The organism is Maribacter taeanensis, assembly GCF_047345145.1.
Classification (GTDB): Bacteria; Bacteroidota; Bacteroidia; order Flavobacteriales; family Flavobacteriaceae; genus Maribacter_C.
Window position 1 is genome coordinate 749,728 of record NZ_JBLFER010000001.1, and the last position, 47,620, is coordinate 797,347.

Here is a 47,620-nt window from a genome sequence, read left to right on the forward strand (position 1 = left end):
CAAAAAAGATTTTAAATCAGACCTGGTGATTTGGTCCGGTAATTTTGAAATAAAGGGATTTACCCTTGAACAGGCTTCATTATTGCTCAATACTGAGAAAGGAATCGTTAGGAAATATCTTTTAGCAAAAGGAGTCAAAAATGAACAGATTGTTTTTACTGCTGTTGATATTCGAAAAGATTTCAACAAAACATATTTTGAAAACGGAAATCTCAAAGACGAGGTCTTTAGAGGCTATATTTTAAATCAAACCGTGAAAATAGAATCTAACGAAGTAGATAGAATTGAAGAAATATCAAGATCGATCACCGAACTAGCCAAAGATGGTATTAGTTTCTATTCTTATTCTCCCCAGTATTATTATACCAAACTTTCAGAGCTAAAAATAGAAATGGTAGCCGCAGCTACCGAAGACGCACGTATTCGAGCCGAGCAAATCGCAGTGAACGCCAATAGCGAAATTGGAGATTTACGCTACGCCAAAATGGGAATCTTTCAGATTATCGCACAAAACTCAAATGAAGATCTTTCGTGGGGTGGAACTTTCAATACCTCTTCAAAAATGAAGACCGCCACGATTACTATGAAATTACAATTCGGATTATAAAAACTATCTAAATAGCATTGCATTTTTAAAGTAACCTGAACCATTATCTAGGTCAATTAAAAAACCATTAATTACAGCATACTTCATAACTCCATCCTTTTCTAACAGAAAGGTGGGGTTTATGCCTACCTCTAAATTAAACTCTGGTGTTTCAAAAGTTTTGGAAATCAAATGTATAGGCATTTTAAAATCCAGCCATTCTATGGGTACATTATTCACTCGGACATAGGTGAAGCCAGATCGTAGGTCTTCCATAATTTGCTTTTCAGTCAATTCATGGGGTGTTGCTAAGGTTCTGGGAGAGACTTTCCCTGCTTTTATCGTATAACCAGTAGCATCGAAAGTTTCGTAGCCATAATACGTAGATAAATCCCCTTGATCGATTACGCGACTACTATACCAAAAATCTGTACTCTCTTCAATAGGAACTTCCAAGCGATTCATCCCAACATCAAGTATATAAGGCTTTCCATTAATCTCGTATGTCGCATTCGTTATTTTTAAATCGAATAGTTTGCGATCATTCTCTGGAATCTTCTCATAATCCTCTAAAGGAGTATCTACATAGTTTCCTTTAGCAATTGTATAAATTGCAGAAAGAATGGAAACATAATTTAATTTTCGGATTTCCTGTTTTTCCACATCATTTGAATATCCTCCAGATTCAATTAAAATGGTACTTGTTCCCCATTTTTGAATGTTATCACCAAACGCACGTGGCTCAAAATCATCGTTATAGCGACCTACTTGTCCGGGAGCATATTTTTGAATGATATTATTCATAAAAACAATCACTTTCATGGCATTACCGCGTTTCTCATTGATGTCCTTTTCGTAATTATAGGCAGGTGCTAAATAGGAAATCGTAGCTGGTTTTTCCGTTCTCTCTGCATTGTAATAGGTGCTTTGGTCATGAAGATTGAATCCAAAATCAGCATTCAAACTATCGCGGACACGTTTTAAAGTTTGACTTTCTGGGGATTGCAAACGCAAGGCATCCCTATTGATATCTACTCCGAGAACATTTCTTCTTTGAAAGCGTTCCGCACCATCGGGATTCAACATCGGTAGAAAATGCAAAGTGAGATTACTCAGTATTTCCTGTTTTTCCTCCTTGAAATCAGCACTTGAAAAAAAATTAAAAATATCAAAAATAGCTTGTGTCGCCGTAGGTTCATTACCGTGCATTTGAGACCATAAATAGACATTGGTCTTCCCCTGCCCTATACTTACCAGCGATAGATCACGACCTTCAATGGATTTCCCAACAACTTTTACCGTGAACAACGGATTCTCTCCGAGCTTGGCCAATAAGGGTTGCAGTTGATGATGTTTTATTCTGCGCTTGTCTAGACTAGATTCTTTGTAATTACTATAAGTCTCAAAAAGTTGCGAAGTGATATCCGCTTCTTGGGAAAAAGAGATTGAGGCTGCTAGGAGCATGAGGGTGAAAAATTTGATCTTCATAGTTTTTGTAACTGTTATTGTGTTTTAAGAAAAGAGAACATAGAGAAAAGAATAAAGAACTTCATTGTCCAATCTTTAGTCTATTTTCTCTATTCTATTTTCTCTGTTCTATTTCTGGTAAAGATTTAAAATCGTGCTCTTTTGTGGCTTCTCGGACTTTCTCCATAAAATCCACTCCTGGATCAGTCTTTTCAGTTCGATACCCATCATCTTTTTCCAACCAAAGTTCATGACCCTCGAAAAGTGTGTACTCGTAATGTCCGATGAGATAATCAATGTCATATTTGTCTGATAGATAATTCACCAACCAAATATTAGATTCCACCTGTTCTGCCGTTAGTGGCAAGTCTTCTGTACCACCTACATTTTCAACACCTATGGCGCAATGGTTTAAACCAATCACATGTCTTGCCATCGTAGTTTCCGTTAGCAAACGATAAATCGTTCCATCGCGATCAACCATAAATTGAGAACTGACATTCAAAGCGCTTGCAGCCTTAATATCTGGTCGACTTGGTAATTTAGAGGGATAAAAAGTTTCAAAAGATGCTTCAAAGGTGGGAATGACCGTCCAATGCAGCACAATCATCTTGGGAGTAATTGTCGGTTCCTCTTGTTGTAATCCGTATCTACTGGACAGATAATCTAGGGTCAGCGCTTTGCGTTCATCATCAAATAGAATAGGCTTATCTACTATTCCTTTTTTAGGGGCGCAAGCGGCCAAAACAACAATACCAAAAATTAAAATTAAATGTCTCATTGAAGAAATAGATTTCCTTGTGAAAATTACGAAATCATTTGGCTTTCTATTCAAGTTGAATACTATCTTTTGGCACTCCGTAAAGAATTGTCAACTTCTTTCTTCCCCAAGCCTTCGCCTTTTTTACGTCTTTACCCATATAAATATCAATTCTATTTCGCCAACGTCGGTGCATTTTATCTTTTACTAGAAAAATACTGTCAAAACCTTCTATTTTTACCGGTGTATTATGTTTGAGTCCTAAAGCAATTAGATTCCTTGATACGGCAATTGAAGGTATATCTGATTTTAAGGAATCGCCCCAAGCTGCAATTATAGGATTCCCCTGGGTTTGCCAAGTCACCGAATTATAAGCAGTAGCTGTTACTTCAACACTTTTCCAAACATATTTGTCCTCAATAGGAGTTTGACAAGAAGACCATAATAGGATGTAAAAACAACATCCTATAATGGTTAAACTGCGATATATGTTGTTCCATTTATCCATGGTGTCAGAAATTCGCTATTATTCTCTCAAGGCAGTGGAACATAGGTTTGATCATTTTCCATCATAGGAAATGTTTTAGCTTTCCACGCCTCTTTTGCCCTTTCTATTTTGTCTTTATCCGCAGAAACAAAATTCCAATGAATATAGCGTTCTTCTGCAAAGGGCTCTCCTCCAAAAAGTAAAATATGCGAGTTCGGTTTGAGAATGGTCTGGCAAGTATCTTCTACTTTCGAGACTAAGATATTTCCTTTTTCTACTACCTCACCACAAGCTTCGATAGCACCTTCAACAATGCAAATTCCGATTTCGCCTTTTAAATGATCTTTAGTGTTTAAATGATATTCAGCTGTGTTTTTAACCTCTATCATAAAAAGTGGGGAATGTACAGGAACTGAAGACTTTCGCCCATAGCCTTCGCCGGCAACCAGAGTGAATTCTGCCGTGCCATCCGTCCATTTGGGAAGTTCATCTGCGGCTATATGATGGAACTCTGGGTCAATTTCTTCTAATTCCTTCGGGAGGGCCACCCATATTTGATATCCATGAGCAACAAACTGTTTTCCATTTCTAAGGTCTTGAGGCGTTCTTTCGGAATGAGAAACCCCTTTTCCAGCTACCATCCAGTTAACCGAACCTGGTTGAATGCGTTGCTTTGTACCGATGCTATCCTCATGCATTATCTCACCGTCAAGCAGGTATGTCAATGTAGAGAGACCGATATGCGGGTGTTGGTCAACCTCCATATAATTAGTAGGCCCTAGGGTAGTTGGTCCCATATGATCAATAAAGATAAAAGGACCTATCATGCGTTTTTTCCGAAAAGGAATCAACCTTCCTACTAGAAAATCACCAATATCTCTACTTCGCTCTTCAATGATTAATCCAATGTTAGACATAAATCAATTAGTTATATTCGTTCTTAAATGTACTTTAATTTAAATAAAATTCCATCTTGAAAATCCTTAAACGCATACTTCTCGCCCTTCTTTTGATCATTACAATTCTCGTTGTTTATAATTATCCCAAGCTCAATATTGTCTCTGGCTATGCCTCTAAAAATCTAGCGTCCACCAATTTCATTGCAAACCGCTTGTACTCCGATATTGTTGAAAGTGATAATGCTATGGACTTGATAGAGCTGGCGGAGATGGAAAGTGCAGATGAAAAGAGTGTTATTACTTCAGTCTTCGGATTGATGGACCGAGAGACCGTTTGCCGTGAGGGCTTGGGCTGTGTATTGATCAATGATGAGTACGATAAAACTCAAAAATTACTAAAACCGAATCGCAGCCGATTGGAGAATGAGTTGCCCTTCCCCTATGGGAATAACGGAAAACTAGATACCGTTTTTGCCAACATTGATTACGAGAAATTAAATGCAGCAGTCAGCGGGGCTTTCCAGAATTATGAAGTGCAGAAAACAAGAACGGTTTTGGTAACCTATAAAGGTCATATTATTGCTGAGGACTATATAGAAGGCTTTTCAAAGGAAACTCCTATTCTTGGATGGTCGATGACTAAAAGTGTTTTGGCAACGTTATACGGAATTCTGGAATATCAAAACAAGATTAACGTCCATGAATACAAGCCTTTCAAAGAGCTTGATTTAACAGGACTTACAGGAAAAGACCCTCGTGATTTTATTCCTTTAGATTCTTTTCTTCGGATGTCTAGCGGATTGGCCTGGGATGAAGACTACGCCTCCATCTCAGATGTCACCAAAATGCTTTTCCTTGAGGAAGATATGACCAAATCGCAGGTGCAAACGGATTACAATTCAAAAGAACCGAATTTATGGAATTATTCCTCTGGAACGTCCAATCTACTATCTGGTATACTTCGGAAGCAATTCAAGACCCATCAAGAATACTTAGATTTTCCCTATACTGCTTTAATTGATAAAATCGGAATGCATTCTATGCTCATTGAAACCGATATGAGTGGTAATTACGTAGGTTCTTCCTACGGATGGGCAAATACGCGGGATTGGGCAAAATTCGGAATCCTGCACCTTAATAAAGGGAATTGGAACGGAGAACAGCTCTTTAGTCCCGAATGGATTGCTTATATCACCAAAGTAACCCCAAACTCCGAAGGAACCTATGGAGCGCACTGGTGGTTGAATGCGGAAGGTAAATATCCTGATGTGCCAAGAGATTTGTATTCTGCAAATGGTTTTCAAGGGCAGCGGGTTTTTATAATTCCCTCAAAAGACTTGGTCATTGTTAGAACCGGACTAGCCGGCGGAGATGCCTTTGACGCCAATACTTTTTTGAAAGGTGTTGTGGAGGCTATTGAATAAGAGCTTTGCTGTTTGCTTCTCGGTGCTCAATATCGAAATGAAAATTCATACGATCTGTAAAATGCTCATTTTTAGGATGTAATGCCCGCAAAGAACATCTTGAAAAACCACCTCATATCAAAAATTGGGCTTTTCACCACAAAAACACCCTCACTCACAACAATAATTTAGAAAAACACTAGAAGGACACTAAGTTTGAAGTGTAATTAAAGAGTAAAATTTTTTCATTTTCATATAGTGTTCTCGTAAAAGAGCTTAGTCCAAAAGACTAAGCTCTTTTTAGTTTACATAGGTTTTATCGTCATTCCCGCAGGCGGGAATCTGTTGGATACTTTCTTTAACTTCCTACTTCATCCAACCGCTTTAAGAAAACTCTTAGCTACCCTCCTTTTTCAAGAAGGAGAATGAATTCCATTTATGGAAGAAAGGGGTGGTAAAACCCAAGCCCTAGAATCTATCTCAGACTTGATCTTAAGATGTCAAGACATTGGTCGGCATATTTTAACATCGGGATTGTGGCTTGCCTAAAGATTTGCGCTTTACCACGCCGCCAGCCATCGGACACCCCTCCTTGAAAAAGGAGGGGAATCCCCATGTTTTTTTTAAAAATCCAGCAATCCGAAATTCTAATAATCCAAGAATCAGACAATCGTAAGAACTAACGACTATCAACTAAGCCCTAACTACTTCTCTAAGGTATCCACTTATCCTTACCAAAATCAGGCTTCCGTTTTTCTAAAAAGGCATTCCGCCCTTCTTTAGCCTCATCCGTACCATACGCCAAGCGCGTAGCTTCACCGGCAAATACTTGCTGCCCCACCATACCGTCATCGGTAAGGTTCATAGCAAATTTTAGCATTTTTATGGATGTCGGAGACTTCTCCAATACTTCTTGCGCCCATTGGTATGCTGTAGCTTCCAGCTCATCATGGGGAACAACTGCATTCACCATTCCCATTTCATAAGCTTCTTGCGCCGAATAGTTTCTACCTAAGAAAAAGATTTCGCGAGCTTTCTTTTGTCCCACCATTTTGGCTAGATAGGCTGAACCATAGCCTCCGTCAAAACTGGTAACATCAGCATCGGTTTGTTTGAAAATGGCATGTTCTTTACTTGCTAAGGTCATATCGCAGACCACATGTAAGCTATGACCACCACCAACTGCCCAACCAGGTACTACTGCGATGACCACTTTGGGCATAAAGCGTATCAGTCGCTGGACTTCTAAAATATTCAAGCGATGGTAGCCATCTTCCCCAACATAGCCTTGGTCTCCCCTAGCCTTTTGGTCGCCACCACTACAGAAAGAATAGACGCCATCTTTCGTTGATGGTCCTTCAGCAGAGAGTAGAATCACACCTATAGAAGTGTCTTCTTGTGCATCATAAAAAGCATCATACAATTCGCTTGTCGTCTTTGGCCTAAAAGCATTACGAATATTTGGGCGATTAAAAGCAATACGGGCAACCCCGTCGCTTTTGGAATAGGTGATATCTGTGTATTCTTTGGCTGTTTTCCAGTTGGATGATTTCATTTTATATGATTTTAAAGCTATAAAGATAGGGTTCTTCTTAAAGTCAAAACATATTGTTAATGAATTATGGATAAGAACTACTTGCCAGCACTTGAAATCGTAAGAATTTTCAGCTAACTTCGTTATCAACCGCTAAAGGAAATTAAAACTTCCCGTAGCTTATTGTTGTACGCAAGCTGAAAAACAGAATGGTAAAAAAAAATATTGACCAATTAATTCAAGTAATTTCATCAAAAGGGGAAATTTCTACAATTGAAATCAACTTAATTCAATCTTACTTTAAACAAGTTTCTGTTTTAAAGAATACTATATTAGAAGAGCAAGAGAAAATTCCAAAACATTTATATTTTGTTGCTTCCGGATTTATGCGACTTTTTTATTTTGACAATCAAGGAGAAGAACACACAACTTATTTAGCTACTTCAAATGGATTTATTGCATCTTTTTCATCTCTAATAAACCAAACAAAAGCTACCGAAAATGTAGAATGCGTTACGGATTGTAAATTATTTAAAATCTCGTTTAGCGATACAAAAAAGTTTATTGACAAGAGCGAAATTTTCAAACAATTTTGCTTGGTAATGTTCGAGAAGGCTATTTCATCATCGACCATTCGTGCAAATGATTTAGCTATATTAACAGCAGAACAGCGCTATCAAAAAATGATGGAGCAACAACCATACTTTATTCAAAACGTTCCCCTTCAATATATAGCATCTTTTTTAGGTATAAAGCCACAAAGCTTGAGCAGAATTCGGAAACAAGGAATTAAGTAACAATTGTTAAGTAGTATTTCTTTAATAAAAATGACCTTTGCCAATCATTTAATTAAAAGAAATGGAAGCAGTTAAAGAAACTTTAAGCCTACTGCCTCAAGTATTTGGGCAATCATTAATGAACTATGTTATAATTATTGTAGTCTATTTAGTCATTTGGAAACTATTTAAAAAACGTTTTAAAAATTGGCGAATTCAGATTAAAGAACGAGTCAATGGTAAACAGATAAAATCCGAGATAATAAATAGTCTCTTTGTTCTCTCAGTAAGCACAGTATTTGTCCTCATTATTTATTTTCTCAAATCAAAAGGTTATACAAAGATTTATACAGATATTAAGGAGTATCCAAGATTTTTTGCATACTTCGGATTTTTAGTTTTTTTATTAATAGATGATACTTGGTTTTATTGGATTCACCGTATGTTGCACCACCCAAAAATTTACAAATATGTACATAGGGTTCATCATAAAAGTATAGATGTTAATCCTTTCACTTCTTTATCCTTTCATTGGGCAGAAGCCTTTATACTTACGTTTTGGGTAATTCCAATTAGCTTGCTTTTCCCTATTTATCTGCCTGCATTAATTGCACTACAGCTTTATGGATTTTTAGACAATATAAAATCTCATCTTGGTTATGAATTTTTTCCTAGTTGGTGGAACAAAAGTTTTGGTAAAATTATGACCTCTAGTACTCATCACAATATGCACCATAGTAAGTTTAACGGAAATTATGGTGTTCATTTCCGTATTTGGGATAAACTTTTGGGAACCGAATTTAAGGACTACGAACAAGAATTTGACAAAATACAGTCAAGAAAAAAAAGCTAAAATAATTATAATTTTGCGATTTGGAATGTCTAGAAGCCGGCGTACAACAACGTATAAAATTAATTGCTAGTGCAAGCCTACTTACGAAAATCCTCGCGGATTTTCTATTCGGTTTGTATTTGCTAAATTAGTAGTTTAATATACGCAACTAATCTTATACAAACAAGATAACGAAACAATCAAAAATCGATTATTTATTTCGTTCGTATTGATAAATTCAATCCCTTATCTCAATCGCATCGCAAGTCCCAACAAAAGGCACACCTGTCTGTCCATACGCATAGGTAATCAAGCCAACATAAACTTCTTCGCCATATGCAGGAGTTGCCCCAGGTAAATCCCCGGTATCTCTGTAAAGGTTCCAAGTATCTTCTACAGTTTCATAGTCCAGATTTGGGGTTTGCCAGTATATGATTAATTCTCGTTCTTCAGTACCGACAATTCTGATATCTGCTCTTCCGGCGGGAGCCGTATTGGCTCCGATATCATTGACACTAGAAGAACCATCAACTGTGTTTTTCCCTTCAATGGTAAATTCGGCGCCTCCCCTATGCCCTACTACGACATGGGTTGAATTGATCGAATTAAAATCTTTATGATGCACCTGAACTCCCGAGAACAAATACGGGTTTCCGTTTGGTGATGGAGCTGTTTGTGAATCGGCTAGGGTTCCTATTCCGATATTACGAGCAATAAATTCAAAAGGGAAGGTGACCAGTTTCGCGTCGATTCGACCTTGGTCCTCATGAAAATGGAGGGTGATATTATTGGTATTGTCATCCAAAACCGCTTTATATCTCCCATCAACACTCGAAACATTGGGTAAGGCAGCCGCATTGTTGGTGACATAATCAATCAAATCACCCTCTGTATCGAAACTATCTGTAAAATACCCTGCTTCAGTATCGTCAACAGGGTTTTCATCTGGAGCCTTTTCCTCGTCTGGAAGTTCAATAGTGTTATCAATGGCCTCCTCGAGGGCATCAATTTTATCCGTAGAACAAGAAAACAGCATAAAAGTGCTTATACCAATAGATAGTAGCTTTTTCATATCGAAACGTTTGGATGATTAAAACGTTATATGAACCCTAGTATTGCGCTAAAGCAATTCTGTACAAGTAGTTGTACCTAATTATTAGGGTATAAAGTGGTAGTATTAACTCTGAATAGCATCGTAATCTAGTAAGCGTTCCGATAATTCAGTTGCTTTCTTCAGGAGTACAAAATCAGCATCAGCATCAGACCAATACTTCATTACGATGTCTAGATACTCTCTAGCCTTTTGCTTATTTTCTTTTTCTAAAATTATAGCCATCTTGTAATAGTAAAAAGGCTCATCTGTTTTTTGTTCTATGGCTTTTTCCAATATGTCCTTGGCCGATTGCACATCACCATTCTTGTAGTAGATATCCGCTAAGAAGTATCCAGCGGTCTCTAACAGCTTTTTAATCCTTCCGGTAGAATCATTCTCTAAAATAGAAAGACATTCCTCATACTTACCAACACGGTAAGAATTGACCAGATTATAATACTCCTCAAATCCGCCACCATAGCTTTTATAGAGATCCCCACAAGGGAGAAATTCATCATCAGGTATTTCCAATGGATATTCCCGGAATATAGCACTGGCTTGAACATTGCAACCATAAGCCAATGCAGATCCTGGCGAATACTCATTCATCTTTTCTAGCAATTTATCAACTTCTGCTACCTTACCCACAGAATTGTACAAATCGGATTTTATCATTACCGTTACTCCCAGAACTCTATTTAGAGGCATTATTTTAACACCATATTTTTCATAATCTTCGAGTACTTCAATTGATTTTGTGATTTGACCCTGCATTCGTAAGAAATAGCCTTTAATCCATAGATAATTTAAGCTATCTGTGAGCGACGAAGATTGCGCCATGGCTTTTCTTAGCCTATCGTTTGCACCAATTATATTTTGATTTTTAAAATCTAGATACGCTAATCTCGACTGTACCGTGGTATTTAGGGGGTCTATGGTCTCTTCTTCAAGCAATATTTCTTTAGCCTTATTAATTTTCCCCTGTTTTTCATAGATATCGGCGTATTTCAAACGGTCTTGTTCCCGATCAGGAAATTCCTGACTGTATCTATCCAAGGTTTTTTCTGCTTCAAGATATTCCTCATTTTCTACCTGTAAATCATACAATTCTAATAAGCCTTTTTCAATGTTGCCGTTATCTATGGCTTCTCTAATTAAGACTTTCGCACTGTCAATACCATAATTAGTTTTGTACAATACCAGAAGCTGCTGATACGGACTAAAATCGTATGGAAACATTTTACGTCGCATTTCCAAAAGTTTGATGTAGGATTCCATTTCATCGCTAATACCGTAGAGCATTCCTTTCATTCCGAATTGCATTCTATTCGGAAGTGACGCACCATATTGGATTGCTTTTTTTGCTGAAGCTATGGCCTCTTCCCGTTTTCCTTGCCCATATAAAGGGTCTGCTACATAGAAGTGACAAAGTGCACATGTATTGTCGTTTTCTACCGCTTTTTTTGCCAACTGCACAACTTCCTCTAATTCGGAAGGATTCTTACCGAATGTTATTCGCGATTTGGTATAATACTCTAAAGCCTTAACATTACCCGAAATCAATGAAGAACTGGGTAAGTTAATTTGAGAATCATCTGTAGTGTATGGGTCCGGAATTTGTTCAAAAATCTGTTTTTGGATGGCATCAATAGCGGTATACGGGTTTTTATCTTTAGCCTCAAGAGAGATGATGCTTTTACCATTTTTTGAACTGTATAAATTGCCTTTAAAGCTATATTGATCATCTACAATACTGTAGGATAATCGCGTAAAAAAATCGTTTCTAGTTTTTTGAGCAATCTTACGTTGAATGGCAACATTCGGCAATGAAAAGGCGGTAAGCCCTAATTCATCATAGTTCCTATGCAATCCGAATTGTGAATACACATAAAACTCAGGGCGTTGCTCGAGACTATGGGCCAATAATTCAGAGAAGGCTGATCCCCACCAATCGAGATCTATATCATCAGTAAGGTTCTCGAATCTGAAACTGGCTACTGTTTTTACCTTTTTCAAGTCAGGCACTGCAACTTTAACTTCTTTTCCTTCTTTGTCTACTATGCTAACTATTTCAGAATTAGAACGGTTATCATTAAAAAGAAGTCCTCCTAAGACAAAGGCCACGACTATATTACCAAGAATTAGAAATTTAGGCCATTTAACTACCCCCGATTTGGTTTTCGGATTTAGTTGATCACTAAAATAAGCTATAGTAATAACTGCGGGTATCAGCGCAAACCAAACCAATAAATACTTATCAACTAAGTTGGAACTTAAATCATACCGCTTGCTAATAAGTTCTAAAAACTGGAATAAACCAAAACCAATAGCAAAATAAGTTCCTAAATATTGTGGGACTTTTCGATCCCATAAATCTTGATACCAAGTTTTATCGCTCATATGTTTTGGTCAGTGATTAGTTTTAAGTATTTGGTTAAATAGCATTTGGTTAAAGATAATTATTTATGGTTATTCTTTACTTCAATCCATTTAGAAAGGTATTTCGAACTATTCAGGGTTTGGTGTTGCAGCATTGATCCGATAAAGTTTTGTGTGCGATGAACTGCCAAATTATTCTGTATCTCAGAGATTTTTGTTTCTAACTTCTTAATCCAAAACGTTTTATCGTAAAGGGAATTAATAATTTCAAGTCCATGGTTTCTTGATTGCTCCCAAGCTTCTTGGTTGGTGTATAAATCAATAGCAGCTTTAGCTATGCCCTCGTTGGTTTCAGCAATTTGACCGTTGAATGCCAAATCACCATGCATGCCCTCTGCTCCTATTGGCGTGGTAACGCTGGGCAATCCGTTTTGCATGGCAGAAATAAGTTTTCCTTTGAGTCCCGCACCAAATCGCAAAGGGGCTAAATTCACCTTTGTTTGTTGCATCACTTCGTTGACGTCTTTTGCCCAACCTTCAATTAAAAAGCCTTCTTTTTCATTGTGCATTTGTTGAATACGTTTTGGTAAATAAGCGCCGTAGATCTTTAAATTTGCTTGTGGTAATTGCTTACGGATCAAAGGCCAGATTTCGGTCTTTAGCCAAACGATGGCATCCACATTGGGGCCATGTTTCCCATTGCCTATGCAGATAAAATCTGTTCGGTTTTCGAAGCTATTCCAGGTTTTGATTTCTTCCTGAGAAATAGGGTCCAAAAGAAAAGGTAAATACATTAAAATAGCATTTTTTATCAGTAATATACCTTTCAATAAATACATTTCATAAGAAGATATAATCATCGAAATATCAGAACGATAGATACTAGCTACTTCTCGTTTAGTGATATCTTCTTTTAACCAAGCATCCGTAGAAAAAGGGGTCCCCTTTTTAAAGCATTTTTCACGCGTATAGCGCAAAGAATGGAGATCTTCGGTGTCTAGAATTCGTAGCGCATTGGGAGCGAATTCTGCCACGCGCCAACCGAATTGTTCTTCCGTAAGAAAACGATCAAACAAAACAATTTCAGGGTCTAGTTTCCCTATGAATTCATCAAAACTGGAATGGTTTAATTGTATGGCTACTTTTTGAATTCCTAAAGCCTTCAAATCCATTGAAAGTTCAGATTCTGCCGCTGTACTTGCTATGGTGATTTGATAATCCCTCTCTAGAAAGTAGTGAATAAGTTGTAGCATTCGGTTTCCAGCAGCTGTGGATGCTGGTTCGGGCCATACGAAGGCTATGATTAGGAGGTGGTTTTTAGTCATTTCTGTTAGATGAACCTTAAAATCTAATGTTCCTAGGATCTCGACTCCGATCGATATGACAGTTCAGTTACTTTCAAATTACTGCTTACTGCCACTGCTAACTAAATACTACATTCTAGCTGCAAACTTCTTGGAGATATTCGAACGCAATTTACGCTCGTAATCCTCTTCAAGCCATTCTTTGTAATTCTTTGTATTGTTCATGATGCAGTATGAATACTGACGCACACGGTATTGAATTTCTTCTTGGAGTTGTTTGGCTAAAATACGTGCATCAAAAACATCTTCGGCATTTTCAACACAAATCTGTGCATGTTGCTCAATGCTGTTTTCTAGTACCGTTTTGGACCTTTGACCTAAAGCAAATATGCGTTTATATTCCGCTTTAACATCGAATTCAATATTCTTTGACTTCTTAAATTTCTCTTTTAAAGAAGCTGGCATCTCATAAACAAATTCCCGTTCAATATCTTCATCATTCTTGATATTCTCCAAAAAGAAATCCGGAAAATGAAAAATCTCTTGCCAGTCGATAGGAGCTTCCCACATGCCGAAACGGGCAACATTATTTCCCATATCAACTACGGTGAACTCCTTCTTATTGGGGAGCACACGCGATCCGCGCCCAATCATTTGAAAATATAAGGTAAGCGATCGCGTAGCACGATTTAAGATAATGGTTTCTACGGTGGGTTCATCGAATCCGGTTGTTAAGATACTTACCGAAGTTAAAATCGCATCGGGAGTAGTCGAAAACCAATCCAGTATCTCTCTTCGCTCCGATGCATTGTTTTTATTATCTAAATGACGAATATTGTAACCATTCTTTTTGAAGGTTTCGTAGACATAACGTGAAGTATTGATTCCGTTATTAAAAATCAAAGTTTTGGTTCCCTTAGCAATTTCATTGTAAGCAGTCAACAGCTTACTGAGCATGTTCTGATTACCGTAGAGCTCGTCAGAAGACTTTACGGTATAATCTCCGTTAATACCTAGTTTTAGGTTCTGAAGACTTACATCATAATTGAAAACATTAGCTTTTGATAGAAAATTCTTTTTAATCAAGGCCGCAATAGATTCCCCAACAATCAACTTCTGATAGTTGTCCTTCATCGGTAACTTGATATTCGAACTCAATGGTGTCGCCGTTACTCCTAGAATAAATGAGTTTTCAAAGTATTTAAAAAGCTTACGGAAAGAATTGTAGTGCGCTTCATCAATTATTACCAGGCCGATATTATTGATCTCGACTTTTTCTTCTTGCAGACGATTATTAAGTGTTTCCACCATGGCAACAAAACAGGTGAATTCATCTTGATCTTGCAGTTCTTTGACCTCGCTATTGATAATTTTATTATTCACCCCAAAACCACTTAACATGTTTGAGGTTTGCAGACTAAGCTCAATACGGTGTGTAAGCACAACTACCTTTTTGCCTGTTTGTTCGATATATCTGCGCGCGATTTCCGAAAAAACAACCGTTTTTCCTCCTCCGGTGGGTAATTGATATAATATGTTGGAACCCGCTTCGGCTTCATCAAGTGCATTGAAAATTTTGTTTAAATCTTCAATCTGATAGTCGTATAAGGTTTTTTCTTTTGTTTCCTTTTGTACTTCCAAGTAGTTCTCTTTTCTTTTGAATTCTCGTTAAAAGTTTGATGTGGGGGGAATTTTGCAAAACTAACAGATTTTTACACTTGCACGAAATTTTGAGTTAGGAAATGTAAAATTTGGCTATTGGTTATTGGAACTTTACAATCTAAAAAAAGTGACTTTATTTTCAACCAAATAGCTAAAGGCTAAAAGCAAACAGCTATTCTTAATAGCCCTTATCTATGGAAACCAAATTCAATAAGGATTGCCCTTTCTGCATTCTACTATAGTTTTCAATAATCTGTGGAACTACGGAAGCTGTATCAGATACACTGGCATAATGTGGTGTAATATGCACTTTTTCATGTTTCCAAAAGGGATGATCTTTGGACAAAGGCTCTTGATGAAAGACATCAAGGGTGGCTCCTGACAGGTGTCCGTTATCAAGCATTTCGATTAGGTCTTCGTCTACCAGATGTCCTCCTCTGGCAGCATTTATTACAAATGCGCCTTTGGGTAATTTAGTAAAGAGTTCTTTATTTAAAATACCCGAAGTTTCATCTGTTAAGGGCAGTAAACAAACCAATATTTCTGAAGTCGCCAAGAAGTCTGGTAATTCATCAGAACCTGCAAATGCCTTTACTTTTTGAATTTTTTTACGGGAATTAGACCAACCTTGTGTTTTGAATCCGAAACGGACTAAGTCTTTTGCCAGAACTGCTCCCAGAGCACCTAAGCCTAAAATACCAACTTTAAAATCTATTATACGATTGTATTTTTTAGGTTTCCAGAGGGATTTTGTTTGGTTGATTTTATACGTATAAAAGTTTTTCAGGTGACTAAAGATGGCAGCAATAACATATTCAGACATATCGCTGGCTAACATGGTATCTACCACTCTAGTTATAGGAAGATCCTTAGGCGCGGTCTCGTCTTCAAAAATAAAGTCCACTCCGGCCCCACTAGACGCGATGTACTTGAGATTTGGGTATTGAGTCAAAGCACCTTTCGGATGCTTCCAAACCAATGCAACTTCAATTTCATTTGCAGGATGCTCTTCTAAAAAACTATATATTTTGATATCTGGAGCAGCTTCCTGCAGCGCCTTTTTCCAAAGTTCGATTTTATCATCTTGTCTTATAATAACTAGGCTCATACTAATCTATAATATCTAATGCTCTTGAAAACTCATCCTCAAAGAGCCACTCTTGCTCTTGAGTAATCGTGTATATTTTTACTATTCTTTCTTTAAAATCAGGCAGTAATCCGTTTACGGAAATGAACTGGACAGCTTCTTTGAAACTATTGGCCATACTCTTATAAAAGGCATCGGGGACATTTCGATTTATAGAAAAAGACTGCGCCACTTCTATATTATAAAGCATTACATCGGCTACCAAATGTGACTCAACACCTAGTTTATTAAAATGTTTGATGAATTTCTGCGCTACAGAACGTCGTGCTTTTGGTCGTTTTCTTTTTAAGGGAAAATACTCGTTAGAAATTCTTGTTTTTGCATCTTGAATGAGCTTGTCTTCTTTGGGATTGAATACAAAATCATAATATTCTTTCACCAACGGAAAGCGCAGATATAAATCAAGTATTTGCTCTTCAAGTTCTTTCTTTTTTAAGTCCCCCAAATATTTCTGAAGCGCTCTCTTACTCATAGGTATAGATTAGTCTTTCAAAAATAGGATTTGCTTTTGGAATAACAATTAATTGCTAAAGGCTTTGCCTTGTCCGTATTAAATACAACAAGTACAAACAGCCACTAAACCATACTGCACGGGGGCTTATAATAAATTATGTATAAGATTATCTGAATCTCTTTGGAAAAGAGGGGATAAAAATGTATTATGATGTCTTGTAGAACACCGAAACACCAAAAACATATATGAGGCAACTAAAGATTATCAAGCAGGTAACTAATAGAGAATCCAAATCATTAGACAAGTACTTGCAAGATATCAGTAAAATCGATTTAATTACAGCAAGTGAAGAAGTTGAGTTGGCGCAAAGGATAAGAGAAGGAGATCAATGGGCACTTGAAAAACTAACCACAGCAAATCTACGTTTCGTAGTATCTGTTGCAAAACAATATCAAAATCAGGGATTAAAACTTCCCGACTTAATCAATGAAGGCAATTTAGGTTTGGTAAAAGCTGCCAAACGTTTTGATGAAACGAGAGGTTTCAAATTTATTTCTTATGCAGTTTGGTGGATTCGTCAATCCATCCTTCAGGCATTAGCAGAGCAATCACGTGTTGTTCGTTTACCTTTAAATAAGATTGGTTCAATTAATAAGATTAAAAAGACCTTTTCTTATTTGGAACAAGCGAATGAACGTCCTCCTTCTGCTGAAGAAATTGCAAAAGAATTAGAAATGACTGTAAGTGAGGTAAAGCAGTCCATGAAAAATTCTGGAAGACATGTATCTATGGATGCGCCACTTCGTGAAGGAGAAGATTCCAATTTGTATGATGTTCTTCGTTCAGGAGAATCTCCTAGACCTGATAAGGATTTAATGCAACAGTCTTTGAATACAGAGATTGTTAGAGCCTTAGAGACTTTGTCACCTAGAGAGGCGGATGTTGTGAAATTATACTACGGTATCGGAGATCAACAGTCTATGACCCTAGCTGAGATCGGACAGACCTTTGACTTGACACGTGAGCGCGTGCGTCAAATTCGTGAAAAAGCAATTCGTAAGCTACGTCACAATTCTCGTAGTAAATTATTGAAGACCTATTTAGGATAATCTTCAAACTGACCATAAAAAAAAGCGCCTTAACAATTTTGTTAAGGCGCTTTTCTATAAAGGGAACTATGGTTTAAGAATAGTTCAATTTATTGATTTCGTAATCGGTTAAGATTTCATTTAAACTTTCAATGAAGTTTAAATACGCTGCGTTTTCTGAGTTTTGTGCCATGATTTGGGGTTTTTAATTTTGTGAAACAAACTACATATAGTCTAACTCCACTAATTCGTTTACGCTTAAAATTTCATTTAATTCTTGAAGGAATGTTAGGTACTCCTCACCGTAGGTATCGTAAAGCATAGTAGTTTAGTTTTTGGTTAAGTTTATTGCGTTTGGGTTTTCAATATTACTTTCTAAATATCTTTATAACGTTCTGGTAAAACAATTAATTGTGGTGAACGCATTAATTTTTGTTGCGAAACCTGTGAATTAAATAGGCAAGATTTTAAAACTCGAAAATATGAAATGTAGTTCATCGGTATTTTTGACATTTATATTTTTGACTTGGCTATTCTTTACCAAATCCCTGTGTCCTATTTTCATTTACCCAAACCCTAAAGGGATTGAAAATTGACTGTAGTTTAAAAAATCCTCCCTTTAGGGTTGGGTTAAAGATTTTTTGACAATCAATCTTTTACGATTTATAAAGTGAACAATCATTTTCTCATTATGTTTTTGACCGTTTAATTCCTGGTATTTTTTAGCAATAAGAAGCCCTTAAATACGTTGTTTACTTAATGAAGTCCTGAGAAAATTGAAACTATTTTTTCTCCCAAATTGAATTCCCCAATGAAAATAATCAAGCGCACTACGATTCAAATAATTACCAGAAGTTTTTTGTACGTTGTACTAAGTTTCGGCTTTATACAAACAACAATTGCTTATACCCCAATTGACGTACCTACCGCTATTCATTTAGAATCTCCCATTGTTGAATTGAATAGCAATAGCTTTAATGCGAAGAAGCGAAGTGGATTTACCATTGCCGGCCAAACGGAAGATGCTGGACGCGGATTGACCATCATCCATTTTAATACTTCTAAAAAGTTTGAACATAGAACTTTTGATACACACTCTAGTGAGGAGGCAGCGGAAAAACTGGTTGCCGTTCTTGTGAAAATGTTAAGTACGAATTCCAAGTTTGCCATTTTGGCTCATGATTCTGCTGCAAAGAGCTTGATACCGCAATCCGGGAAATTAGCCGAATTAGGGTTTTTAAAATTGAGTACCTTAAAAAGCAGACAGGCGTATATCATGCACAATTTCAAAAGTCAAATCTTTGAGAGTGTAGATGATATCACTGCAACCGCCAAACTGAACATTCCTGAAAATATATCAGACACTGAAATTTACTTTCCAAGAATACGCTACGAATTCGAGCCGAACAACAATCGTTATATCGCACATGCCGGTGGAGAGGTAAACGGAATCAAGTCCACCAACACCAAAGATGCTTTGGACCAGAACTACAAAAAGGGCTTTCGTCTTTTTGAATTGGATATCATAGAAACTTCGGATGGAAAATTAGTTGCTGCACACGATTGGAAAATGTGGGCCCGATTTACAGATTACTCCGGAGCACTTCCACCTAGTCATGCTGAGTTCATGAAACATAAAATTTATGGAGATTACACCACGCTTGATTTAAAAGGAATCAATGCTTGGTTTGCAGCGCACCCTGATGCTACACTTGTTACCGATAAGGTAAACGACCCGGTAGCTTTCGCCAATCAGTTTGTAGACAAGGATAGACTGGTGATGGAACTCTTTAGTCAAATGGCCATTGAAGAAGCTTCTAGAAATGGTATACAGCCTATGATTTCACAAACTCCCTTGATGAAGCTAAAAGGAGATAAAATCAATTACCTTGAAGTCAATAATGTAAAGTATGTTGCCTTATCAAGGCGAATTATTGCTAACGAAACAAAATTAATGTTGAAGCTTAAAGAAGCTGGCATTAAAGTGTATGTCTACAATGTCAATTTTGACCCTGGCAAAGATGAAATGTACGTTCAAGAAAATGAAATCGGATTGGTGTATGGAATGTATGCCGATAAGTGGGTTTTTGATGTCGTAGAGAAGACTTTGTCAAAATAGATATATTTAATTCTGACAAACAATTTGGAAATATAGTGGCGAAAAAAAAATCCAAGAAAAAGAAAAAGAAAAAGAAAAAGAAGAAATCATTTGGCTACAAATCATTTGTTGTGGTTGGAGCCTCATTTCATTTTATCACTGACCTATTTTATAATAGAACCTTATACAGCAATACGGTATTTTGGGTCAGCGCTTTCATTTCAGGCATTGTTTTCGGAATATATTTCATTCAGAAAATGAAATTGTTAAACACTCAAAACTATAAAAAGCTAGGAGGGTTCAAACTTAAAGCATATATGTATTCCATATGTCTGATTATGGTACTTGGTGGCACAATAATATTCGGAAATGTTCTTAATGGAACAATACTCGGCTTAAATTTTGTAGGAGGAAGTAAAACTGTGAGTTCGGAAGAATATGCTATAGAGAAAATTGTAGAAGATTGGAGCCTAAGCTTAGGAAGATCATCCAGAGCCCTTAGAAGTTCCTATCCAAGGGTTTATTTTAGAAAGAATGGAGAAATGTGGTCTTTTAGATTAAAGGAACGATACGATGATCAAAAAAACTATTCTTCATATCAAAAAATTAACCTCATGCTAAATAAAGGAACACTTGGTTACGACATAATACTTGATTATAAGGTCATTATCAAAGAATAAAAATACGCCAGCAACCTGATTGGCTTGAATTAAAACTTCACCTGATACGTCAATCCCGCAGAAACCCCCCAGAAATAAGTACCCGCTGCAAATGCAAATTCTTGACGCGTTACGCCCATGTTAGCACGATACGAATTGGTAGTGCTCTTGCCTGTAAATTGATATTCAAAGCTAAGGCGCTGAGATTCAACGTACAACAGTGTTTCTGCCAAAAGTTCATCACCAGAAATTAGCTGACGTAGTTCTGGAGAATAGCCCATGCCGACGTTAATTCCAAAGAAATTTTCAGCGTCTTTAAGGTATTTACGAACGAGTAGATTACCAGATACTCCGATTAAATCGTTTTCTTTTGGACGGATATAAGAACGCAGAGAGAAATAATAATTTCCTCTATAATGCCCTATGGAATTGGTGAAAACTGTTACGTTTCTAGTCGCAAAACTAATATAGCGTCCACCTGCTGAAAACTCCATAGCTCCTGGTAGGTTGACATATAGGTCCCCTCCCATTTTATGATTTGGATAAATTGAAGCATTGGAATATCCGTAGTTTAAATAGGCATAAAAACGTTTGGAAAATTTAGGATAGAAATCCAAATCGTATTGAACACCATGCTGACCATTGCGGTTGCTATAATTAATTCTAGGAATCAAGCTTCCTGCCTGAGTTTGCCGCCTTAGCGACACACTTGAATAAATCGCAGGGTCGTAGCGCTGGTCAAATACCGTAAACGCGTTTCGAATGGCAATTCGGTTGTTTAATACTTCTTTTGCTACCGGCGTTTTATCCTCATTCGCATTTTCAGGTTTTGTTTCTTTTGTTTCCGGTTTTACTTCTTTCTCCTTTGACGTATCTTTTTTCTTTGCCTTCTTTTTAGACGCTTTTGTTTTAAGAGGTGATTTTGTGTTGTGCCATCCCAATTCAGTGTATTTCTTGTTCTGAATTCGCTCTATGGCAATTTTAAGTAACCTTTCGACTTCAGTATTCTTTTTTACATAAAACAAAGCTTTGTTCGCTAATCCTAGGGCTGTGGCATTTTGGTTCGCATATAATTCATTCTTTATGGCTGAAATCCAAACGGCGCTATTTGTTCTTTCTACGGATGTTATTTTATTGAATTCATCTCTTGCTTTAGCATATTGGCCATTCCAGCTATAAGTGCTAGCTAATAGTGCACGTGCTTCTAAATCTTTTGGGTTTTTAGCAACGACCTGAAGAAGTATATCTTTTGCGTTTGTATGCTTGCCTTCATAGGCGAGATTATGAGCCTTGGCATACGGAGTATCATTCACATCGTTATAGGCGATATCTTGACCTCTACCAATAAAGCAAAGCAATCCGAAGAACAAAACGCTATGTAATTTTTTTAGGTACATTATTCTTCAAATACTAATGCTGCGGTTTCTTTTGTTTGCTCTTTCGGCGCTTTTTGAGCCAATCTTACTCCATGCTTTCTAGCTTGTTTTTTTGCTCTTGCAATTTTATCGGCAATTTCATTCACGCTTGAACTGTTTTGCTGCGCAAGTTCTACTAGCTCTAGAGCTTCAAGATGTCTATCAGACCAAAAGTATACGTCAAACAGTGCCGAATATGAATCGATGTAATTGGGATTCATTCGAATACATTCCTGTAAAATTTCTATGGAGGACTTATAATTTCCCCGCCATACATTTACTCTTCCTGTGAGTATTTTGGTGTCAATATGACTTGGTGCCATCGATAAGATATATCTGCATAACAATAGTGATTTATCAAATTCTTTATCAAAAGCAAAGTCTCTAGCAATGAAATAACCTCGGTCTGAATCTTGTCCGTCATAAACACTATTCAGCCAAATGATTTCGCTATCTGTGAATTTCTCCTCTTTTACTGCAAAAACCGCCATATCTTTTGGTATAATCTTATCATTTGCAGTTACATAGGCGTTCATCGCTTTGAAGTTCTTTAACTTCGATTCTCCTTTTGAGCCACCGAAAGAAGTACCTAAGTCCATGTTCTCATCGATGTCATAAACAGAACCATCTGAAAAGAGTTTTTCGCCATCAACGAATTCCTTCAATTCATTTTTATTCCGCATTAAGGGAATGTCTTTGATAGATCGATATCCTTCGTTCATATCAAGCGCACTTCCCATCCAAGCTACTTTTTTAGGAGTTTTGAGTTCGTACTTTGCTTCTAGTAAAGCCAATAAGGTTGGTGTCACGTCGAAATGCGAATTCAATGCACTCATCTTTCTGGTTTTCTTTAACATCGGACTGTAAATCATCAAAGGCACATGAAAACGACTCAGATTGTTTCGCTGCGGAATGGGAATCAATCTATGATCACCGGTAACAACGAAAATGGTATTATCATAGTTCGGTTGTTTCTTATACTCTTCGAAAAGATATTTTAAGGCATCATCTGTATAGAGTAAGGTTGCAAAAACATTATCGTTTTTCTCGATTACCTTTTTAATTTTCCCTTGATAGTTTCCCTTATCTACTATCTTTTCAACTTCGCTCTCGTAATAGTCTTGGTTAGGCGGCAAGAAAGGTTCATGAGTACTAATGGTCATATATACCTCCATTCTGGGCTGCGCTGCATCCCTAGGAATACTCATACTTTTCTTAAATAGTTCTTTATCAGGATATCCCCATGTAGAACCTGCTGCATCTTCTTCTTGTAAGGTGTATTGGTTTCCGAATCCGGATTTATCCAATACGTAATCCACATTCTCGCTAAGAAGGAATCTATCTACATTATCAAAGGAACTGTTGGTTCCTTGCAGAAAGGAGGTATGATATCCATTATTCTTTAAAATACTGTACAAAGTCAATTTGTTCGGATACTTTTCCAACTCCATGAATCCGCTTTTCCCGAAAGGAAGTGAGCCCATCAGGGATGGTAATACACCAAAAGTTCTTCCCGTGTTGCTCAAACAGTTTTCCCAGTACAATGATTTTGTACTTAGGTCGTCTAAAAAGGGTGTGAATCCACCATATTCTGCTCCTTCTCCAACAAAATCTCTTCCTAGGCCTTCTACCATAACGAATACGATATTGGGCTTTTCTTCTTTGAGTTCAAAATATTCCCCCAATACATTTTCAATTTGCTGGGATTTTATCAGAGGATATTCCACATCGGCTTTATACGAAGTATCCTCCGTAGACGTATCATAAAGATTCAAAGCCAAGTACTGCGTTTTGTTCTGGTTAATCGGCTTTCCTTCCATGAAAAGAGTCATTATGAACAAGCTGAATAGAATAATAGTAAACGGGTACATCTTACTGATAAAGTGATAGTATTTTGAGGTCACTTTGTACAATCCGAAGAACATACCTACGATAACCACAACTCCCACTACCAATGAAATGGACATACCACCAGAATTAGCAATTGTCATTTTGATATCTGAAAAACTGTAGCCCAATAAATCGGAACCCAACGGAACCAATGCCGTACAGTAATAACTAATCAGCATCGCCTCAATTATAAGCAGAAGAATGAGAACTACGAAAACAAGATTAAAGCCGTATCTGGGTCTTAAGTTTTCCCAAAAATTAAACGGAAATGCCAGTATAACGCCAATCAAAGAAGCATAACCAATTTGGTGCACAGCTGCATTAAAAAAGCTGGAACCAAATATAATATCTACAACTCCCTTAAAGTAAAGCGTCGTGTATTGATAGGTAGTAAGCACCAACAAAACCACAAAGAATGAGATTATCAATCTTGTGTATTGTTTTAAGGTATATCTATCTATTTTACTCGTATTCATTTTTCTACTTTAGGTTGCTTTTGCAAAGCCTTTACGTACTTGCGAACCCCAACCGGATTTCACTCGGAACAATTTTTTATAATTACCACGTACCGCTGCCCATACAACCACCGGGTGGAAAACTATGGGTTCGATAATCGCGCAAAACATGAGTGTTAGTATGTCTTTGGTTTTCTTGTATTCGTTATAAGAATAGGTATCCCAGAGAATGGCGTAGAATGAGAACATGATGGAATACAGGTAAACTGTAGCTGTAATAGCTATAAAGAAATCCCAATTCAAAATTCCCAAATACCAGAATAAAACGATGGTAATCAATCCGAAAAACTCCAATAAGGGAGCTAACCATTCATAGAAAAACCAATAGGGATAGCTCAATAAACCTAGTCTCCCATACTTAGAATTGAAGAACATGTCTTTGTGCTTGAATAACGTTTCTAGGTTACCCCGCGCCCATCGGTCTCTTTGGTTGACTAATATTTTAAGGTCTTCAGGTACTTCCGTCCAACATAATGGATCTGGAATGTATTCTATGGTATATGGAATTTTTTGGTCATGCATATGGCGTCGCATCTTGAAGATAATTTCCATATCCTCTCCTACTGTAGCCGTATCATAGCCTCCCACTTCAAGGGCGATTTCGCGGTCAAAGAATCCGAAAGCACCAGAAATAATTAATAAGCTATCAATTCTCCCCCATGCCATTCTTCCAAGAATGAATGAGCGTGTATATTCTAAGAGTTGAAATTTGGCTAACCAATTTTTTGGCAAGCGAATTTCTTCAAGCCGACCACCATCTATAACGCAAGAGTTTGCTACACGAATTACTCCTCCAACGGCAATTACTTTTTTCTCAGAACGACGGTAAAATGATTTGACGACATGCAATAAGGCATCTGGAAGCAACAAGCAATCCACATCAATACAACCGACGTATTTGCTTGACGAAAGCGCCATTCCCGTATTTAAGGCATCCGACTTCCCTCCATTTTCCTTATCAATTACTGTAAGTTTTGAAAATGCTTTATGTGGAGATTTATAGATTCCCCGTATGGGCTTGCTCTTCCAATTTGGGTCGATTTCTTGCTCCACTTTGACTAAATCATAGGCATCAATCATCTTCTGTAAAGTGTCATCTTTACTCCCATCATTTACCACCATGACCTCGTAGTTCACATATTTCAAAGACATCAAAGACCGAATGTTCTCAACAATGGTTAGTCCCTCGTTATAGGCTGGAGCAATAATCGTTATACTAGGTGCCAAGGGCGAAGCCATAACCTTTGAAAGGTCATTAAAGCTGTTCTTGTTTTTATAATGAATGGAATTTCTCGTTGAAAAATAGGCCATTGCCGTAAACATGGTAAACAGCACCAGAGTAAACAAAAAGAAGACAATGTTTATATAATCTAGAACGATATTTGAAATACCACTATCCATTCAACTTATCAATGATTTTATTGGAGAAGGCGCATATTTGGCCTAGAAATGATTCGGAGTTTCCGCTCTTTTCTTTTGAATTACTTTCCTTAGCTTTCTTCAAAGGTTCCGTAAGCTCGAAAGTCAACTCAAAAATTTCTGGGGTTTGAGGCGGTTGAATTTGTAACTCTTCCATAAGGGAATCGTATTCGGCTAGAGTTTCCTCCTCTTTTAGGGTTTCCGTTTTGGAAGTAGCCGTTTGTTCAAAACCAATTGAGGACGCTTCAGTTATGGACTTCTCAGGGGCAATAGAAAGCACAATCCTTAGTTCTTCCAGGACTTGCGCAGCTTTGTTGCTGATTTGCTTTTCTTCATGTTCTAAAAGGCCTTCTAAGAAATCTATATCAGATTCATCACCTACAGCTACTATTTCATCCATAAGTATGAGTTTGGCTTCTGTATCACATGTTCGAAATAAATCTTCGAAAACATTAAAAGGCTTCAGTAAAGTATCTGGTTCTGGCTTTTCTTCTTGCTCAGAAAATCTTTTAATCAGAATTTTTACACGATCTTTTACGGTTGTATACTTCTCATTTACTAGCAACTCATTTAAAAGTGGTAACTCGCGCTCATCACCCATTTCCGCCAAATCATCAAGCAGCTGCATACGTGATTCCTCGGTATCCTCTTTATATTCGATGATTTCATCAAAAATCTCATCACTTAGAATAGCCTTTGGAATGGTCAGCTCTACTTTAGCTGGTACTTCCATAACTTCATCTTCCGTATCTGCTTCCTGTTTTTCCGTGGTCTCTTCAGAATCGACTTCAGCAGTATTACTGGTATCCACAAATTCATCCCCAAATTCTAGTAAAGGCCAATTGTTAGCCTCTTCATCTGTTTTATTTGATGGTTCGTTAGCGTTAAAGCCGATCAGGTCCTTAATGATTTTTTTAAAATTTTGCTCCTCTTGAGATTCCATCTTGTCATAGGATTGTAATGGTTCATGATCTACATTGGATTTTGAATCCATAGTATCTTCTTGGGGACTATCAGGTGAAACTGATAGAAAATACGGGTCGATTTGGTACTCGTTCTCACTTTCTAGAATTTCTTCAAAAACAACTGTAGTGTCTAAAATTTTAGCAGTACTGTATTCTGAATAGTCCAATTGCGGACTTACGGTCAAATCTTTCTGAGTACTTGATACTTCTTCGAATGTGATTTCAATTTGGCTCACAAGGGCTATATGTTCGGATTGATCTTTAATAGCCTCAACTACATATGATTCTTCAATCATTTCAGTAACAATGGGAAGAAAAGCAATTTCTTCTGCTGTGATTTCCAAAGAAGGCTTGCCTTTTTGAATAATGACCTCCTCAAAATGTACAACCATATCATTTAAATCCGTCTTAGCGTCTTCTTCAGTGCTAATTATTTCGGTTTCTAAAACTTCTTCTACAACAAATGGTAAAAAGTCAAAAGACAGTGTTTCATTCTCTTTTGGTAAGGATTCTTCAGAAATTGGTTCGATATTTTCTTGGTTTAAAGATTCTTGATTTTCCTTCATGACATCGGTCTTAACTTCATTATCAATTATATCTTCTTTTGGGTCTGTGGTTTCATTCGGAAGGTTCAATTCTGTATTCGTAACTTCCTCTGCTTCCTCTTCTTGAGGAGCACATATCTCTTGAATTTGCTCAATGCTATGAGTTGAAAGTTCAATTTCTGCAATTGGCTCTATATTAAATTCATCGAATTCCTCCTCCTCTTCCACTTCTATTTTGATATCCTCTGGAATAGTATACTTTGCAGAGTTTACTACACCTTTCGAAGGCATGATACTACCAGGCGCTATCGCATTGATACTGCTATGTGCTTTGCTTCTAACGGAGAAATTGGCTTCCTTTTTTTCAATGAGTTGTAGAAACTCAATATCTGAATCATTACCTAATGTACCTATTGCACCTAGAATGGAAATTTTTACATCTATTGAACTTTTCCAAAAAACTAGCTTTAAAGTCGGAAGTGCTTCTTCAATTCGAAACTCCTTTATGCATGCAATGGCTTCCTCTTTAATTTGGCTATTCTTATGCTTAACTAGCTCAATTAGAGCAGAATCAGCATCATTCTGATTATAGAATTTTATTAAACGTAAGGCAAAAAGTACCACATGACGGTTGGTTGAAGTCAACCATGCTTTAAATTGCGGTGGTTGATAATCCTCCACATTCCGTAATACATCCATCAACTTTAATTGTTGCCATTCAGAAATTTTATACTTCGTCGTATCTAGAAAATAATTGATCCCCTCTGGTTTCAAAGTAACTATTGCTATTTCAGCCTGTTTACGAATGGTTACTCTTTTATCATTAATGAATTTGGTAACAAAACTATAAGCCTCAGCAACCTGCATTTGAGTAAGGTTAAGAATTGCTTTGGAAACAACTTCCCAACGCCAGCTCTTTAATTTTTTAAAATTGTCATTATGTAAGCCAAGGTCTTGATATAACTTGAAAAGTCGTTTTTGAGTTTCACCAGAAACATCTTTTCTTAAGTCATGTAATACTTCCGAAAGTACCTTACGATTAAAATCATCTTTTAGTAATTGACGTATTTCAATTTTAAGGTTTACATAATTGCTTTTCTCATCTTTAGAGGCGTCCTCTTCATAAAAGAGAAACTCGCTAATCATAGGCGAAAGCTCTCTTTTTCGTTCTTTTACTTGCCACGAACGTTTGGAAAGAAGATTGCGGTAGAAGAAAACAAAAATAAAGTATACTATAGCCAACCCAATAAACAGGAATGACAGGTCCCACAATAAATCCGTATGGATTTTTGGGGCCGTTATCATAGGAAATTGGTTATATTTTTGGCTGTATAAACTCAAATTATACTTTTTGTAACTCTCTTTCTATTCTGACTATCAGTTCCGAGGGACTAATCGGTTTTGATATAAAATCGTTTGCGCCTAATTCAAAGGCCGTTAATACATTTTCTTCATTACCTGCCGACGATATGATAATTATCGGCGTGCTGAGATTCAATTCTTTACGCACATAATCAATAAGCTCCATTCCCGAGAAATAGGGCATCATAATGTCACTAATAATCAGATCAGGCGAATACTCAGCAAGATGTTCTTTTACTTCTCTGCCGTCACAGCTTAACTTAACTTCGTATCCACCTTTTTCAAGACGGAAGTTTAGTAGCTCGGCCAGCAATTCATCATCCTCAGCAAGTAAAAGCCTCTTTTTATTCATAATACTAGTTGTTCTTCAGTGCTTTGATTTGTTCATCGATAGCTTTCTCAACCAACGGATACTCTTCAACAAAACAATTATGTAAAAAATTCAAATGTTTACGGTCACCATTGGTTTTGCATATTTTCTGAATTTGTTCCACAATAGTGTATAAGCTTTTGGACTGCATCATGGCAAGTCCTGATTTAATTTTATGCGCTGCAAAAGCTACCTCTTCTAAATCTTCATTCTCAAGATTCAGTTTTACAATACCGATAAACTCTAATGCATTTTGCTTGTATAGTATTACTAGCTCTTCTAATAGATCCATTTGCCCCAAACAATCTTCTAGGATTATAGAAAGATTGATTTTCGTAGCATCTGAATACAATTCCATTTCCGGATTAATAGTTTTCGATTCGAATGTGAGTGTTGTTTTCATACGATTTTTGTGTTTTACCAACTTGGTTAACAATTCATCGGGACTAAAAGGTTTTAGAATAAAGTCATTGATTTCATACTCCTTGCACTTTGTATGGTCTTGAGCTGTAAAGTCAGCCGAAACAGCGATTACGGGTATTTGTTTAACAGATTCAATTTTACTTTTACGAATCAGCTGGGTTACTTCAAAACCACTCATTTCAGGCATTTTTAAATCCATAAGAACCATGTCAATCTTATTGGTTTCAAGAAGATTCAAACCGTATAATGCATTATCGGTCACATAGGTTTTGCATTGCCATGACTTAAGACGCTGGGCAATCAACTTCTGATTAATTACATTATCCTCAAAAACAAGAATATGTAAGCCCTTGACAGCTTCGAACTCATTACTATTGATCCTTTTAGACGAATCTCTAGTCATGATATTTTCGATGCTTCCCTTTGTATAGGGAAGCATGAAACGAAATATCGTTCCTTCTCCAAGCCTGCTATCTACTGATATATCCCCCCCGAGATTATCAATAATTTGCTTGACTATGCTAAGGCCAAGTCCGGAACCCCCGTACTTTACCTGTGTATCATATTCAGCCTGCTTGTAAGAATCGAAAATATGTTCTAGATTATTTTTTGAAATTCCAATACCGGTATCAGCAATGGAAAACGCTAAGAATAGATGGTTTCCGCGTTGTTTTTTTAATTCAATAGTTAAGTGAATACTACCCTCTTCAACAAACTTTACGGCATTACCGACCAAGTTTAGGAGTATTTGTGATAGTTTAGATGGGTCACCGATTAATCCCTCTGGGATTTCATCATCGATAGTGGCTAGTAGTTCAATATTTTTATCGGTGATAAGTGTATCACATAAATACATAACATTGTCGACAACACTATTCAGGTTAAAATCAACCGATTCAAATTGCTCCAATCCAGCAGAAAGCTTAGAATATTCAAGTAGCTCATTGATGATTTCCATTAATGAGTAAGATGCAGTTTGAATCGCATTAACCCGTTCTAACTGAATTTTTGATAATTTATCTTCCTTTAAGAGATCGGCAAATCCTATAATTCCATTAAGAGGTGTTCTAATTTCGTGGCTAACCTTTGCTACAAGCATGTCAGCATTTGGAGATTGAATATCTTTTTTCTTTACTTCTTTGGATGATGAATCTTCCTGAATATGAATATTGGCAGTACTACCGTAGGAACTGGAGGGTGTGAATATTTTGCTTTCTAAGCTGACCCTAAAGGATTGAAAAGATTTTTTGAGACGAGATGCCTCCGCAGCTGTTAATTCTTCAAATGAAAAATCATTCAGCGTATGCTCTAAACGAGTTAGTTGGGAAAGTAGGTCTTTTGGGTTCAATTTATCTGGGGGGACGATTGGTTAAAAAATAGTTCAATACTTTTCTTACATTAATATGGCGTGTTTGTTTATAAAATTATGTTAACGGTTCTGGGTAAAAGTCTTGAAATAAAGCAGTTCGTACAATTAAATGTTACCTAGGTTTCCATTATTGTTGTCAAATGGCTTTATTTGTATGTATAAACTCTTACAAAATGAAAAATTACTTGCTAGTATTAACTTTTTTAGTAGCCTATTCGTGCGGTGAATCTCAACAAAAAACAGAGATGAGCTTAGAAGACCGTGCTAAAATGATTCACGAAAAAGTGATCACAATTGACACACATGATGATATCAATGTGAAGAATTTTACGGATAGTATTAACTATACCCAAAGATTGGATACACAAGTAAATCTTCCTAAGATGGAAGAAGGAGGTTTAGATGTCGCTTGGTTAATCGTTTACACGGGTCAAGATTCTTTGACTGACGCTGGGTATGCGAAAGCAAAGGATAATGCCATTTCGAAATTTGATGCGATTCATAAGCTCTGTGAGGACATAGCCCCTGAGAAAATAGAGATAGCACTGACCTCTGCAGATGTTAAGCGTATCGATGCTGCCGGCAAAAAAGTTGCTATGATTGGTGTTGAAAATGCCTATCCCATCGGAACCGATATGTCAAACTTTCAAAAGTACCATGAATTGGGGGCTAGATACATCTCATTAGCACATAACGGACATAGCCAATTTTCAGATTCCAATACAGGAGAAGCAGATAGTTTATGGTTACATAATGGTTTAAGTGATTTAGGCAAAGACGCTGTAAAAGAGATGAATAGACTTGGGATAATGATTGATGTGTCACACCCTTCCAAAGAAGCTTTTAATCAAATGATTGCACTTTCAAAAGCACCTCTTATTGCCTCTCATTCATCTGCCAGAGCACTTTGCAACCATAGTAGAAATTTAGATGATGACCAGTTACAAATGCTGAAAAAGAATGGTGGCGTAGTGCAAACAGTTGCTTTCAGTTCGTATTTAAATACGGAAAAGCATGAGGCACGTGCGGAGAAAATTAAAGAGATTGAAAAAGTAGTTATGGATTCAATGGGGATGGAATCAATATCTCGCAAGGAAGTTATGGCCTTGCCTACAGACAAACGCGATGCCTTTATTACAAAATATATGCAGGTAAGAGGAATTGTAGATGCAAAGACCAAAACCATGACCGGTTTGCCTCCAGCAGTTGATGTTGGTGATTTTGTAAACCACATCGATTATATGGTGAAACTTATCGGAATTGACCACGTAGGTATCAGTTCTGACTTTGATGGCGGTGGCGGAATTGAAGGTTGGTCCGATGCTTCGGAAACTTTCAATGTAACCTTAGAACTCGTAAAACGTGGGTACACTGAAGATGAAATTGCACAGCTTTGGGGAGGCAACCTGATGCGCGTTTTAGATGAAGTTCAAGCGGTTGCTGCGGAGATGCAAAAGGGTTAAAACAAAGTAGGACCTGAATCGTGAAGCGTTTTAGGTACTTTAAGTTTGCATCCTAGTTTTTTGTTTAAGTTTTCTATAAAACGAACAGATAATAAGGGAGATTCCAATTCCATATTTTGGTGAACAAAAAAATGGATGTTTTTCAATCCCTTGCTTGTCCAATCTGCTAGTTTCTCCACCCAATCATCCAATCTGGTATAGTCCGTAGGGTGATTTGCGCCTACATAGCGAATAAAAGCTTCATTGTTAGTCAAGCGCATGTGCATGATGTCGCGCCTTCCTGCAGTATCGACCAAAGTGTTTGAAATATTGTTTTCCTCCAATAGATGATATAGTTCTTGTGCTACTTTTTCGTCGTTAAACCAGTCAGTGTGACGAAATTCCATTGATAGTTGAAATTCCTTAGGCCAATATTCTACAAAGCGCACTACTCTATCCCAATTTTTAGGTCCGAAGTTTCCATGCATTTGTAGAAATATGGTTCCTAACTTATCCTTTAAGTTTGAAGTAACGTTAAGGTACTCATCCAGAACCGGATAGGCTTGGTCATTTAAACGTCTCAAATGACTCACGTTTTGAACTATTTTAGGGAAGAATTTAAAATCCTCCGGAGTTTTATCATACCACTTTTGATAGGTTTCCGCTGGGAATATCCTATAAAAAGTAGCATTCAACTCAATACAGTTAAACTGAGTGGAATAGTAAGCCAATTCGTCTTTTGTGCCTCGTGGGTAGAATTGCTTTAAATCTTGCCGATTCCATTTAGCGCATCCTACAAAAATATTAGGTGCTGCCTCACTTTTTGTACGAGCCAAAACCACCTCAGTATCCGGATGGTCTTTTGGCATTGTAAAATCAATACCCTCAGGTTGCTCTACTTTTCCGAATTTCATAATACACTAATGGAGTTAAATTTAAAAATACAGTTTAACACCTAAATAGGATGCATACTAGATGAAGAATTTAAAAAAAATAAGAATTAATGTAACAATCGCTCTATATTTGATACTAAAGAATAGAACACTTTAAAATACAAAAAATGAAAACACTAAAACTTGGAATTGTATTATTCATCATGGCCTTTGCATTGCCTACTCAAGCGCAAACTGTTGATGAAATTTTAACCACTTATTTTGAGAACGTTGGCGGTCTTGAAAACTTAAAAGCTATAAAAGGCATTAAAATGAATATAAAGATGAATCAACAGGGGATGGAATTCCCTGTAGAGGTTATTCAATTAAGTGACGGACGTCAAATGACATCAATAAGTATTCAAGGGAATGAAATGAAACAAAATGTATTTGATGGTGAAACGCTTTGGAGTACAAATTTTATGACCATGAAGGCAGAAAAAAGTGATCCAGAGGCCACGGCTAATTTTAAGTTAAATACAAATGATTTTCCTGATGCCTTTATTGACTATAAAGAAAAAGGCTATGTTGTTGAATTATTAGGCAAGGAAACCATAGATGGTGCTGAAACCTTTAAAATAAAATTGGTTAAAGAACCAATAAAGGTTGATGGAAAAGAAGAAGAAGACGTTTCTTTCTACTATTTTGATGCCGAAAACTTTGTTCCGATTGCAGTTGAATCGGAAGTAAAATCTGGACCGGGAAAAGGAATGGTTTCTTTTGTTACCATGAGTGACTATCAAGAGGTTGATGGTATGTATTTCCCATTTTCTATGAGTCAAGGCGTGAAAGGCCAACCTGGTGCACCTATGAATATTGAAAGTATTCAGTTGAATCCTGAAGTTGTTGAAGGTTCATTCGCTTTCCCCGACGTATTAGTAGAAGAAAAAAAATAATACAACTTAAATTCAAGGCCCTTTTTAAGGGCCTTTTTTTGTTTAATCCCAACCCTAACATATTATGAAAAACATTCTTAGCTTTTTGCTCATTTGTGGATTGCTTCATTTTACCACAAGTTTTGCTCAAAATAAACCGAATAGCGGTAAAGCATTATTCGGAGATATGACTGCCAGACATATAGGCCCAGCAGGTATGAGTGGCCGTATAAATGATTTAGAAATACACCCAACTAATGGTCGAATAATTTATACAGGTACGGCTGGTGGCGGAGTCTGGAGATCTAAAGACGGTGGTGCTACTTTTAGACCCATTTTCGATGAATATTGCCAATCTATAGGTGCAGTTACTTTAGACCCAAATAATCCGGACAATGTTATTTATGTGGGTACAGGTGAAACTTGGACTAGAAATAGTGTTTCTATAGGTGACGGACTATACAAATCTGTCGATAGTGGTGCGAATTGGAAAAAAATTGGATTAGAAAAATCAGAACGTATCGCCAATATTATTGTGAACCCTGAAAATTCAAATGAGATTTATGTTGCTGCTTTAGGAGCACTTTGGAGTGATAATGAAGAACGAGGTGTTTATAAATCAAATGATGCAGGTGAAACTTGGAATAAAATACTTTATGTAAACGAAAAGACGGGTGCTGCTGATTTAGCAATGGATCCTAAAAATCCTAATGTTTTATATGCTTCTATGTGGGAATTTCGTCGTACCGCATGGAGTTTTGATTCTGGTGGAAATAATAGTGCACTTTATAAATCTGTGGACGCTGGCGCAACTTGGAACAAAATTCATGATGGTTTTCCCGCTGGGAAACTGGGGCGTCTGGCAATAGCTGTTGCACCAAGTAACACCAATGTCTTATATACAGTAATTGAAGCAGAAGAAGAAAAGAAAAAAGGATTATATCGAAGTGATAATGCCGGTGATAGCTGGGAACAATTAAATAACGATTTCGAAATTACGGTTAGACCTTTCTATTTTTCTCGAATTGTTGTTGATCCACGAGATGAAAATGTTGTAGTTAAAGGTGGCTTAAGTGGTTCGATATCTAGAGATGGTGGTAAAACCTTTAAGAATCTAGGTTTTATGCATAGTGATATTCACGATGTAGCTTTCAGTATCAAAGATTCAGATATCATGTATTGTGGTACCGACGGGGGAATTTATCGTTCATGGGACGGTGGTACGACCATGGAAATAGTAGAAAACCTTCCCCTATCACAGTTTTATCATGTTAGCGTAGATGATGAAACTCCCTATAATGTTTATGGTGGATTACAAGATAACGGCTCTTGGTACGGCCCATCCTCCTCTCCTGGTGGCGTGAATGCAGGAGATTGGAACTCCGTTGGCGGTGGTGATGGTTTTAGAGTATTAAAACATCCCACAAAAAACATAATTTATTCAGAAGTTTATAATGCTGAAATTATTTGGCGTTATGATGTTGATAGACAACTAGTAAAAACTGTACAACCCTTGCAGACAAAAAATATTGACAAGCTTCGCTTTAATTGGAATCCGCCAATAGCCACAAGTCAAAACCAACCTGATCGATTTTATACAGGAAGTCAATATCTACATAAGTCCGAAGATATGGGCGATACTTGGGAAATTATCTCGCCCGATTTAACGACGAATGATCCAACAAAACAAGATCAAAAAGATTCAGGAGGCCTAAGCACTGATAATTCAGGAGCAGAGAACCATACGACTATTTTTACAATCGCAGAATCTACTTTAGATGAGAACGTAATTTGGGTAGGAACGGATGATGGAAATGTACAAGTGACTCAAGATGGCGGCAAAACATGGAACAATACCATTGCAAATGTTCCTGGTTTACCAAAAAACACATGGTGTTATCACATTGAAGCAAGCACATTCGATAAAGGTACTGCCTATGCTGTGTTCGAAGGCCATAATACTGGTGATATGAAACCTTATACCTATAAGACGACCGATTTCGGAAAAACCTGGAAAAGTATAATTACTGATGAAGTAGTCGGTTTTGTTCGGAATATTCAAGAAGATTATGTGAATCCGGACTTACTATTTTTAGGAACAGAGTTCGGATTATATATAACCACAGATGGTGGCCAAAGTTGGAAAAAGTTTACAAATAATATGCCTGCAGTTGCTGTGCACTTTATTGATTTACAAAAAGCTACCAATGATTTGGTTATGGGTACTCATGGTAGAGGAGTTATTATCATAGATGACATATCTCCCCTACGAGAAATAAACTCAGCTGTTTTAGAGGAAGATTTGCATTTCTTTGCCAATGCACCAACAGTTATCAATGAAAAAAGCGACTTCTCTGGTAATTTTGGTTCAGAAACTCAATTTGTAGGAGCTAGTAAGACTAAAGATATTGAATTCAAATACCATCTAAAAAAGCGACATACTTTTGGAAAAATGACGATGGAAGTACAAGATATGAATGGAAATATGGTAGCCGAATTAGGCCCAGGAAAGTCAAAAGGCATCAATATTGTAAGTTGGAACTTTTCTAAAAAGGTCCCCAAAATAGCCAAAGGAATTACGTTCACCCGCAGTGGGTTTGCTTCACATACTGTACCTGCGGGTAAGTATCAAGTAGTTATTACCAAAGGAAAGAATACCTATACACACCCATTTGAGTTGGTATATGATCAGAATTCGACCTTGACTGAAGCGGATAGAAAACTTAAAAATGAGACCGCCCAAAAACTATATGATATGACTCAGCAATTGGCTTATTTGGTTTATGAAGTAGATACCTATATTGCTGAAGCGGAGGCAGTAAAAAACAAGAAGCTTGCGGCTAAGCTGAACACCCTTAAGAAAACCTTAGTAGTTACTACCGGTGATGGTTATACCGCAGCTGCGCCACCTGAATTAAGAGGTAAAATGGCCGCTTTGTATAGTAAGGTAGCGGACACCTACGATAAACCATCGGCATCAGATTTGGAGAATTTGACAATTATTTCAGAAAAATTCTCAGGGGCAAAGTCCGATTTTGAGAAACTCAGAAAAAAAATGAAAAATAAAGAGGGGCTCAAAATAAAAACTTTTGAAGCTTTTTTAGGAAGCTAATAGTTAAAATTTGGAACTTTAAAGAAAGCCACTCTTCCGAGTGGCTTTCTTGTTCATAACCCGTTAAGAACTAAAAAAATGAGTTCCGATAGGGTTTGACTTTATACCTATCTTTATGTAAAACCTGACATGATGAATGAAAGATCCCATAGTCTTAAGAAGATCCGCCCCCAAATTTCATCCGCCAAGATTACTGATAATATGAGTGATGAAGAGCGTTTTCAGAACGAAACCCTGCGTCCGATTATCAAGTTGCAGAATGATTTGTTCCTATTTGCTTTTCAAAACTACATAGGCAAACGCAAAAATGCTTTCTACGAACTAACCGTTCAAAAACGGCTTGATTATATTGCCCACGCCATTCAAAAAGACCTTAAATTTCGTAACTCTTTAAAAGGAATGGTTATGGGGCAATTTACCATAGAGGAATACGAAATATATACGCATAACTCATCTGCATTGAATAAGCGTATGATGAATATGGTCATTAAAAGAATTCAAGACCAAATTCAATTTTTTGAAAAGATAGTCCTAGTCTAAAAGGGATTCCCCATTCAAATTTGTGGTCAAAACATCGCTCATTAAATCAAAATAAGGTCTAATTGCCTTAAACGAGTTACTCACTTCTTTAAGGAAATCAGGGTCCAAGACTTCTTTGTCTGTAAAGTTTCGTGTGAAAATAAACTGCTTCTTTTTAATCAAGTCAATATTTTCGTGGGACTTATCGAACCCTTTTGGCGAAGTTTTCACCTCGTCACCAACTAAATCTCCCCAAATACTTTTGAATTTTTTATTTCCAATAACTTCTCGAAACTCAGAAGCATCTAGTTCCAGTTCTTTACGAATACGGAACAAATCTTCTTTGTTGGGTTGCCAAAAGCCGGCAGCTATAAAGCTAGCATTATTGGGTTGTACATGCGTATAATATCCACCTCTAAGCTTTGCCCCTGCCCTTGACAAAGAACTTGAAAAGTTGATTTTATAGGGAGTCTTGTTTTTCGAAAAGCGGACGTCCCTATAAATTCTGAAAACCTTCACCCGCTCGATTTCATCGTGTGTTTTAACTCCCTCGCCTAAAGCATTAAAAAAGGATTTCATTTCTGCTTCTAAAGATTTGAATTTTTTTTTGTTCTCTGTAAACCAGTCTCGATTATTGTTCTTTTCCAACTTTTTTAAAAAAGAGAAAACTGCGGGCGTAATTACATTGTTCTGCATGCGACTTAATTGATATAAATTTGAGTTAAAGTTAACCATTAAAAAAAATCAATCTTGTAATATTGGTGATTATTAGAACTAACCTAGTAAGTCTATGGATAAAAAGTCAATAATTGAAAAGATAAAAGAGCACAAAAAGCAGCCAAACCTGAGATATGAGCTGAAAGAGCGCACAGAAGTATTTACAAATCTTTTATTCTATACTTTATTTGACATTGAAACTCCTGTAGCCACTAACTTAGACAAACTTGAAGCTGAATTTGATGTTTTGGTAAATCTTGCTTGTTGGGATACCGAGAAACCCTGTAAAAAAGTATGGGAAAACTATGTGGCAAAGCTACCGACCATTTTAGAACGTTTGAATTTAGATGCAGAAGCGACCGTAAACTGTGATCCTGCTTCATTGTCTATCGAAGAAGTCTATATGGCCTACCCTGGATTTTATGCTATTGCCATCTATCGTTTGGCCCACGAGCTTTATGAAGTAGGGTTTCCATTGGTTCCAAGGTTAATGACCGAATATGCGCACCGGCAAACTGGAGTGGATATTAACCCAGGTGCAGCAATTGGAAATTCGTTCCATATTGATCATGGTACTGGGGTTGTTATTGGTGAGACGGCAATTATCAAAGACCATGTAAAAATCTATCAGGGAGTTACTTTAGGAGGACTCTTCGTTGCGAAGAACCTTCAAAAAACAAAGCGCCATCCTACGATTGAAAATAATGTTACCATTTATGCAAACGCCACCATTCTAGGAGGCGAAACGGTTATTGGTGAAAATTCAGTGATTGGCGGAAATGCCTGGTTAACGGAGTCTGTTCCTGCGAATTCTACAGTTTTTCATACCCCTGAAATCAAAATCAAAACCCAAGTCAATGCCTCATAGTTTATTAGATTTAATAGGAAATACGCCTTTGGTGGAATCAAAGGTCTTGAATACCAATCCGAATGTAAGATTGCTCTTTAAGTTAGAGGGACATAATCCAGGTGGGAGCGTTAAAGATCGTGCGGCTTACAATATGATTAAAAGCGGGCTCGAACGCGGAGATATTGATAAAAGCTCGAAACTGATTGAAGCGACCAGTGGTAATACAGGTATTGCTCTTGCTATGATTGCGGGTATATACGGATTGAACATAGAACTTGTCATGCCCGAAAAGGCGACTAAGGAGCGGGTTCAAACCATGCGCGCTTACGGAGCTAAAGTCACTTTAATTCCCGATGGAATAGAAGGTGCACGCGATTATGCGGAAAGTAAGGTGAAAAATGAAGGACGTATAATGATGAACCAATTTGCCAACAATGACAACTGGAAAGCACATTATAAATCCACTGGGCCTGAAATTTGGAAGGACACTAAAGGTGAAATCACACATTTTGTTTCTTCCATGGGCACAACAGGAACTATAATGGGTACTTCAACCTATTTGAAAGAACAGTCCTCAAATGTTCAAATAATTGGGGTACAACCCACAGATGGTTCTCGGATTCCGGGAATTCGTAAATGGCCACAGGAATATTTGCCTAAAATTTTTGATGCGAACAAAGTAGATCAAGTACAAGAGGTGAGTGAAACAGAAGCTCGTGCTATGGCGCGAAGATTGGCTAAAGAGGAAGGCATTTTCTCAGGAATGAGCAGTGGCGGTGCTGCTACTGTGGCACTTCGACTTGCGGAAACCTTAGATAGTGGTACTATTGTATCAATTGTCTGCGACCGCGGAGATCGTTATTTATCCTCTGGCTTGTTTGATTAGGTTTTAGTTCAAAGCTTCATTCATCCCGTTTTTAAAGGCGTCATAATCTTGCAGATAATTATGTCCTCCTCCTTCAATGGTATAGAATTTTTTACCATCACCGGGAATGGATTCGTATAATTTTTGAGCGAACTTATAGGGAATTACTCTGTCCTCGGTTCCATGGAAAATATAAATAGGACATTTTACCTCCTTCATATATTCCGTTGACGGAAACCGGAACTGAGACAACCATGATACCGGTAAAATAGGAAAACGATGCTTTCCTAAATCTACAGCACTAGAAAAAGGGGATTCCAATATCAAACGACAAGGATTATTTTTTGCTGCCAATCGGGAAGCGATTCCCGTTCCAAAAGAACGTCCGTACAATACTATTTTGTTTTCATCGTATTGCTCCATTGCATAGTCATAAAACAATTGTGCATCCGCGTTCAAGGCTTCTTCGCTTAATTCTCCAGTGCTTTTGCCATAGGTCCGATAATCCACTAAGATGGCATCATATCCCTTTCTGGTCACTAGATTTGCTACGTGACCGAGATGTGATACATTTCCTGAGTTTCCGTGAAAATACAGCGCTACACCTTTGGAAGAATTATTTTGAATATGTACCGCATTGAGTTTTGCGCCATCATTTGTTTCGATAAAAAACTCTTCAAAGGGCTGGCAGAAATCATATTTATGCTGCATGGGCATTTTAGAGGGGAAAAATATGAGTCTTTCTTGAAAAAAGTAAGTTGAGACGACCAGTAACAAGTAAAGTACACCAAGTACAATACCAATTTTTTTTAATCTACGCATTAGCTGTTTTCGAAGAATGTTTTACATGAATACTTGAGCCTTCTAAGTTAACCTTTTTTGGTTTTGAGGTGATAATTTCATCGAGAACTTTATGATAGTATTCGAATGTGTTTAAGTTCTTATGGCCACCACCTATAATAGAATGTAGCGTAGTTAACTTGGGTTTAATTTTTGATAGTTTTACACTTGTTTTATAGGGAATTAACTTGTCATCCGTCCCATGAATGATATGAATCGGACATTGCACATACTTCAACCATTTATAGGTTGGCATCGGAAATTTGATGAGAATCGAAAGTGGCATAAATGGCACGTATCGCTTAGCCACTTTACTCAAACTATAGTATGGAGCATCTAGAATCAGCATTCTTGGGTTGTTCATTGAAGCTAATTTCGTTGCAAAACCAGAACCTAAAGATCTACCATAAAGAATCACATACTTTTCATCAACATTCTCCTTAATTTTATTATAGACAACCTGAAGGTCACGCTTTACAGCCTTTTGAGTACGACGCCCTGTACTCTTACCGAAACCTCTATAATCTACCATAATGACATCAAAGCCGTGTCTGGTGAAATCCACGGCGAATTTACCCCAGCCTTTCATGCTTTTAGAATTTCCTTTCAAATAAAACACAACACCTTTTGGTTCTTTTGATTTGAAATGCAGTCCATTAATAGTAGCTCCATCGCGGGTTTCTACATTGTACTCATCTACTTCTTGATTTTCATAATGAAACTGGAAATCTTTGTCTAGTTTTTCAGGTTTGAACATCAGATAATCCTGCAAGAAATACAGCAAAACACTTATGCCCACATAAATGCCAATAACAAGTAATACGATATAGAGCCAATAGGACATTGTAGCTGGTTTAACAACAATGTACAAAAATTACCAATGCCATGTAAAGCTATTGTTCAAAATGAAGTTCATTTAATAATAGTCCTGAACCTGGCGCTACAAAGCTTAGTTGCATCTTATTTCCACTTTTCAAGGACTCTTCGATATCAGAAAAACTAAGCTCTCCCCTACCTAGTTGTATTAAAGCCCCCATCATCATACGAATCTGATAGCGCATAAATCCTTTTCCTTTTACATGCAAGGCATAAGAGGTCTTAGGAAAGAAATTCGCCTCAAGTATTTCATTTCTACGGATTTCACAGCGTTCTACTCTTCGAATGGATTGCGTATTCTCTTGAATGCGAGCGGTGTAGCATGAAAAATCATGTTCCCCTTCATATAATTTAGCCGCTTGCTTCATTAAGTTAATATCAAGCTCATCAATGAGATTTGCAATAAAAGGAGCCGCAAAAGGATGATTCTTCTCTCCAAAAGAGAACAAATACACATACTCCTTTTCTTTGCTATTCTGAATGACATTAAATGTTTCATCAGTTTTTGAAATACCAATAACACGTATATCTGGTGGAAGGTTTTTATTGAAAATCGCCAGAAACAAATCAAAGTCTGAAATGGGTTCGTCAACAAAAAGCTCAAATGCCGCATCTAATGCAGATACCTTGGCATCGGTTCGTCCGGCACCAAGAATTTTATAGTTCATTTCTGGCATTATGAACTTTAAAGTTTTATGAAGCATTTGCTCTATAGTTTTCTGATTTGGCTGCTTTTGCCAACCACTATAACGAAAACCTAAGTACTGCAACTTTACCAAATAAAAAAAACGTCTTCTTTTCATTCTTAGTCCATATGTTTTGGATCTTTATCAAAACTAGATATTAAATTGGTTCAGCAGCAAAAGAAATTTTTGTAATTTAAAAAACGAATCAACTAAACCAATTTAATATGTCAACGAATATAAAAACAAAACCACCAGTTTGGTTTTGGGTTGCAAGTGTTTTGGCGCTTCTATGGAATTTAATGGGTGTAATAGCCTATCTCATGGACGCTTATATGAAAGACGAGATAATGGCCTCGTATTCAGAAGCTCAAAAAGCCATTTTTGAAAATCAACCAGCCTGGGTGACCGGCGTTTATGCAATCGCAGTATTTGCAGGGACTTTAGGATGTATTGCTCTTTTATTAAGAAAGAAATGGGCCATGCCCATATTTTGGTTGTCAATCATTGCTGTTGTATCTAGAACGATTTATTATTTCTTTATAACCAATGCCACGGAGGTCTTTGATATTATACAGGGTACAATTATGCCAATTCTTATAATTATTATTGCTGGTATTTTAGTAATATTAACTAAAATTGCCACGCAGCGTAATTGGATTTCTTAGGGTAAAGATTGTGGAATCTTAACACGCAAGAATCGTTTCACAACGTATTTTGGCCAATACCCAACATTCATTGCGCTTCATCGAATTTTTTAAATAAAACATAGTCGAGTTCCGTTCTTTACCACCGAATAGGCATAACAAGCCTTAACCCCCGAGTAATGAAAACTATTTTAAAGATATTCTCCTTAAAAAGCACCTTGATAACATCTGCTGTTGTCTTATTTCTACTTATTATCTTTAATTTTTATGGACCCTACACCAACAAATTTTATTTTTTTAAGCCGGTAAATTATATTTTCCCAATACTAAGCGTAGGCCACCTTATCTATCTTTATGTACTATGGTTTAAAGTGAAGGAGGACGAGATGACTGATCCTCAAATGCGAAATTTGGAATATGTACTTTATGTAATTTTCTTAGTTTATGTGTATAAAGCTTTTGAAAGCATGTATATATTTTCCACATATTGGGATTATGAATTTCATGTTTTACCTGGCGCATTTTTACCTCTAGGAATACTTATAATAGCTTTGTTTTTAGTTCTTATAGGTACTACCCTATTACTCTTTAAATATAGAAAAGATCGCATAGGCGATTATAAATTTGATGATATCAATCATATCGATTCTTGGGAATAATTTTTTTAGTTGCAGTCAAAATAAAATGCCCGTTGAAGAAATTCAATGGGCATTTTTAATTTGAGCAAAACAACTAATAAACTAAAACTTTAATTTGGTGTAATTGTAACCTTGATTAAATTATAACCTCCTCTTGGATCCGCATAACCTACTACACCAGCCGCAGAACTAATTAGACCTTTTCCGAATTGAACATCATCAATTTCGGAAACTCTCCGAATTGAAGTGTTCTCATCAGCCGCTCCTGAATTAGGACCTGCCTGGCGCATAGGTTGATCTGCTCCGAATCCTACAACTTGATCAACTTCGGTTCCAGCATCATATAGATAAGATTTTTCGGTGGCGCCGGTTCCACTTTGTGGAGACTCATTTTCATCAAACAAAGGGTATCCCGTATTGTTGTAAGCTAAGAACCAATCATTTGTATTTACAAGCATTGTATTAAATCCAAACTTATAACCGACTGGGACATCTTCCAAAGTAAACGTAAAACTCTGTCCGGGTGCAATTGGCATTGCCTCATTACTTTTGGCAACTGGAATCCCTAAAGTAGTATTGATATAATCAAAAATGATTTGATTATTACCATCTTCAGCACTTTCCTCAATACCACTTCCCGCAACTGCTGCTTCGCCTTGAGTAAATACAGGGTCATTTTCTGAATCAAAAGCATAAACCACAGCTGGAGCAAATACACTATACGAAGAAGATAATCGTAATGGAGCACCAGTACTTCCTGTTTCAGTAAACCATCCGTATAAATCAGAAGGATTACCCTGTACAGCAATTTTTGCTAAGCCTAATTCTCGCTCTGGCTCACCTTCAGTAAACAAGGGATTGTCTAATGCGTGAACGACAGCGATACCAGGGGCCAAAATTACTGGTTCATTGACATCCATTGCTCCTGTTAGGTTTTTAATTAACAACCTGAACGTCCTTGTGCTCTCCTCATAGTCCAACGTTACTTTTACCATTGATGTCACATCTGTTGTAACGATACGCACTGTGTTGTCATCATCAGGATCACCAGCTTCTGCACCACCAGGTACTGATGTAATGGTTGCGGGGTCTTCTTCTTCGGTACCAGAATCCCATAAATAAATTTGATTGGTTACATCACCAGTAACAGGCACTCCATTTTCAAAAAGAGTAATGCCAGCACCTGTAGGTGCATAGAACCAATCATTTGAAACTACTTGCATTGTAGCAAAACTAAGTTTTGAACCTGGGGTAGCTTGAAAATCAAACCAATAAGACCCATCTTTATTTGGTACTGGCCCAGGAGTATCAGCTCCATCGGGAGTATTGAATACTTGTACCGCCAGATAGTTGATAATGTTAGTAATAGTTACATTAAAACTACTAGCTACCAATGCAGTAATTTGGTTAACCGCGCCGAAGGTTAATGTAGTAGTTTCATTCCAATCGGTAGCAACATCTCCTTGACCATCATAGGCTATGGAACTGTTTGCACTGCCTACTGCAGGAACAAAATCACCTGCAACCCATTGACCGGCAGCAACGGCAACATCTTCTCTTGCGCTGCCCGCTGCACCCCATTGTACAAAATCAACAAGTGCACTTGAATCTGTAAATTGATTGGTGCTATAAAGACCTAATCCACCTTGATCATCGGGAATATCATAACTTAATACTAAATACTCAGCTGACGGTAAATCAATACTTCCACTGATTGGAGTTAGCGATCCTATTTGAACATACTGTCCGGGACCAAGACATAACCAATAGTCTGCCAAATCTATGCTACCAGTACCATTGTTTAAAATTTCAATGGTGTCTTCCCCTCGATATCTTACCTCATTGATAACTACGGATATTACATTGTTGGTCATAGGCTGTTCTTCGGCTTGCTCTTCTTGCTGAGCCTCGGCAATTACATCTGGCGAATCATCATTTTCACATGAGGTTAATCCAAATACTAACATTGCTGCTAGCGTACTCTTAAAAATGTTTACTTTTTTCATGGTAATTAAATTGTTTTTATTTTACATAACAAATTAACCACCGCGAAGTAACAGCTGAATCACAAGCAAATAAACTTTTGGGGATACTTGTTTATAGTTTTGTTAGAAGTATTATGATTTTATTTGGTTTTGCAAAAAGCATAAAAAAACACCTTAGTGACATACTAAGGTGTTTTTAAACACTAACCATTATCGAAAGAACTACCTAATGATCACTTTTTTGGAGACTGATTTGCCTTCTCCATTGGTTATATTCAAAATATACAATCCAGAGGGAACGGATTGAACATCTAAAGAAATTCCCTTATTGACTACTTTCTTCATATCATTCCTTATCGAATTTCCTGCTAAGTCAACCATTGTAACCCGAACATCGCTGTTTCCAAATGAGTTCAACGATACATTTAAAACATCAGTTGCAGGCAATGGGAATAAAGAAACGCTAGATTTTCCGCTTATACTGGTCTCCTCAGCGCGCACTACTTCAACTGAATTAGATAAGGCAAAGCATCCTTCTAATGCATCAAGATTTGCATCAGCTTCTAAGCCTACCAAACCATCTTCATAACGCATGTGATATATGAAGCAAGTTCCTACACCTGCGCCATTAAAATCAACACCTTTGACGGCATCAAGACTTGGAGGTGTTCCCAAAATTTTCCCCGTCTCATCTGTAATTACCCAGATGCTATTAGTACCAACTCTAGTACCCGTAAGTTCAATTTCAGTTACAAAATCAGGTTCCTCATCAACAATGAATTCATAAGGACCGCCAACTAAGGTTCCACCATCTGTTTCTGTACGAACAACACTTACAGGGTTCGATAAATCAAATGTTCCTTGTAAATCATTGGCATTTAAATCAGGGGCTAGACCAACTAGTCCTGCTTCATAGCGTAAATACCAAATCAAACATGTACCAGCACCAGCGCCATCGAAGTCTACTCCTTCTACTGCTTCAAGTGTTGGAGGTAAACCAAGAATCTTTCCTTGATCATCGGTGATTACCCAAGAACTCATACTTCCTGCTCTATCTCCGGTAAGAGAAAGACCTGAAACCATATCTGGAGAACCGTCTACGCAGAACTCAAAGGGACCACCTACTATCTCACCAGCCTGAGGTGCACCTAACCTATTTACTTCCACTCTATTTGACAAATCGAAACATCCTTCTAAATCACCAAGATTACCTTCAGCGGCAAGTCCTGTTAATCCATCTTCATATCGTAAGTGATAGATAAAGCAAGTTCCTGCGCCAGCGCCATCGAAATCTACACCTTCTACGGCAGCTAAACTCGGTGGCGTTCCTAAGATATTTCTATCCTCATCGGTAATGACCCAAATACTATTGGTTCCTGCTCTTCTACCAGTCAATTCAATTCCGGATACCATATCAGGAGTGCCATCAACCGTGAAGTAGAATGGACCACCTGTTAAAGTTCCTCCTTCGGTTTCAGTTCGTACAACACTTACAGGGTTTGATAAATCAAATGTTCCTTGTAAATCATTGGCATTTAAATCAGGGGCTAGACCAACTAGTCCTTCTTCATAACGTAAATACCAAATCAAACATGTACCAGCACCAGCGCCATCAAAGTCTACTCCTTCTACTGCTTCAAGTGTTGGAGGAAGTCCAAGAATCTTTCCTTGGTCATCGGTAATTACCCAAGAACTCATGCTTCCTGTTCTATCTCCGGTAAGAGAAAGACCTGAAACC

Annotated in this window: 39 protein-coding genes (1 of these 39 cut by a window edge); 15 read left to right on the plus strand and 24 right to left on the minus strand. The window is 37.2% G+C overall.

All coding sequences use genetic code 11. The annotated features are described in order from the left end of the window. A protein-coding gene (locus ACKWCD_RS03240) for an SIMPL domain-containing protein (RefSeq protein WP_413982494.1) crosses the window boundary here: on the plus strand, positions 1–607 show its 3' portion. Its footprint begins 122 nt before the window's first position; only the last 607 of its 729 coding nucleotides appear in the window; its start codon lies off the left edge, out of view; it ends in the stop codon at positions 605–607. A 3-nt stretch (positions 608–610) separates the two neighbouring features. On the opposite strand, the gene ACKWCD_RS03245 is transcribed toward ACKWCD_RS03240, so the two are convergent. The 4 genes from ACKWCD_RS03245 to ACKWCD_RS03260 all read right to left on the minus strand — a co-directional run bounded on the left by ACKWCD_RS03245 (position 611) and on the right by ACKWCD_RS03260 (position 4,217). After that, positions 611–2,050 carry a M14 family metallopeptidase gene (locus ACKWCD_RS03245; protein ID WP_413982495.1) on the minus strand — a complete coding sequence of 480 codons (1,440 nt, stop codon included), beginning with the start codon at positions 2,048–2,050 and terminating at the stop codon, positions 611–613. 118 nt (positions 2,051–2,168) lie between these two features. Next, the gene (locus tag ACKWCD_RS03250; RefSeq protein WP_413982496.1) at positions 2,169–2,834 is read right to left on the minus strand and encodes an N-acetylmuramoyl-L-alanine amidase; all 666 of its coding nucleotides are present in this window, start codon (positions 2,832–2,834) and stop codon (positions 2,169–2,171) included. A gap of 46 nt (positions 2,835–2,880) precedes the next feature. Further along, positions 2,881–3,321 (minus strand): 3D domain-containing protein, encoded by a 441-nt coding sequence (locus tag ACKWCD_RS03255; RefSeq protein WP_413982497.1) that lies wholly within the window; start codon positions 3,319–3,321, stop codon positions 2,881–2,883. A gap of 26 nt (positions 3,322–3,347) precedes the next feature. Beyond that, a complete protein-coding gene (locus ACKWCD_RS03260) occupies positions 3,348–4,217 on the minus strand; it encodes a pirin family protein (protein WP_413982498.1) in 870 nt (289 codons plus the stop codon). Positions 4,218–4,273: 56 nt separating this feature from the next. On the opposite strand from ACKWCD_RS03260, the gene ACKWCD_RS03265 reads away from it, so the two are divergent. After that, positions 4,274–5,623 (plus strand): serine hydrolase domain-containing protein, encoded by a 1,350-nt coding sequence (locus ACKWCD_RS03265; protein ID WP_413982499.1) that lies wholly within the window; start codon positions 4,274–4,276, stop codon positions 5,621–5,623. Positions 5,624–6,314: 691 nt separating this feature from the next. On the opposite strand, the gene ACKWCD_RS03270 is transcribed toward ACKWCD_RS03265, so the two are convergent. Beyond that, positions 6,315–7,157: a 1,4-dihydroxy-2-naphthoyl-CoA synthase gene (locus tag ACKWCD_RS03270; RefSeq protein WP_413982500.1), complete on the minus strand. Its 843-nt coding sequence runs from the start codon at positions 7,155–7,157 to the stop codon at positions 6,315–6,317. Between the two features lie 188 nt (positions 7,158–7,345). Between ACKWCD_RS03270 and ACKWCD_RS03275 the strand changes: the two genes are divergently transcribed. Continuing rightward, positions 7,346–7,933, plus strand: coding sequence for a Crp/Fnr family transcriptional regulator (locus ACKWCD_RS03275; protein WP_413982501.1), 588 nt, complete (start codon positions 7,346–7,348; stop codon positions 7,931–7,933). A 61-nt stretch (positions 7,934–7,994) separates the two neighbouring features. Continuing rightward, positions 7,995–8,765, plus strand: a complete 771-nt coding sequence (locus tag ACKWCD_RS03280) for a sterol desaturase family protein (protein ID WP_413982502.1) — start codon at positions 7,995–7,997, stop codon at positions 8,763–8,765. A gap of 217 nt (positions 8,766–8,982) precedes the next feature. Here ACKWCD_RS03280 and ACKWCD_RS03285 read toward each other — a convergent pair whose 3' ends face one another. The 6 genes from ACKWCD_RS03285 to ACKWCD_RS03310 all read right to left on the minus strand — a co-directional run bounded on the left by ACKWCD_RS03285 (position 8,983) and on the right by ACKWCD_RS03310 (position 16,801). Then, positions 8,983–9,816, minus strand: a complete 834-nt coding sequence (locus ACKWCD_RS03285) for a hypothetical protein (RefSeq protein WP_413982503.1) — start codon at positions 9,814–9,816, stop codon at positions 8,983–8,985. Positions 9,817–9,921: 105 nt separating this feature from the next. Next, positions 9,922–12,237: a tetratricopeptide repeat protein gene (locus ACKWCD_RS03290; RefSeq protein WP_413982504.1), complete on the minus strand. Its 2,316-nt coding sequence runs from the start codon at positions 12,235–12,237 to the stop codon at positions 9,922–9,924. A gap of 59 nt (positions 12,238–12,296) precedes the next feature. Continuing rightward, positions 12,297–13,541: a glycosyltransferase gene (locus ACKWCD_RS03295; protein ID WP_413982505.1), complete on the minus strand. Its 1,245-nt coding sequence runs from the start codon at positions 13,539–13,541 to the stop codon at positions 12,297–12,299. 108 nt (positions 13,542–13,649) lie between these two features. Next, complete coding sequence (locus ACKWCD_RS03300) at positions 13,650–15,161, minus strand: DEAD/DEAH box helicase (RefSeq protein WP_413982506.1); 1,512 nt, start codon at positions 15,159–15,161, stop codon at positions 13,650–13,652. Between the two features lie 199 nt (positions 15,162–15,360). Next, positions 15,361–16,290, minus strand: a complete 930-nt coding sequence (locus ACKWCD_RS03305) for a 2-hydroxyacid dehydrogenase (protein ID WP_413982507.1) — start codon at positions 16,288–16,290, stop codon at positions 15,361–15,363. A gap of 1 nt (position 16,291) precedes the next feature. Beyond that, positions 16,292–16,801 carry a DUF6155 family protein gene (locus tag ACKWCD_RS03310; protein WP_413982508.1) on the minus strand — a complete coding sequence of 170 codons (510 nt, stop codon included), beginning with the start codon at positions 16,799–16,801 and terminating at the stop codon, positions 16,292–16,294. Positions 16,802–17,028: 227 nt separating this feature from the next. Here ACKWCD_RS03310 and ACKWCD_RS03315 point away from each other — a divergent pair, with 227 nt between their 5' ends. From ACKWCD_RS03315 to ACKWCD_RS03325, 3 genes are all read left to right on the plus strand, one after another. Then, positions 17,029–17,892 carry a sigma-70 family RNA polymerase sigma factor gene (locus ACKWCD_RS03315; RefSeq protein ID WP_413982509.1) on the plus strand — a complete coding sequence of 288 codons (864 nt, stop codon included), beginning with the start codon at positions 17,029–17,031 and terminating at the stop codon, positions 17,890–17,892. A 790-nt stretch (positions 17,893–18,682) separates the two neighbouring features. Next, positions 18,683–19,990 (plus strand): hypothetical protein, encoded by a 1,308-nt coding sequence (locus tag ACKWCD_RS03320; protein ID WP_413982510.1) that lies wholly within the window; start codon positions 18,683–18,685, stop codon positions 19,988–19,990. A gap of 35 nt (positions 19,991–20,025) precedes the next feature. Further along, on the plus strand, positions 20,026–20,649 hold the full coding sequence (locus tag ACKWCD_RS03325) for a hypothetical protein (RefSeq protein ID WP_413982511.1): 624 nt from the start codon (positions 20,026–20,028) through the stop codon (positions 20,647–20,649). A 29-nt stretch (positions 20,650–20,678) separates the two neighbouring features. Here the strand turns inward: ACKWCD_RS03325 and ACKWCD_RS03330 are convergent, their stop codons facing one another. The 6 genes from ACKWCD_RS03330 to ACKWCD_RS03355 are packed head-to-tail and all read right to left on the minus strand — an operon-like array spanning position 20,679 to position 30,880. Continuing rightward, a complete protein-coding gene (locus ACKWCD_RS03330) occupies positions 20,679–22,025 on the minus strand; it encodes a YaiO family outer membrane beta-barrel protein (RefSeq protein ID WP_413982512.1) in 1,347 nt (448 codons plus the stop codon). After that, the gene (locus tag ACKWCD_RS03335) at positions 22,025–24,409 is read right to left on the minus strand and encodes a sulfatase-like hydrolase/transferase (protein WP_413982513.1); all 2,385 of its coding nucleotides are present in this window, start codon (positions 24,407–24,409) and stop codon (positions 22,025–22,027) included. The genes ACKWCD_RS03330 and ACKWCD_RS03335 overlap by 1 nt, the downstream gene beginning before the upstream one ends. A 9-nt stretch (positions 24,410–24,418) precedes the next feature. Then, positions 24,419–25,849: a glycosyltransferase family 2 protein gene (locus ACKWCD_RS03340; RefSeq protein ID WP_413982514.1), complete on the minus strand. Its 1,431-nt coding sequence runs from the start codon at positions 25,847–25,849 to the stop codon at positions 24,419–24,421. After that, on the minus strand, positions 25,842–28,682 hold the full coding sequence (locus ACKWCD_RS03345; RefSeq protein WP_413982515.1) for a HEAT repeat domain-containing protein: 2,841 nt from the start codon (positions 28,680–28,682) through the stop codon (positions 25,842–25,844). The genes ACKWCD_RS03340 and ACKWCD_RS03345 overlap by 8 nt, the downstream gene beginning before the upstream one ends. A 37-nt stretch (positions 28,683–28,719) precedes the next feature. Next, complete coding sequence (locus tag ACKWCD_RS03350) at positions 28,720–29,091, minus strand: response regulator (protein ID WP_413982516.1); 372 nt, start codon at positions 29,089–29,091, stop codon at positions 28,720–28,722. Between the two features lie 4 nt (positions 29,092–29,095). Then, positions 29,096–30,880 (minus strand): ATP-binding protein, encoded by a 1,785-nt coding sequence (locus tag ACKWCD_RS03355; protein ID WP_413982517.1) that lies wholly within the window; start codon positions 30,878–30,880, stop codon positions 29,096–29,098. Between the two features lie 194 nt (positions 30,881–31,074). Between ACKWCD_RS03355 and ACKWCD_RS03360 the strand changes: the two genes are divergently transcribed. Then, positions 31,075–32,364: a dipeptidase gene (locus ACKWCD_RS03360; protein WP_413982518.1), complete on the plus strand. Its 1,290-nt coding sequence runs from the start codon at positions 31,075–31,077 to the stop codon at positions 32,362–32,364. Here ACKWCD_RS03360 and ACKWCD_RS03365 read toward each other — a convergent pair. Then, a complete protein-coding gene (locus ACKWCD_RS03365; RefSeq protein ID WP_413982519.1) occupies positions 32,361–33,257 on the minus strand; it encodes a DUF72 domain-containing protein in 897 nt (298 codons plus the stop codon). The two genes, ACKWCD_RS03360 and ACKWCD_RS03365, sit on opposite strands and share 4 nt — an antisense overlap. 146 nt (positions 33,258–33,403) lie before the next feature. On the opposite strand from ACKWCD_RS03365, the gene ACKWCD_RS03370 reads away from it, so the two are divergent. The 3 genes from ACKWCD_RS03370 to ACKWCD_RS03380 all read left to right on the plus strand — a co-directional run bounded on the left by ACKWCD_RS03370 (position 33,404) and on the right by ACKWCD_RS03380 (position 37,802). After that, the gene (locus tag ACKWCD_RS03370) at positions 33,404–34,171 is read left to right on the plus strand and encodes an outer membrane lipoprotein-sorting protein (protein WP_413982520.1); all 768 of its coding nucleotides are present in this window, start codon (positions 33,404–33,406) and stop codon (positions 34,169–34,171) included. Positions 34,172–34,235: 64 nt separating this feature from the next. After that, positions 34,236–37,262, plus strand: coding sequence for a WD40/YVTN/BNR-like repeat-containing protein (locus ACKWCD_RS03375; RefSeq protein WP_413982521.1), 3,027 nt, complete (start codon positions 34,236–34,238; stop codon positions 37,260–37,262). A 132-nt stretch (positions 37,263–37,394) separates the two neighbouring features. Further along, entirely contained in the window at positions 37,395–37,802 is a 408-nt protein-coding gene (locus ACKWCD_RS03380) for a glyoxalase (RefSeq protein WP_413982522.1), read from the plus strand. Here the strand turns inward: ACKWCD_RS03380 and ACKWCD_RS03385 are convergent. Next, entirely contained in the window at positions 37,794–38,477 is a 684-nt protein-coding gene (locus ACKWCD_RS03385) for a DUF2461 domain-containing protein (protein ID WP_413982523.1), read from the minus strand. The genes ACKWCD_RS03380 and ACKWCD_RS03385 overlap by 9 nt on opposite strands. Before the next feature lie 94 nt (positions 38,478–38,571). On the opposite strand from ACKWCD_RS03385, the gene epsC reads away from it, so the two are divergent. Both epsC and cysM read left to right on the plus strand, forming a co-directional pair. Further along, positions 38,572–39,366 (plus strand): serine O-acetyltransferase EpsC, encoded by a 795-nt coding sequence (gene epsC / locus ACKWCD_RS03390; RefSeq protein ID WP_413982524.1) that lies wholly within the window; start codon positions 38,572–38,574, stop codon positions 39,364–39,366. Beyond that, on the plus strand, positions 39,356–40,234 hold the full coding sequence (gene cysM / locus ACKWCD_RS03395) for a cysteine synthase CysM (RefSeq protein ID WP_413982525.1): 879 nt from the start codon (positions 39,356–39,358) through the stop codon (positions 40,232–40,234). The genes epsC and cysM overlap by 11 nt, the downstream gene beginning before the upstream one ends. Before the next feature lie 3 nt (positions 40,235–40,237). Here cysM and ACKWCD_RS03400 read toward each other — a convergent pair whose 3' ends face one another. From ACKWCD_RS03400 to truA, 3 genes are read right to left on the minus strand one after another with little or no spacing between them, the layout of a single operon-like run. Next, complete coding sequence (locus ACKWCD_RS03400; protein WP_413982526.1) at positions 40,238–41,035, minus strand: alpha/beta hydrolase; 798 nt, start codon at positions 41,033–41,035, stop codon at positions 40,238–40,240. Further along, positions 41,028–41,897, minus strand: coding sequence for an alpha/beta hydrolase (locus tag ACKWCD_RS03405; RefSeq protein WP_413982527.1), 870 nt, complete (start codon positions 41,895–41,897; stop codon positions 41,028–41,030). The genes ACKWCD_RS03400 and ACKWCD_RS03405 overlap by 8 nt, the downstream gene beginning before the upstream one ends. Before the next feature lie 49 nt (positions 41,898–41,946). Beyond that, positions 41,947–42,732 (minus strand): tRNA pseudouridine(38-40) synthase TruA, encoded by a 786-nt coding sequence (gene truA / locus ACKWCD_RS03410; RefSeq protein WP_413982528.1) that lies wholly within the window; start codon positions 42,730–42,732, stop codon positions 41,947–41,949. A gap of 107 nt (positions 42,733–42,839) precedes the next feature. Between truA and ACKWCD_RS03415 the strand changes: the two genes are divergently transcribed. Then, the gene (locus ACKWCD_RS03415) at positions 42,840–43,280 is read left to right on the plus strand and encodes a hypothetical protein (protein ID WP_413982529.1); all 441 of its coding nucleotides are present in this window, start codon (positions 42,840–42,842) and stop codon (positions 43,278–43,280) included. A gap of 158 nt (positions 43,281–43,438) precedes the next feature. Further along, positions 43,439–43,918: a hypothetical protein gene (locus tag ACKWCD_RS03420; RefSeq protein ID WP_413982530.1), complete on the plus strand. Its 480-nt coding sequence runs from the start codon at positions 43,439–43,441 to the stop codon at positions 43,916–43,918. A gap of 89 nt (positions 43,919–44,007) precedes the next feature. On the opposite strand, the gene ACKWCD_RS03425 is transcribed toward ACKWCD_RS03420, so the two are convergent. Continuing rightward, positions 44,008–45,903: a spondin domain-containing protein gene (locus tag ACKWCD_RS03425; RefSeq protein ID WP_413982531.1), complete on the minus strand. Its 1,896-nt coding sequence runs from the start codon at positions 45,901–45,903 to the stop codon at positions 44,008–44,010. Between the two features lie 201 nt (positions 45,904–46,104). After that, positions 46,105–47,620: T9SS type A sorting domain-containing protein (locus ACKWCD_RS03430; protein WP_413982532.1), on the minus strand; the 1,516-nt coding region annotated here is incomplete at its 5' end.

Coding starts and splice junctions, on each gene's coding strand:
- ACKWCD_RS03245 (WP_413982495.1), bottom strand. CDS start 2,050: ATGCTCCTAGCAGCCTCAATCTCTTTTTCCCAAGAAGCGGATATCACT.
- ACKWCD_RS03250 (WP_413982496.1), bottom strand. CDS start 2,834: ATGAGACATTTAATTTTAATTTTTGGTATTGTTGTTTTGGCCGCTTGC.
- ACKWCD_RS03255 (WP_413982497.1), bottom strand. CDS start 3,321: ATGGATAAATGGAACAACATATATCGCAGTTTAACCATTATAGGATGT.
- ACKWCD_RS03260 (WP_413982498.1), bottom strand. CDS start 4,217: ATGTCTAACATTGGATTAATCATTGAAGAGCGAAGTAGAGATATTGGT.
- ACKWCD_RS03270 (WP_413982500.1), bottom strand. CDS start 7,157: ATGAAATCATCCAACTGGAAAACAGCCAAAGAATACACAGATATCACC.
- ACKWCD_RS03275 (WP_413982501.1), top strand. CDS start 7,346: ATGGTAAAAAAAAATATTGACCAATTAATTCAAGTAATTTCATCAAAA.
- ACKWCD_RS03280 (WP_413982502.1), top strand. CDS start 7,995: ATGGAAGCAGTTAAAGAAACTTTAAGCCTACTGCCTCAAGTATTTGGG.
- ACKWCD_RS03285 (WP_413982503.1), bottom strand. CDS start 9,816: ATGAAAAAGCTACTATCTATTGGTATAAGCACTTTTATGCTGTTTTCT.
- ACKWCD_RS03290 (WP_413982504.1), bottom strand. CDS start 12,237: ATGAGCGATAAAACTTGGTATCAAGATTTATGGGATCGAAAAGTCCCA.
- ACKWCD_RS03295 (WP_413982505.1), bottom strand. CDS start 13,541: ATGACTAAAAACCACCTCCTAATCATAGCCTTCGTATGGCCCGAACCA.
- ACKWCD_RS03305 (WP_413982507.1), bottom strand. CDS start 16,290: ATGAGCCTAGTTATTATAAGACAAGATGATAAAATCGAACTTTGGAAA.
- ACKWCD_RS03310 (WP_413982508.1), bottom strand. CDS start 16,801: ATGAGTAAGAGAGCGCTTCAGAAATATTTGGGGGACTTAAAAAAGAAA.
- ACKWCD_RS03315 (WP_413982509.1), top strand. CDS start 17,029: ATGAGGCAACTAAAGATTATCAAGCAGGTAACTAATAGAGAATCCAAA.
- ACKWCD_RS03320 (WP_413982510.1), top strand. CDS start 18,683: ATGAAAATAATCAAGCGCACTACGATTCAAATAATTACCAGAAGTTTT.
- ACKWCD_RS03330 (WP_413982512.1), bottom strand. CDS start 22,025: ATGTACCTAAAAAAATTACATAGCGTTTTGTTCTTCGGATTGCTTTGC.
- ACKWCD_RS03335 (WP_413982513.1), bottom strand. CDS start 24,409: ATGAATACGAGTAAAATAGATAGATATACCTTAAAACAATACACAAGA.
- ACKWCD_RS03340 (WP_413982514.1), bottom strand. CDS start 25,849: ATGGATAGTGGTATTTCAAATATCGTTCTAGATTATATAAACATTGTC.
- ACKWCD_RS03345 (WP_413982515.1), bottom strand. CDS start 28,682: ATGATAACGGCCCCAAAAATCCATACGGATTTATTGTGGGACCTGTCA.
- ACKWCD_RS03350 (WP_413982516.1), bottom strand. CDS start 29,091: ATGAATAAAAAGAGGCTTTTACTTGCTGAGGATGATGAATTGCTGGCC.
- ACKWCD_RS03360 (WP_413982518.1), top strand. CDS start 31,075: ATGAAAAATTACTTGCTAGTATTAACTTTTTTAGTAGCCTATTCGTGC.
- ACKWCD_RS03365 (WP_413982519.1), bottom strand. CDS start 33,257: ATGAAATTCGGAAAAGTAGAGCAACCTGAGGGTATTGATTTTACAATG.
- ACKWCD_RS03370 (WP_413982520.1), top strand. CDS start 33,404: ATGAAAACACTAAAACTTGGAATTGTATTATTCATCATGGCCTTTGCA.
- ACKWCD_RS03375 (WP_413982521.1), top strand. CDS start 34,236: ATGAAAAACATTCTTAGCTTTTTGCTCATTTGTGGATTGCTTCATTTT.
- ACKWCD_RS03380 (WP_413982522.1), top strand. CDS start 37,395: ATGAATGAAAGATCCCATAGTCTTAAGAAGATCCGCCCCCAAATTTCA.
- ACKWCD_RS03385 (WP_413982523.1), bottom strand. CDS start 38,477: ATGCAGAACAATGTAATTACGCCCGCAGTTTTCTCTTTTTTAAAAAAG.
- epsC (WP_413982524.1), top strand. CDS start 38,572: ATGGATAAAAAGTCAATAATTGAAAAGATAAAAGAGCACAAAAAGCAG.
- cysM (WP_413982525.1), top strand. CDS start 39,356: ATGCCTCATAGTTTATTAGATTTAATAGGAAATACGCCTTTGGTGGAA.
- ACKWCD_RS03400 (WP_413982526.1), bottom strand. CDS start 41,035: ATGCGTAGATTAAAAAAAATTGGTATTGTACTTGGTGTACTTTACTTG.
- ACKWCD_RS03405 (WP_413982527.1), bottom strand. CDS start 41,897: ATGTCCTATTGGCTCTATATCGTATTACTTGTTATTGGCATTTATGTG.
- truA (WP_413982528.1), bottom strand. CDS start 42,732: ATGAAAAGAAGACGTTTTTTTTATTTGGTAAAGTTGCAGTACTTAGGT.
- ACKWCD_RS03415 (WP_413982529.1), top strand. CDS start 42,840: ATGTCAACGAATATAAAAACAAAACCACCAGTTTGGTTTTGGGTTGCA.
- ACKWCD_RS03420 (WP_413982530.1), top strand. CDS start 43,439: ATGAAAACTATTTTAAAGATATTCTCCTTAAAAAGCACCTTGATAACA.
- ACKWCD_RS03425 (WP_413982531.1), bottom strand. CDS start 45,903: ATGAAAAAAGTAAACATTTTTAAGAGTACGCTAGCAGCAATGTTAGTA.